Annotated in this window: 45 protein-coding genes and 1 tRNA gene (2 of these 46 cut by a window edge); 23 read left to right on the top strand and 23 right to left on the bottom strand. The window is 47.0% G+C overall.

Annotated features, from left to right (window positions below; genetic code table 11):
* The 3 genes from HRE53_RS05290 to HRE53_RS05280 form a co-directional block, all read left to right on the top strand.
* A protein-coding gene (locus HRE53_RS05290) for a tetratricopeptide repeat protein (RefSeq protein WP_235109346.1) crosses the window boundary here: on the top strand, positions 1-1,550 show its 3' portion. 844 nt of this gene lie to the left of the window's left edge; the window shows 1,550 of its 2,394 coding nt (coding positions 845-2,394); its start codon lies beyond the left edge, outside the window; its stop codon occupies positions 1,548-1,550.
* A 64-nt stretch (positions 1,551-1,614) separates the two neighbouring features.
* Positions 1,615-1,887, top strand: a complete 273-nt coding sequence (locus tag HRE53_RS05285; RefSeq protein WP_235109345.1) for a glutaredoxin family protein — start codon at positions 1,615-1,617, stop codon at positions 1,885-1,887.
* A 28-nt stretch (positions 1,888-1,915) separates the two neighbouring features.
* Positions 1,916-3,409: a UDP-N-acetylmuramoyl-L-alanyl-D-glutamate--2,6-diaminopimelate ligase gene (locus HRE53_RS05280; RefSeq protein ID WP_235109344.1), complete on the top strand. Its 1,494-nt coding sequence runs from the start codon at positions 1,916-1,918 to the stop codon at positions 3,407-3,409.
* Positions 3,410-3,452: 43 nt separating this feature from the next.
* Here HRE53_RS05280 and HRE53_RS05275 read toward each other — a convergent pair whose 3' ends face one another.
* Positions 3,453-5,165 carry an AarF/ABC1/UbiB kinase family protein gene (locus HRE53_RS05275; RefSeq protein ID WP_235109343.1) on the bottom strand — a complete coding sequence of 571 codons (1,713 nt, stop codon included), beginning with the start codon at positions 5,163-5,165 and terminating at the stop codon, positions 3,453-3,455.
* A gap of 485 nt (positions 5,166-5,650) precedes the next feature.
* Here HRE53_RS05275 and HRE53_RS05270 point away from each other — a divergent pair, with 485 nt between their 5' ends.
* The 3 genes from HRE53_RS05270 to rpe all read left to right on the top strand — a co-directional run bounded on the left by HRE53_RS05270 (position 5,651) and on the right by rpe (position 10,119).
* On the top strand, positions 5,651-7,780 hold the full coding sequence (locus HRE53_RS05270) for an adenylate/guanylate cyclase domain-containing protein (protein WP_235109342.1): 2,130 nt from the start codon (positions 5,651-5,653) through the stop codon (positions 7,778-7,780).
* Between the two features lie 47 nt (positions 7,781-7,827).
* Positions 7,828-9,279 (top strand): mechanosensitive ion channel family protein, encoded by a 1,452-nt coding sequence (locus HRE53_RS05265; RefSeq protein ID WP_212662523.1) that lies wholly within the window; start codon positions 7,828-7,830, stop codon positions 9,277-9,279.
* Between the two features lie 132 nt (positions 9,280-9,411).
* The gene (gene rpe, locus HRE53_RS05260) at positions 9,412-10,119 is read left to right on the top strand and encodes a ribulose-phosphate 3-epimerase (RefSeq protein ID WP_212662522.1); all 708 of its coding nucleotides are present in this window, start codon (positions 9,412-9,414) and stop codon (positions 10,117-10,119) included.
* A gap of 164 nt (positions 10,120-10,283) precedes the next feature.
* Here rpe and HRE53_RS05255 read toward each other — a convergent pair whose 3' ends face one another.
* The 4 genes from HRE53_RS05255 to pilM all read right to left on the bottom strand — a co-directional run bounded on the left by HRE53_RS05255 (position 10,284) and on the right by pilM (position 14,901).
* On the bottom strand, positions 10,284-12,335 hold the full coding sequence (locus tag HRE53_RS05255) for an AMIN domain-containing protein (protein WP_235109340.1): 2,052 nt from the start codon (positions 12,333-12,335) through the stop codon (positions 10,284-10,286).
* A gap of 85 nt (positions 12,336-12,420) precedes the next feature.
* Positions 12,421-13,137, bottom strand: coding sequence for a type 4a pilus biogenesis protein PilO (locus tag HRE53_RS05250; protein ID WP_212662520.1), 717 nt, complete (start codon positions 13,135-13,137; stop codon positions 12,421-12,423).
* Entirely contained in the window at positions 13,134-13,880 is a 747-nt protein-coding gene (locus HRE53_RS05245; RefSeq protein WP_212662519.1) for a PilN domain-containing protein, read from the bottom strand. Before HRE53_RS05245 ends, HRE53_RS05250 begins: the two co-directional genes overlap by 4 nt.
* Before the next feature lie 4 nt (positions 13,881-13,884).
* Positions 13,885-14,901: a type IV pilus assembly protein PilM gene (gene pilM, locus HRE53_RS05240; RefSeq protein WP_235109338.1), complete on the bottom strand. Its 1,017-nt coding sequence runs from the start codon at positions 14,899-14,901 to the stop codon at positions 13,885-13,887.
* A gap of 387 nt (positions 14,902-15,288) precedes the next feature.
* Between pilM and fumC the strand changes: the two genes are divergently transcribed.
* On the top strand, positions 15,289-16,668 hold the full coding sequence (gene fumC / locus HRE53_RS05235) for a class II fumarate hydratase (RefSeq protein WP_315876559.1): 1,380 nt from the start codon (positions 15,289-15,291) through the stop codon (positions 16,666-16,668).
* A gap of 69 nt (positions 16,669-16,737) precedes the next feature.
* Positions 16,738-17,349 (top strand): hypothetical protein, encoded by a 612-nt coding sequence (locus tag HRE53_RS05230; protein WP_235109335.1) that lies wholly within the window; start codon positions 16,738-16,740, stop codon positions 17,347-17,349.
* A 64-nt stretch (positions 17,350-17,413) separates the two neighbouring features.
* Here HRE53_RS05230 and HRE53_RS05225 read toward each other — a convergent pair whose 3' ends face one another.
* Entirely contained in the window at positions 17,414-17,800 is a 387-nt protein-coding gene (locus HRE53_RS05225; protein ID WP_235109334.1) for a nuclear transport factor 2 family protein, read from the bottom strand.
* Between the two features lie 155 nt (positions 17,801-17,955).
* On the opposite strand from HRE53_RS05225, the gene HRE53_RS05220 reads away from it, so the two are divergent.
* Positions 17,956-18,774, top strand: a complete 819-nt coding sequence (locus HRE53_RS05220) for a hypothetical protein (protein ID WP_235109333.1) — start codon at positions 17,956-17,958, stop codon at positions 18,772-18,774.
* A gap of 14 nt (positions 18,775-18,788) precedes the next feature.
* Here the strand turns inward: HRE53_RS05220 and HRE53_RS05215 are convergent, their stop codons facing one another.
* On the bottom strand, positions 18,789-19,856 hold the full coding sequence (locus HRE53_RS05215; RefSeq protein WP_212662514.1) for a 3-deoxy-7-phosphoheptulonate synthase: 1,068 nt from the start codon (positions 19,854-19,856) through the stop codon (positions 18,789-18,791).
* A 73-nt stretch (positions 19,857-19,929) separates the two neighbouring features.
* Positions 19,930-20,793, bottom strand: coding sequence for a uroporphyrinogen-III synthase (locus HRE53_RS05210; RefSeq protein WP_235111055.1), 864 nt, complete (start codon positions 20,791-20,793; stop codon positions 19,930-19,932).
* Between the two features lie 160 nt (positions 20,794-20,953).
* Here HRE53_RS05210 and HRE53_RS05205 point away from each other — a divergent pair, with 160 nt between their 5' ends.
* The 4 genes from HRE53_RS05205 (at position 20,954) to HRE53_RS05190 (ending at position 26,178) form a co-directional block, all read left to right on the top strand.
* Complete coding sequence (locus HRE53_RS05205) at positions 20,954-21,871, top strand: alpha/beta fold hydrolase (protein WP_235109332.1); 918 nt, start codon at positions 20,954-20,956, stop codon at positions 21,869-21,871.
* A 110-nt stretch (positions 21,872-21,981) separates the two neighbouring features.
* Positions 21,982-23,718: a diflavin flavoprotein gene (locus tag HRE53_RS05200; RefSeq protein ID WP_212662512.1), complete on the top strand. Its 1,737-nt coding sequence runs from the start codon at positions 21,982-21,984 to the stop codon at positions 23,716-23,718.
* 47 nt (positions 23,719-23,765) lie between these two features.
* On the top strand, positions 23,766-24,299 hold the full coding sequence (locus HRE53_RS05195) for a DNA topology modulation protein (protein ID WP_235109331.1): 534 nt from the start codon (positions 23,766-23,768) through the stop codon (positions 24,297-24,299).
* 4 nt (positions 24,300-24,303) lie between these two features.
* The gene (locus HRE53_RS05190; protein WP_235109330.1) at positions 24,304-26,178 is read left to right on the top strand and encodes a diflavin flavoprotein; all 1,875 of its coding nucleotides are present in this window, start codon (positions 24,304-24,306) and stop codon (positions 26,176-26,178) included.
* Between the two features lie 38 nt (positions 26,179-26,216).
* Here HRE53_RS05190 and HRE53_RS05185 read toward each other — a convergent pair whose 3' ends face one another.
* Positions 26,217-27,545 carry an ATP-binding protein gene (locus HRE53_RS05185; RefSeq protein ID WP_235109328.1) on the bottom strand — a complete coding sequence of 443 codons (1,329 nt, stop codon included), beginning with the start codon at positions 27,543-27,545 and terminating at the stop codon, positions 26,217-26,219.
* Positions 27,546-27,721: 176 nt separating this feature from the next.
* Positions 27,722-28,969 carry a gephyrin-like molybdotransferase Glp gene (gene glp / locus HRE53_RS05180; RefSeq protein ID WP_235109326.1) on the bottom strand — a complete coding sequence of 416 codons (1,248 nt, stop codon included), beginning with the start codon at positions 28,967-28,969 and terminating at the stop codon, positions 27,722-27,724.
* Between the two features lie 300 nt (positions 28,970-29,269).
* On the opposite strand from glp, the gene HRE53_RS05175 reads away from it, so the two are divergent.
* Positions 29,270-29,491, top strand: a complete 222-nt coding sequence (locus tag HRE53_RS05175; RefSeq protein WP_212662507.1) for a ferredoxin-thioredoxin reductase variable chain — start codon at positions 29,270-29,272, stop codon at positions 29,489-29,491.
* A 55-nt stretch (positions 29,492-29,546) separates the two neighbouring features.
* On the opposite strand, the gene HRE53_RS05170 is transcribed toward HRE53_RS05175, so the two are convergent.
* From HRE53_RS05170 to HRE53_RS05135, 8 genes are all read right to left on the bottom strand, one after another.
* Positions 29,547-31,367 (bottom strand): response regulator, encoded by a 1,821-nt coding sequence (locus HRE53_RS05170; protein WP_235109325.1) that lies wholly within the window; start codon positions 31,365-31,367, stop codon positions 29,547-29,549.
* A 118-nt stretch (positions 31,368-31,485) separates the two neighbouring features.
* Complete coding sequence (locus HRE53_RS05165; protein WP_235109324.1) at positions 31,486-33,591, bottom strand: GAF domain-containing protein; 2,106 nt, start codon at positions 33,589-33,591, stop codon at positions 31,486-31,488.
* A gap of 350 nt (positions 33,592-33,941) precedes the next feature.
* Complete coding sequence (locus HRE53_RS05160; RefSeq protein WP_235109323.1) at positions 33,942-35,393, bottom strand: serine/threonine-protein kinase; 1,452 nt, start codon at positions 35,391-35,393, stop codon at positions 33,942-33,944.
* 450 nt (positions 35,394-35,843) lie between these two features.
* The gene (locus HRE53_RS05155) at positions 35,844-37,955 is read right to left on the bottom strand and encodes a M3 family metallopeptidase (protein WP_235109322.1); all 2,112 of its coding nucleotides are present in this window, start codon (positions 37,953-37,955) and stop codon (positions 35,844-35,846) included.
* Positions 37,956-38,067: 112 nt separating this feature from the next.
* Complete coding sequence (gene dusB / locus HRE53_RS05150) at positions 38,068-39,096, bottom strand: tRNA dihydrouridine synthase DusB (RefSeq protein ID WP_235109321.1); 1,029 nt, start codon at positions 39,094-39,096, stop codon at positions 38,068-38,070.
* 200 nt (positions 39,097-39,296) lie between these two features.
* Positions 39,297-40,289, bottom strand: a complete 993-nt coding sequence (gene pheS, locus HRE53_RS05145) for a phenylalanine--tRNA ligase subunit alpha (RefSeq protein WP_235109320.1) — start codon at positions 40,287-40,289, stop codon at positions 39,297-39,299.
* Between the two features lie 224 nt (positions 40,290-40,513).
* Complete coding sequence (locus HRE53_RS05140) at positions 40,514-41,212, bottom strand: NADH dehydrogenase subunit K (RefSeq protein WP_212662499.1); 699 nt, start codon at positions 41,210-41,212, stop codon at positions 40,514-40,516.
* 317 nt (positions 41,213-41,529) lie between these two features.
* Positions 41,530-41,602 (bottom strand) — tRNA-Glu (locus HRE53_RS05135).
* 462 nt (positions 41,603-42,064) lie between these two features.
* On the opposite strand from HRE53_RS05135, the gene HRE53_RS05130 reads away from it, so the two are divergent.
* From HRE53_RS05130 to HRE53_RS05110, 4 genes are all read left to right on the top strand, one after another.
* Complete coding sequence (locus tag HRE53_RS05130; RefSeq protein WP_212662498.1) at positions 42,065-43,114, top strand: chlorophyll a/b binding light-harvesting protein; 1,050 nt, start codon at positions 42,065-42,067, stop codon at positions 43,112-43,114.
* 280 nt (positions 43,115-43,394) lie between these two features.
* Positions 43,395-44,462, top strand: a complete 1,068-nt coding sequence (locus HRE53_RS05125; protein ID WP_212662497.1) for a high light inducible protein — start codon at positions 43,395-43,397, stop codon at positions 44,460-44,462.
* A 269-nt stretch (positions 44,463-44,731) separates the two neighbouring features.
* On the top strand, positions 44,732-46,141 hold the full coding sequence (locus HRE53_RS34865; protein ID WP_315876305.1) for a 2-phosphosulfolactate phosphatase: 1,410 nt from the start codon (positions 44,732-44,734) through the stop codon (positions 46,139-46,141).
* 203 nt (positions 46,142-46,344) lie between these two features.
* Positions 46,345-46,986, top strand: coding sequence for a thylakoid membrane photosystem I accumulation factor (locus HRE53_RS05110; RefSeq protein WP_212662495.1), 642 nt, complete (start codon positions 46,345-46,347; stop codon positions 46,984-46,986).
* A gap of 22 nt (positions 46,987-47,008) precedes the next feature.
* Here HRE53_RS05110 and HRE53_RS05105 read toward each other — a convergent pair whose 3' ends face one another.
* Together HRE53_RS05105 and HRE53_RS05100 are read right to left on the bottom strand one after the other, a co-directional pair.
* Complete coding sequence (locus tag HRE53_RS05105; RefSeq protein ID WP_315876304.1) at positions 47,009-47,767, bottom strand: ABC transporter ATP-binding protein; 759 nt, start codon at positions 47,765-47,767, stop codon at positions 47,009-47,011.
* Between the two features lie 12 nt (positions 47,768-47,779).
* A complete protein-coding gene (locus HRE53_RS05100) occupies positions 47,780-48,007 on the bottom strand; it encodes a ferredoxin family protein (RefSeq protein ID WP_010481866.1) in 228 nt (75 codons plus the stop codon).
* A 198-nt stretch (positions 48,008-48,205) separates the two neighbouring features.
* On the opposite strand from HRE53_RS05100, the gene HRE53_RS05095 reads away from it, so the two are divergent.
* Entirely contained in the window at positions 48,206-50,128 is a 1,923-nt protein-coding gene (locus HRE53_RS05095) for an ABC transporter ATP-binding protein (protein WP_235109318.1), read from the top strand.
* Between the two features lie 92 nt (positions 50,129-50,220).
* Positions 50,221-51,414 carry a hypothetical protein gene (locus tag HRE53_RS05090; RefSeq protein WP_396133416.1) on the top strand — a complete coding sequence of 398 codons (1,194 nt, stop codon included), beginning with the start codon at positions 50,221-50,223 and terminating at the stop codon, positions 51,412-51,414.
* A gap of 100 nt (positions 51,415-51,514) precedes the next feature.
* On the opposite strand, the gene HRE53_RS05085 is transcribed toward HRE53_RS05090, so the two are convergent.
* Positions 51,515-53,041: a YifB family Mg chelatase-like AAA ATPase gene (locus HRE53_RS05085; RefSeq protein ID WP_235109316.1), complete on the bottom strand. Its 1,527-nt coding sequence runs from the start codon at positions 53,039-53,041 to the stop codon at positions 51,515-51,517.
* A 415-nt stretch (positions 53,042-53,456) separates the two neighbouring features.
* Here HRE53_RS05085 and HRE53_RS05080 point away from each other — a divergent pair, with 415 nt between their 5' ends.
* From HRE53_RS05080 to HRE53_RS05070, 3 genes are all read left to right on the top strand, one after another.
* Positions 53,457-53,915, top strand: coding sequence for a type IV pilin protein (locus HRE53_RS05080; RefSeq protein ID WP_235109315.1), 459 nt, complete (start codon positions 53,457-53,459; stop codon positions 53,913-53,915).
* A 925-nt stretch (positions 53,916-54,840) separates the two neighbouring features.
* Positions 54,841-55,317, top strand: a complete 477-nt coding sequence (locus HRE53_RS05075) for a type IV pilin protein (RefSeq protein WP_235109314.1) — start codon at positions 54,841-54,843, stop codon at positions 55,315-55,317.
* 156 nt (positions 55,318-55,473) lie between these two features.
* Positions 55,474-55,854 (top strand): hypothetical protein, encoded by a 381-nt coding sequence (locus tag HRE53_RS05070; RefSeq protein ID WP_235109313.1) that lies wholly within the window; start codon positions 55,474-55,476, stop codon positions 55,852-55,854.
* A 168-nt stretch (positions 55,855-56,022) separates the two neighbouring features.
* On the opposite strand, the gene istB is transcribed toward HRE53_RS05070, so the two are convergent.
* Positions 56,023-56,874, bottom strand: a complete 852-nt coding sequence (gene istB / locus HRE53_RS05065; protein ID WP_235109312.1) for an IS21-like element helper ATPase IstB — start codon at positions 56,872-56,874, stop codon at positions 56,023-56,025.
* Positions 56,875-56,886: 12 nt separating this feature from the next.
* Positions 56,887-57,671: the 3' portion of an IS21 family transposase gene (istA, locus tag HRE53_RS05060; protein ID WP_235109311.1), read on the bottom strand. The gene runs 769 nt beyond the window's last position; 785 of the gene's 1,554 nt are visible here — the last part of the coding sequence; its start codon lies off the right edge, out of view; it ends in the stop codon at positions 56,887-56,889.

Here is a 57,671-nt window from a genome sequence, read left to right as displayed (position 1 = left end):
GTGTTCCTGTTTCAGTGGAGTCAGTTGAAGACTCTGACGTTGAGCTAGAGCCCCATCCAGCAACGGTGCCCTTAGAACCCACGTCGATGGAAGGGTTCTTTGATCGAGCGAATAATCGCATCCAACGAGGCGATTTGGACGGTGCGATCGCAGATTACTCCAAGATCATTGACGATGACCCAGAGAATAGCCAGGCCTACTATCAGCGGGGACAGAGCCTAGGGGCCATGGGCGAATCCCAAGCAGCTATGGAAGACCTGAATCAGGCGATTCATTGGGCACGGGTGCATTCTTTGGGGCTGATGCGTGATTTCAGTGGCGAATTGTCTACGACCCTAGAGACGTTGAAGCAGGATCTGAAGGAGCTGTCTTATCAGAGTCCTTTTGCCAAAACTCAACCCTTACCGGGGGCTGCTCCTGACCAGCCGGAACAAGAGCAGCCTTCTGTTGACGATTTGATCGATGTTTCTACCGATCAAATAGACACAAGCGAGGAATTAGAGGCAGTTGAAGTTTCTAATCCATCTTCTACACCACAGGTTCAACCCTTGGCAGATGAGTCTTCTGCTACTGATATTGCCAGAGATACCAAGCCTCCTGAACCAGAGCAATCATCGACCCTTACGAAGGAAGAGCCGTCTGTTCCGGCGAACCTGCAACGCTCCTCTGCTCAACATCAGTCATCTCCCCCCCCAACTGAGACAACGACCCCAACCTTGGAACGGGCGATTGCCCAACATACCCGTGCGATAGAACAGAACCCTTTAGATGCAGATGCGTTCTTTAATCGGGGCCAGAGTCGAGCGTTAGCTGGAGATTTACAAGGTGCAATCGAAGATTATTCTCGTACGATTCGCCTCGATCCGAATAACCGAGAATCTTATGTTAAACGAGCCCGCTGTCTGTCTGCTCTTGGGGATGAGGCTGCGGCCCAGGCAGACTTAAACCATGTTATTCGCCAAACCCCCAAGCGTTCCGCTCGGCCTCCCCAGCAACCATTAAAAACTTCACCAGCCTCCCCAACAGAGTTTTCTCAACCCCTAGCGCCATCGTCTCCTGCAGCCTCAACATCGCCCTCGCCGTCTAGGGTGGATGACGCTACCGATTCGATGGCGTCACTGTTTCAACAGGAAAATGAAATTCTTCAGGCTACGCAAACTTCACAGAAGTCCTGCACCCATGAAGGGAATAGTCCAGGTAATCAATTCTGTATCCATTGTGGTGCATCCCTGAGTCCCCTGTCTCGTTATAGCAGCGACTTCTCAGCACCGATAGATTCCCCTCCAGGGGATAAGGTGAAGCCAGTCGCTAGTAATCGCAAACAACGATTGCAAGAAGCCGAACAATATTATGACCAAGGCGTTGTTTTGTTTAGAGATGGCGATCGTCAGGGTAGCTTACAGGCTTTATCTACGGGGTTGAAAATCTTTCTTGAACAGCGTGAAATGCAGCGTTATCAACAAACCCTTAACTTTATGCAAGATGTGGCCCATGCCCTCAGCGATACGGGGGAAGATGAGACCGAATCAGATGATAGCCTCCTCCTGTAGACCATCTAAGCTAAAATCCAGAGGCTGATCTTGTTTTCGGCGTTGTGTCATCTGTGCTGCAACCATGGTTACCTTGATTTTGTACAGTAAACCAGGATGCCACCTGTGCGAAGGTTTACAAGAAAAACTAGAGCAAATCCAAGATCCCTCCATGGAACTCGAAATTCGCGATATTACGAGTCGTGAGGATTGGTTTCAAGCCTATCAATATGAAATCCCCGTATTGATTAAGCGAGAAAACCTGGCTGCGGATCGAGCGATGGAAACCCCCCTTCCACGTCCGGCTCCTCGCTTATCAGTTGAGCAATTGCAGCGATTTCTGCAAAAGTATCTTTAGTGTTTTTATCAACATCAACGGATTGGGCATGGTCAAACTACGTACGTTACTCGCTGAACTCTCTACAAATCAGTGGGAGACACCTCCCCCTGACCATCCAGCCCTAGAGACAGAGATTACAGGGTTAACCACTAATTCCTGGGCGGTGCAGCCAGGGTACTTATTTATCGGTATGCCTGGCACTCGCGTGGATGGGGGCAGTTTTTGGAAAAGTGCGATTGAGGCGGGTGCGGCGGCTGCGTTGGTTTCTGATCAAGTGGACCTGTCTGACGTGGGCACCCACTGCGTGATTGCCCTTAAGGATATGCCTCGCGCTTGTGCTGAGGTGGCAGCCACATTTTATGACCAACCCAGCCATAAATTAAAGCTTGTGGGTATGACGGGTACGAATGGGAAAACCACCACTACCCATCTGATTGAGTATTTATTGACAACGGCCCAATCCCCCACGGCCTTATTTGGCACTCTGTATGCCCGTTGGCCTGGGCACCAAGTGACGTCTACCCACACGACCCCTTTTGCCGTGGATCTACAGCAGCAGTTGTCTGATGCCGTGGCTGCTCAGTGCCAGTTTGGAATTATGGAAGTTAGCTCCCATGCCCTGGCCCAACAACGGGTGCTGGGCTGTCAGTTTGCCGTGGCTGTGTTTTCGAATTTGACCCAAGATCACCTGGATTACCACCAGGGTATGGAAGATTATTTTGCTGCCAAGGCGTTACTGTTTTCCCCTGACTATTTGCAAGGGCGAGCCGTCATTAATATTGATGATGCCTATGGTCAACGATTGGTAGAGCAGATAGGTACGAATCAATGCTGGACCTACAGTATTGAAGGACCTGCTGATTTGTACACTAGCGGTCTGTGCTATGAAACTACTGGTGTTAAAGGCCAACTCCATACTCCGAAAGGCACGGTTGAGTTCTTCTCTCCTTTGGTGGGGCAGTTTAATGTTTCTAACCTATTGGCTGCTGTGGGTGCTGCTCTGGAATTGGACCTTACCTTAGAGCAGATCACCCCTGCTTTAGCTCAATTTCCTGGGGTTCCCGGTCGAATGCAGCAAATTATCTGTTCTCCTAAACAGGATATTAGCGTCATTGTTGATTATGCCCATACCCCCGATAGCCTAGAGAATTTGCTGAAGGCAGCCCGACCGTTTGTTAAAGGCCAGATGGCCTGTGTGTTCGGCTGTGGGGGTGATCGCGATCGGACTAAGCGACCATTGATGGGAGAGATTGCTGCTCGTCTCTCGGATCAAGCCATTGTCACTTCCGATAATCCCCGCACTGAAGATCCTCAGCAGATTCTACAAGACGTATTAGGGGGTATCCCGACTGAGGTGAAGCCGATTGTAGAGGTGGATCGACGGGTGGCGATTCAGGCTGCGATCGCACAAGCGAAACCCGGCGATACTATCCTGATTGCAGGTAAGGGCCACGAAGACTACCAAATCTTAGGCACCGAAAAGATCCACTTTGACGATCGAGAAGAAGCGCAAGCCGCCTTGTCTGAGCGTTATGGTTAGGGCAATTTCTACTCTCTATTAGGATGTTCTTCTTAGAAGAGGTTTAGGAAATCGGTAGGGGCGGACGAGGTAGCCATTCGGGAAGGTTGGAGTCGGAGAATTCAGCCAATGCACCTAGGGCAACATTAAACAACTTCTCTGGCTTCAAATCGTCCTTAATTAAGTTCCACAGCCGTTCGACTTCTTCTGTATGCAGTCTGTCATCTTCGATCAAGGCCAAGACCACCTGACGACGTAAATAATCTCCCTCATCAGACATTAAAAACTGCATGCCTAAGCGGGCGGTGGGGATGAGATCGAAACTCTGATCCGTTTGTGCGATCGCAATCAGGTTCTCCAAGCGCTGCCATTGGAACTTCCCGTCCTTAAACAGCACTTCTAGTAAGCGACGCTGAAAGTCAGGCGTTTCTCCAGCGAGTAAGCGTTGAGCTACATAGGGATAGCTGACTTCCAGAATTTTGAAGTCGGGATTAAGGCACAGGGCGACCCCTTCTTGGGTAACCAAAGATCGGATGATCAGAGCAAACTTAGCTGGAACTCGGAAAGGATAGTCATACATCAACTCCGAGAACCGATCCGTAATGGTTTTGAAATTGAAATCGCCGACCTTTGCCCCAATGATGTCATCAAAGACATCTTCCAATGCTGGGATAATGGGCTGGATATCGGTCTCAGGGGTAAGAAAGCCTAGCTTTACAAAGTCAGAGGCCAGCAACTCATAGTCTTTGTTGACCAAATGAACGACCGCATCTACCAACGTATTTTTGGTAGGTTGATCGAGCTGATCCATCATGCCAAAATCTACATAGGCCATACTGCCTTGAGACGTGGCAAAGAGATTGCCAGGATGTGGATCGGCATGGAAAAATCCAAACTCCAGCAGTTGACGCAAACTAGAAATCACACCAATCTGCACCAGGCGATCCGGGTCCATATTGGCATCCACTGCGCATTGACTATCGGTCAGCTTAAAACCATTAATCCACTGCAGGGTCAGGACTTTCTTGCTACTGTAAGCCCAGTGAATTCCAGGCACTTCAACCGCAGGATACTCTTTGAAGTTTTCCGCAAACCGCTCGGCATTTTGCCCTTCATTGATATAGTCAATCTCTTCAAACAGTTTGGTGCCGAACTCGTCCACAATTAGCGTTAAGTCATGGCCCAAATTGAGGGGTAGAAATCGCCCAAACGAAGCTGCCATCTGCCGCATCAGGTAGAGATCCAATGTCAGCTTTGGTCTCAAATTAGGACGTTGGACCTTGATTGCCACCTCTTCGCCCGTAAACAATCGGCCTCGATAAACCTGTCCTAAACTGGCGGCCGCGACGGGCTTTGCCGAAATTTCTTGATAAATCTCACGGATGGGCTGACGCAGTTCAGATTCAATTAAGGCAAAGGCTTTGTCATTCGGGAAAGGAGGCAACTGGTCTTGGAGCAACATCAGCTCCGTCAGGAATTCTTTGGGGATGAGATCAGGGCGTGTGGATAGAGCCTGCCCCACTTTAATGAAGGTGGGTCCCAACCGTGTCAGGATTTTGCGAATTTGAATGGCCCGTTGAAGAGAATGGGCCGCACTATTGTTCGTCCATCGGTCCCATAGCAGACCCCAAACAAACCCACCAAATAACCAAATAATGTTGAATAAACGCCAGAGAGCTTGCCAAGGACGCCAGCGGTAGTAAGATGCGATCTTACGGGCGTCATATCGCTGCAGTGCGCCATTAGCAGGCGGGGATGACATGAGTTGTTGCTGCATCACGTCGCGTTATCCTCACAACTCCAAAACTGCGTTCTAAATACCCTTGAGCCATTGCAAACCTAGTTGCTTTTGAAGTTGTTAGCACTTCCCAAATCACAAGTTTGCGGACCAAATCAGACTGTCTGGCAACAGTGCTTAAGGTTATCTTTTCTTAACTTAAATATAGTATAAGAAAGTACAAATTAAGTCCTTGTTAAGTAAAGATACATAAAGTCTAAAGACTTGAATCTGGCTAAATATATGGATAACATTTGGCTGAAATGCCTTGTTGGATAAGGATCAGGCGAGATGAAGCTTTTTGAGGATAGGCACATAATGTTGAAAAACGGATGTTATCAGCCTGACGATAAAGTCGATTTCGATAACTCTAAGATTCCCTTCTTTCAGAATTTAACTCCAATATCTCTACAGTCGTAGCAAAAACAAGATTTTTCAGCCATAAACGGTACGAAGCATGGTAAAAACAAGCCAAGTGCAAGACCTTGACCGATTGTCTGAGGAAGACTCCACGAGTGCTGAAGAAGTTAAGTATTCAATCTAAATTGACCCTGATGTTCTTAGGGGTCAGCGTAAGCTCAATCCTAGTAATTGCTTTTATTGGTTACAACAGCGGTAAAGCTGCGTTAACCCGCCGCATTTTTAACCAGCTCACCAGCTTACGCACTACTAAAAGCTATGAGGTGCGATCATTCTTTGATCAACTGAACCGCCAAATGCGCTTTCTCAGTGGTAATCCCACCACCAAAGAGGCCATGAAAGCGTTTAAGCAAGCCCACCAGGAACTTAATTCCAAAAAAATTCCAAGCCAGTGGCAGCCAGCGATTCAAGCCTATTACCAAAAAGAATTTATCCAGCCCTTAGACGCCAATATAGATGGGGAACCCCAGGTCCAAACCTATTTGCCTTTGGGCAATAGTGATGTCTATTTGCAGTATCACTACACCATTAAAACGCCGAATTTTGACGAAAAAGTCCAAATTGATGATCCAGGCGATGGTAGCAAATATACCCAAGTGCATCGACGATATCATCCAGCATTCCGCTCTTTAGTCTCAGAATTCACCTATGAAGATCTGTTTTTGATCGATCCTAAATCTGGCAAAGTCGTCTACAGCACCTATAAAGGGGTTGATTTTAGTACTGATTTAGAGTCAGGTCCCTATTCTCAAAGTGTCTTAGCCCAAGCATTCCGGGAGGTCGTTCGTAAAGGAGAGCCTAAGTTCGTAACCTTCACAGATTTTGAACCCTATCGCCCCTCTCTTAATAGTCCCGCTGCCATTATTGCCAGCCCTTTATTCGAGGGAGGAGAACTGATTGGCGTGATGGCTCTTCAGGTCAATATCAAGAAGATTGACGAAGTCATGACCAACGGTCAACGGTGGCAAGAAATGGGTCTAGGGACGAGTGGGGAAACTTATTTAGTTGGCTCAGATTTTCTGTTGCGCTCTAATTCTCGTTTCTTATTAGAAAACTCTTCCAACTATTTTCAATCCTTGGCCAAAAGTGGTCTCGAACCTCAACAAATTGAGCGAATGCGGCGGCAGAAGAACTCAATTTTGGAGCAAGAAGTCAAAACAATTGCAGCTCAGCGAGCCCTGCTAGGTAATTCGGGTATCGATATTATTGATGATTATCGGGGAATTCCTGTTCTCAGCTCCTATAGTACCCTCCAAGTCAAAGGTCTGGACTGGGCCATCTTGGCTGAAATGGATGCAGACGAAGCTTTTGCTCCCATTACCGAATTTCAGAAGCAAGTCCTGATTTCAACCGCAATTTTGATCTTGGTGATCACTGTTCTGGCGCTTTTTCTATCCCGTTTGTTTGTAAAGCCTATCCAAACCTTGATTACGGGTTTTCGGCACCTCAGTGAAGGCAATACCGACGTCACTGTCTCTGTAAGTTCTCAAGATGAGTTCCATGATTTGGCGGTTTCTTTCAACCAAATGGTGGAAAGTTTATCTAATAAAACCCAAGCGTTAGAACTACAAAGCCAGGAAAATGAGCAATTGCTCTCTTGTATTTTGCCTGAACCGGTTGCCCAACGCTTAAAAAGTGGTGAGGAGCAAATTGCCGATAGCTATGCCAATGTCACGGTGTTATTTGCAGACTTAATTGGATTCACTGATTTAGCAGAAATACTGCCTGCCAGTGAAATTGTAGCTTTACTCAATGAGCTAGTCCGCGCCTTTGACGAAGCTGCTGAACGCTTCGGTGTAGAAAAGATTAAAACGATTGGTAGCGGCTATATGGCCGTTTGTGGTCTGTCTGTTCCCCGACTGGACCATACCAAACGGATTATGGACTTTGGTATTGAGATTACCCGTATTGTCCAGCGGTTCAATCAAACCCATCAAACTGCATTGCGAGCCCGAGTCGGCATCAATTCTGGAGCTGTGGTGGCGGGTATTGTCGGTCGCAGCAAGTTTATTTATGACTTGTGGGGAGATACGGTCAATATTGCCCATCGTATGCAAACAGCCGGCGAAGGCGATACGGTTCAGGTCAGCCAATCGGTTCATGACCAGCTGGGCGATATCTATGAGTTTGATAATAGTCGTGAAGTCATCATTAGTGGTAATAATAAGCTCCCGGCTTGGTTGCTCAAGATTTAGCTGCGCTCATTTTCCCCATTTCTTCTGACGTCTTCTCAGTGCAAGTAATGACTTCCTCTCTTCTTCAGCAATCCTGGTTTCTCTGGAGCTGCGGCTTGATGGTAGGGTTTCCCTGCCTGATGTTGGTCTTAAATGAATCCATTGTCTATTCCCAGAAACATGGGAAGCCTTTGGTCCATACCCTGAGAATCTTGCGAAATCTGGTCTTGCCGATTTTCGTTGGGTTTATTGTCCTCACCAAAATTATCGGTTTAGATACTGAACAAACGGCCATTCGCTTGCTGCAGACATCCCTCTGGGTGTCTTTGATTCATGCGGCGTTGTCCTATGTAAATGTGCTGCTGTTTGTGGAAGCAGGGGGACATACTTGGCAGGCCCAAGTGCCTAAGCTCCTTAGAGATTTAACCCGGTTTTTCCTCATCTTAATTGGGACGGCATTTGTGCTCTCATTGGTCTGGAAAACCGATTTAGGTGGGTTGCTGACCGCCTTAGGGGTTAGTTCAATTGTGATTGGTCTTGCCCTCCAAGATACTCTGGGTAACTTATTTTCAGGGATTGCACTGCTGTTTGGTCGCCCCTTTGTGATTGGAGATTGGCTCAAATTTGGGGACGTGGTTGGTAAAGTAATTGAAATTAACTGGCGTGCCGTCCACCTCATCACTCGCAACAAAGAAATGCTGATTGTGCCCAACTCTGTGTTGGCCAAGGAAGTGTTTTACAACTATCGCCGCCCCCAACCCTTGCATGGTGAACCGATTGAATTAGGGTTTTCCTACGATGATCCACCCAATAAGGTTAAGCAGGTGATTCGCCAAGCAGCGTTGGAAACACCAGGAGTTTTATCGGACCCAGAACCCATCATCCAAACGAGTGCCTATGGGGATTCATCCATCAATTACTATGTCCGTTTGTATTTGCGGGATTATGATCGGGTTCCCGATATTCGTGATGCATTTATGACTCGGGTTTGGTATGCCGCCCAGCGTCATGGGCTAACGATTCCATTTCCCATTCGCACCTTGATTCATGAACGCCCTCACAAGGATGAGTTAAACGGCAGTACGAATCGGATCATTACGGAGTTGCGATCGCTTCCCTGTTTCATCACGACCCATTCAGATGTCTTAGAGCAACTGGTTGCCAATGCAGACTTTAAATCCTTTGGTAAAGGGGAACGCATTATCTATCAAGGACAAGAAGAGGTAAAGCTGAACTTTCTGTTGGCGGGTCAGGTTCAGATGAATGTCCTGAGTCACACAAATCATGATCAAGAAGTCTTGAGGTTATCCAAAGGAGATTTTTTTGGGGCCACAGCTTTGCTCTCAAGGGAACCTAGTTCTAACTCCGTTGTTGCCCTGAGCGATGTGGATGTCATGATTTTAGAAATCGAAGCTATGCAAGTGCTGATCGAACGCACCCCTCAACTAGCCCGGGAGATGGATGAAATTATCGAGGCCCGCCGCAAAGCGATTCAACTGGCCCAACAAACCTACGCTTAACCGATTTATCAGGGGTTGATTAAGAATCAGGGTTAGGTCAAAGTTGAAGATTTTGTTAAACTGGTTACTGCGAAAGTGCTCAAGTTTTCAACTTTGCCTCTCTAAGCAGTCGTCATAACCGGATCTTTTACCATGACTCTATCTTCTTCACCCAAATCGACCGTCATCTCTCCATCTATTCTGTCTGCGGATTTTAGCCGTTTAGGTGAGGAAGTTCGAGCCGTCGATAAAGCTGGGGCGGACTGGATTCATGTAGATGTTATGGATGGTCGTTTTGTCCCAAATATCACCATTGGCCCTTTAATTGTGGATGCTCTTCGCCCAGTGACAGAGAAGCCTTTAGATGTTCACTTGATGATTGTGGAACCTGAGCGATATGTTGCCGACTTTGCTAAAGCAGGGGCAGACATCATTTCCGTTCACGCCGAAGCTAGCTCTACAACCCATCTCCATCGAGCTTTAGGTCAAATTAAAGAGTTAGGCAAAATGGCGGGAGTCGTTTTGAATCCTGGCACTTCTTTAGATCAAATTGATTATGTTTTAGAACTTTGCGATTTGGTTTTGATCATGAGTGTTAACCCTGGATTTGGCGGGCAAAGCTTTATTCCTGGAGTCCTACCCAAAATCCGCAAGCTTCGCCAAATGTGTGATGAGCGTGGACTAGATCCTTGGATTGAAGTCGATGGTGGCTTAAAAGCCAACAATTCTTGGCAAGTTTTGGAAGCTGGGGCTAATGCCATTGTGGCTGGATCAGCTGTGTTCAAGGCTGATGACTATGCCACAACTATCGAAGCTATCCGTAACAGCAAGCGGTCTGAACCAGAATTAGTGACAGTATAAATCTCTTTACCCCCAAACCAGCTACGGGGCCGCATCTCTGGTTGAGCAACAGTGTACAACCCTCTGTTTAGCTAAGCACACAAACCTAATCTAACAGCGAAGCCCATCATACAAACATGATGGGCTTCGCTGTTAGATTAGGTTTGTGTAGATAGAGTATGAATCTAGGGCTTCAATAACTTTCGCGATTCTTCACCCGGCTTATAATCGTAACCAAAAGTAGATTGATCCGAGTCGTCTACAATTTCAGGTCTTACCAAGACTACTAATTCAGTCCTCTCTCGAGAGTTAGTTTCTCGACGGAATAGGCGGCCCAAAAGAGGGATATCACCCAGAATCGGAACTTTGCTAACTCCTACACGATCTTGGTCTTGTATAATACCTGTTAGCACTAGAGTCTGACCATCTCGTAGGCGTAACTTGCCTGTTTCGATTCGACGTTGTGCCAGCAGATTAGCTTGTCCACCAGATAAAGCATCTGTGAACGTTCCTGAAATTGAACTGACTTCTGGCGACATACTCATGGTCACAAATCCATTGTCATCAATATGGTCTACTGCGACATTGAGGATGACTCCAGCATTCTGAATGTTTGGTTCTAGAGATTGTGTAGAAGAGACGCCTCCAGCATCAGTAGCATCAGTATTTGTTCTCTGTACAAAGCCTGTAAACACTTGTTGAGTCAGGTTGACCTGCGCTGAACTCCCTTCCTGCACTAGCAATGTAGGATTCGTCAGAATTTTGGCATTATTATTTTGTATAGATACAAACAAATTAGCCAAAAATGTTTCAGTTAATGTAAACAGACCACTGCCAACAATATCAACCGCACCTGATCCAAAAATTGTCGACAGACCACTGTTGCCACTACCATTTGGGTCTTGTCTAAAGCCGATTCCTAAAGAATCATTGGCACGAAATTGTAAGTCAGCATTTGAGGTTTTACCCTTCAGCAAATTGACATCTATAAATTTGACGTTAATTGCTACTTGACGTTGTCGAACATCCAATCTCGTCAAGATCGATGTTGCTGTCTCTACTTTGCGAGGTGTGCCGATGAGGGTGATCGTGTTTGTCCGACCATCAGCGACAACTTCTAGTCCTTCTAAAAGAGCAGAACTTCCTTCTTCACTACCGCCATTCGCCCCATAATTCTCTAAAGTTTCTTTAGCGCCTTGCGATTCTATCTCTTGTGTAAGAGAAGTTTCACGAGTGATTCCAGTTTCAGTGGTACTAGAACTACCGCCACTATCCGATTGAGGAGTAATATTCCCTCCCGTATCAGCCTTACTTGAAAGTGTATTTGATCTCTTACTCGTTGATGTTGCTTTGATTTGATTCAGACGAATTGTTCTCACAACCCGGTTTTGGGCATCGCCTGGTAGAGTTTTACCTACAAAGACGGTTTGACCGACTCGATTGGCCTGCATTCCAGACAAGCGTAAGACGTAGTTAAAGACATCATCAACAGACTCATTCTCGATGTCTAGGGTGATGGTAGACGAGGCGGAAGATCCTTCTTCACCTTCACCACCTTGCTCTGCAAATGCAACGTTGACATTAGCAGCACGGCCTAAGAGTGTCAAAACTTCTCGTACAGGAGCTTCACGCAGTAGCAACTTAGGGATAATTTGGTCACTTCCCAGATCAATACGGTCAGGCTCAACATTCAAGGGAGCGATGGCCATATCTCCAACAGGGGGAGCTTTAGCCCGACTTCTAAAGGAGGGCACAGCGCTAGCCCGAGAGCGAAGATTGGAGGGTTGAGAAGATGTGGCTACCGGATCACTACTACCGGGCGCACCATCAAATTTGATGGCCAATACACCATCACGATTGTCGTTGCGAATCGTTTCGGCAATGGGGGCAGAATGAACTCCTTCAACTGTAATTCGAACTGTATCAGGATCTAATTGTCGAACTTCTACAAATTTAATGCCAGGAGCTGGATCTTTCTGTTGAAATGAGCCTGCTTCCGGCAGTCGTAAGAGAGAATTACTGACATCGGAAACGGAAGTATTACCTCGATTGACTGTAAAAATGGGGGGGCGGTTATCACCTTGAGTTCCAAGTACGAGTTCAAATCCCTTTGCAGTGGGATTGAGTTGAACATTGGTCACTTCAGTTTCAGCAGCCCATACTGGCTGAATCATTGCGCCTAATGCGGCCGCAGCGCAGCCAATAATAATTCCGGGTTTTCCTTGATACGAGTTCACCCTACACTCCTCTATTTAATAATTAATGATGATTGTTCGTTGAAGATTGAGCTGCATGTTGCAGCATAGGCAATAGCGATTGAATTTAATTCGTCGTAGCCTCTGGTTTAGCTTTTGCGGCAGCAGCCTGAGCAGCAGCAGCTTCTTCTGCACTCAAGGGCACATAAGCATGCAAATTAAAAGTAGACTTCACCAGATTTCGGGGGCCAAAGTCGGTTGGTTTTTGTAGCTCCATCGATAAGTCACGGACTACCAAAACAGTTTGCAGACGATCAATGGCTTGCATAATTTGCAAAGTCTGGTTGAACGTTCCTTGAAAAGACACAGCGGTTACTTGCCGTTTGATCTTGCTATTTAAGGATGCCCCTAAGGAGCTATCGGTCACAGTGCCAGACGAACTGTAATCAGGCTTAAATGTCTGTAGTTCAGCATTACTAGAAACAATGACGCGATTTAAATCTAAGAGCAATGTATCCAATGCTTGCTGATCTGAGAAAAGAGTGCGAACCTCGCTATTTTCTCGCTTTGCGCGATTAAGCCGCGCAACAATCTCATCTACTCGTTGAGTCGTTGCTTCTTTTTGTTCTAAATCTGTTTTTTTCTGCTCAACAGATTCTTGGAGCCCTTGGTATTCAGTAATCTTTGGTGAGACAAGCTGAGTTCCGACATATGCCGCTAGGCCTACACCGACAACAGCTGCCAAGATTCCTGATACCGTGGGGGTGAAAGTGATCCCAAATAAAGTGGGATAAGAAGGTCCCAAGAGTTCATCTTCTCTTGCAAATCCGCCAGTGGCCGTCATGGATTCATTACTCCTTTTTGCTTCAGTGCCCCAATCCGGGCAGCTAATCCAGATGCACCTTTTGCGTTCAGAATTTGTAGTAATTCGGACGCTGGAACATCATTGATCGTGGTTTTTAATTGATGTTGAACTAAAGAGACCTTAGTCTTATCATTTGTTTTGCGCTCGGATGACTCTAGCTGTGTCTGTGCAACGGTGAGGAAGGGTGACTTTCTCAAAGTCAATACAAAGTCATTGACATCGTTGAAGGAAATGGCGTTGCCGGTAATCGTCAACTGTGTCGGTGCCGATAAAGCGGCAACGGGGGTTGTATTAGGTTGTCCCGTCTGTGCAGGGGGCGTTACAGCCTTTTGCTGAATTTTTATCACCTGCAAGGTGGGTGGAACACGATCGCGGATGTCTTGCAAGGTTGCTGACCAAGGCTTGATTTGGTTAAAGATCGTTGCTAAAGCTTTTGTTTCAGCTTTAACTTGCTGCTCTTGAGCTTTTAGATCATCAACTTCCGCCAACTTTGGCGCTAGCTGAGCGAGTTCACTATCTAAATTCTCTTCTTCAGCTACTAATTGCTGATTCAAGAATGACGTGACGCCAAAGCCAACTAAGACTAAGCCTAATGCTGCTGCACCCACACCTAAACCAATAAAGAGTGGTGTTTTATCATCACTGTCATAGTTGGCAGAAGAGACAACTTGTTGACCATATTCTGGACGGTCATTTAATAGGTTGATATCAATTGAATACATGCACTTATACCTCCCGCATCCCAAGACCCATAACAACACTTAACGCAGGACGTTGAGCCATCGGAATACTATCTGAATTTTGAATGCCGAGCGTACTGATTGGATCGACTAATGTCGTAGTCAGTCCTAAACGCTGGGTTAAAAATTCATCAATTTGTCCTAAACTGGCCCCTGGCCCTGATACAAAGACTTGCGTAATATCTAAATTTTCACCCTGGTTTAAGTAGAAGTCGATGGAACGGCGAAGTTCGTCTGATAAATCGCTTAACATTCTCAGGATGGCAGCAGAGCTGGGGTTATTGGCAGTGTTGTCTGTGACGTCCAAAGGAACGGTCATCCCTTGCAATAAATCTGCCCCCATTGCTCCAGGCAAATTCATCGCCCGACTCAAAGCATTTTGAAGATGATGAGTGCCAATCGGTACCTTCCGATTAAATTGAGGAATACCATCCATGACGATACTAATTTCAGTACCATCAAAATCAATATTCACCAGTGCCACTGCTTCCCCTTCCATAAATTGGAGGAGTTGATTTCGCAGGGTTCTGATTAAGGAAAAGCTACTGACTTCTAGAACCTTCAGATCTAGACCTGCCTGTTGGAAAACATTGAGGTAGTTTTCAGTAATGTCCTTTGGCGTAGCAACGAGGAGAACTTCTACTCGCTCAATACCATCCTCATCGATGTCTGTTCCTAATCGTTGAAAGTCTACATCTGCTTCTTCTCTAGGGAAGGGCAGATATATAGCTGCTTCTTGATTAAGAACCATATCCCGCAGTTCCATTTCGTCCAGTTCGGCAGGTAAACGAATTAACCGAATGACAGCTTCACCAATAGGAACGGCACATATAGCAGTTTTGGCTTTGATTTTATGTTCTGTAATTCCTTGACGAAGGGCATCGGCAATGGCGTCTGGATCAGTAATCCGGCCATCTTGAAAAGCGCCTTCTGGAATAGGAATTGCCGCAAAAGTATTGAGGTTTGTCCCCTGCTTTTGTTGCTTAAGTTGAACGATATTCACGCTGTCCGGGGTTAACTCTACGCCTACCCCCCTGATTCGAATTCGAAAACAGACTTTTTAATGAAGTCACCACAGGTATGTCCGCTACAGGCTGAATAACAATATGGAAATAATTAAACCTAATGTTTAAGGCTTGGTTCTGTTGGGAGGATACCCACTTTTTTTGGGCACAATCAACATCTTTCGGCCCGAACCATTACGGTTCTAATAACACCATTAGATTATGAAGGATGATGCAAAAAACGGAACGCTTAAGTTGCCTGAACTCACCCTCTCAGTCAGGATACCCACGTTAACGTATGGTTGTACCATACTCTAGAATTTGCTGACATTTCTCGAAAAAAGGCCGAACTGCGCATGTCTCAACCTTCTCAGCGTAACGATGACGTGCGGATCGAAACCGATAGTATGGGCACAGTGGAAGTGTCTAGTCATCACTATTGGGGAGCACAAACTCAGCGGTCTCTGAAGTATTTTGCGATCGGTGATGACAAGATGCCACGGTCAATGATTCGTGCTTTAGGCCTTGTTAAAAAAGCGGCAGCAATGGTGAATTTAACGTTGGATCGGTTGTCGCCAGATGTTGCAGACTGGATTGTTTTGGCGGCAACGGAAGTGGTCAATGGTCGGTGGGACGATCAATTTCCTTTACGGGTGTGGCAGACAGGTAGTGGCACTCAATCCAATATGAATGCGAATGAGGTGATTGCCAATCGTGCAATTGAATTGGCGGGTGGCCAGTTGGGCAGTAAAGACCCTTGCCATCCCAATGATCATGTCAACCTATCTCAGTCATCGAATGACGTGTTTCCTACAGCGATGCACATTGCAGCTATGGAACAACTGGTCCATCAATTGATTCCCCAAGTGACTGCCCTTCGTGATGCTCTCGCGACCAAGGCTGAGGAATTTGATGGAATTGTCAAAATTGGCCGCACCCATTTGATGGATGCAGTGCCGTTAACGTTAGGACAAGAGTTCTCGGGATATGTTGCCCAACTGGATCAAAACCTAGAGAGACTCCAGAATACATTGCCCCACCTATATGAATTGGTTTTGGGGGGAACGGCTGTGGGGACTGGGCTGAATACTCACCCTGAGTTTGCAGAGCGAGTGGCCCACCAAATTGCAGCATTAACGGGCTTGCCCTTTGTCACTGCCCCCAATAAATTTGCAGGATTGGCTGCCCATGATGCCTTTGTGATGGCTAGTGGTGTGTTGAAAACCTTGGCGTGTAGCTTAGTCAAGATTGCCAACGACCTGCGCTGGATGGCGTCTGGACCTCGCTGTGGATTAGGGGAATTAAGCTTGCCGGCTAATGAACCCGGGTCATCCATTATGCCTGGAAAGGTCAACCCGACTCAGTGCGAAGCGTTAACGATGGTCTGTGCTCAAGTGATTGGTAATGACACGGCGATTAGTTTTGCGGGGAGTCAGGGTAACCTAGAGCTGAATGTCTTCAAGCCAGTGATTATTCACAATCTTTTGCACTCTATTCGCATTCTTTCGGATGCTTGTGGTGCGTTCAAAACCTATCTGGTCGTTGGTATTCAACCCAACTTGTCGCAAATAGAAACCTATCTGAATCAGTCACTGATGTTAGTGACTGCGCTAACGCCTCAAATTGGTTATGACCGGGCCGCACAAGTTGCGAAACAAGCGTATCAAACGGGCCAAACCTTACGAGAAACTTGCGTCGCCCTTGGTTTTATGACTGCCGAAGAGTTCGACCAATCTGTGCAACCTGTGCAAATGACCCACCCCTAGGACAACATTATTTACTTTTTCTGCTAGACATTCAGAACTGTCCTGATTCCTTAGTTTTTGGTTGATACTATGACTCAATTTCGGATGTTACCGACTGCGATCGCAGGTCTGATCGCCCTAACCCCAACCCTTCTTCCTCTCGCCAGTCTAGCTGAGGAAGCTCCCACAGCAGATACCCAGGTTAAATCGCAACCCAACCGTCTCACCCACTTTGCCAATGGCCTGATCTTTGAAACCCCAAAAGGCTTTTCCGAGGTCAAATCCTTAGGCAACGATACCGTCGGTGTAGTGGCGCAAAAAGGAAACCGCAAACTCAAAATCCGCATGGCCTCCTTAGCTGCCGACTGGCTAGAACTGCTGAATATGGAAGATGAAGAGTTACTGGGGTATCTCAAAACAACCTATTTAGGGATTAATGCTCCGGCACGAGAATATCATCAGCGTCGCTTTCTGGGACAAATGTTGGCAGGAGAGCTGCAGTATAAACGCACCAATCGGGGCTACAACATCGTAGAAATTTATTTGGTGCCTTTAAGTGATGGCAGTAAGGTGATGTTGGCCTTAGAAGCCGATACGTATTTGCCAATACCCCAAGTCGAAAATGCCTTTCGTACGGTCTCTCGGACGATGCGAGAAGATCCTGAATTCCTCAAAAAGCTGAAGAAGAAAAAGAAACGTTAATTCTCAACTCGAGGTGAGGACTTGAGACGCTGTAGTGGTTTGAGTCACTGCATTGCTCCAGGGCCTAACTGACAATGGGGCTGCCATGATGATGAACTAAATACCAGTCCTGGCCCATGCGCTCAAAAATATTGGTGGCCATGGATTCAGCTTTTTGTTGGCGACGTTGGGCGACCTGCAACACTTTTTCAATGAGCACAACATAGGCTAACTCCCCGCTGCGGTTGACCGTAATGATTTTGGTGTCAATTTCAAGATAGACGGTATTCTGGAAGATCTTTTCCCAGGACGACTCAATGGCGTCCCAGCCCTTCAATTCCCCTCGGCCGGGATGAACACAGATACTAGCAATGCCGTGGGACCATACCTTTTGCATGGCTGCTAGATCTTTTTTCTCAAAAGCTCGATAAAAAGCGGCGTTGGTGTCAAGAATAACCTGCTCATCCTGCATGGGGAAAGATGTCCTATGCTGTGAAACAAAATGGGCTTACTTTTCTTCTTTCTTTGTAGACCCTCCTTCTCTGATTCACCGCCCAGGTTAACAACTTGTTATCTGTGAAGCCCCCAGAGAGTAGACTGATTGCTGAATTCTTGATGCTTTTAAACATGATCAAACCCAAACTAATTTCTGTTGTTGTGGGTGCGATCGCATTCACCCTCACTCAGCCTGCAGCTCAAGCCCAAAAGCCCTTGGAGTTTCCAGCACAACTGAATTTCACTCCGAAACAACTTGCCAGTACTGCACCGATAGCGCCTGTTGCGCAACCCTCATTCATTGCCCAAGCACCCCTAGCCAATCCTCTATCTTCGTTGAATCTGAGTGCTGCTCAAGAGACCCAGATCAAAAGAATTGATGCTTTGATCCAAGCCCAGGTCAAAAGTGTCTTGACTCCAGCCCAATGGTCAGAACTGCAATCGCTACAAGCTTCAGGGGCATCCAAAGGGGCCGCCTTGTCTAAGCTCAACCTGTCACCGGACCAAATTAACCAGCTGAAAGAAATTGAATCCATTGCTCAGCAGCGACTGCTCTCTATTCTGAATGCAGACCAGAAACAACAGCTTCAAAAGGGACCATCGACTGCGCCCGCTCCCACGCCTGCTGCTCCTGTCCCCTCTACACCGCCTGCTCCATCCTCGTCACCCCCTTCAGCCCTAGCGGCCTTGAATCTGACGACTGAGCAACAGGCGCAAGTGCAGCAAGTTCAGGCGTTAGCCCAGGCCCAAATCCAAAATATTCTGAGCCCAGATCAACAAAAGCAATTACAAACCCTGCAATCGGCAAAGCTCTCCCAAGCAGCTGCGCTGCAACAGCTTAATCTCACAGGCAATCAAAAATCCCAGTTGCAAGAAGTTGAATCCTTGGCTCAACAACGTATCCTGTCAATTTTGACTGATGAGCAAAAGAAGAAACTGCTCACACCTTAAAAAAATGTGGGAAGTTAGCTCACGGAGACCTTGTCAGCACCGCGAACTGATTTTGCCAAGGTGGTCAACATTTCGGTTGTTGTTTCGAAATTGACACAGGCATCCGTGATGCTTTGTCCATAGGTTAGCTGGCTCAAATCTTCTGAAATGGATTGGTTCCCAGCCACTAAATGGCTTTCGATCATCACCCCTAACAACCGCTGTGAGCCATGATCGAGTTGCCGTGCTACTTCTTTTAATACCTCGACTTGCCGATTGTGGTCTTTATTGGCATTGGCATGGCTACAGTCCACCATGACTCTGGGGTTTAGATTGTGCTTGGAAAGTTCTTTCGTGGCCTGTTCTACATTCTCTTCGGCATAGTTGGGGCCTTGCTTTCCACCTCGGAGGACCAAATGAGTATCAGGATTGCCCGTGGTTTTGACGATACTGGCGAGGCCGTGGTGGTTGATGCCTAAAAAACGATGGGGTTGGTTGGCGGCTAGCATCGCGTTAGTCGCCGCTTGCAAACTACCATCGGTGTTGTTTTTGAAACCAATCGGCATGGATAAACCCGAGGCCATCTCCCGATGGGTTTGGCTTTCCGTGGTCCGAGCGCCAATGGCAGTCCAGGTAATCACATCAGCAATATATTGAGGGGTAATGGGATCGAGCAATTCTGTCGCAGCGGGCAAGCCTAAATTGGCTAAATCCAACAGCAGCTGACGAGCCAAGCGCAAGCCTGTATTAATTTCATAGCTACCATCTAGATGAGGGTCGTTGATCAGCCCTTTCCAACCGATGGTAGTCCGAGGTTTTTCAAAATACACCCGCATGACAATTTCTAGCTGATCGGAAAGCTGTTCCCGTAACACGGCGAGCTTTTTGCCATATTCCAATGCTGCATCGACGTCATGAACCGAACAAGGACCGACAATGACTAAGAGGCGCTGATCCTCGTTGCGCAGAATATTGCGGATGCGATCGCGCGTTTCTGCGACGAGGGCAGCCGCTGTATCCGTCAAAGGAACTTCATGATGGAGCAAAGCAGGACTAATCAAGGGACGGGTTTCAACGACATGAAGGTCGGCGGTCTGATACATGGTGTCTCAAAAACTCCAGGTACTGGCCTTGCTCACAGAAGGTTGGCCAGGGGCGAATTTACGTATTTACAGTTTACGGCAAAATTACGGGGTCCTGCCTAGGGATATCTGCGGAAGCTGGGTGGAAAAATTGAGCGATGGCTTCGACAAAGCCTGTAAATGAACTAAAGTCCTTGGACACGATATCAACGGATAGCCCTAAGTCTTTTGCATTCCCTGCGGTATAGGGACCAAAACAGGCGATCAGGCAATTTTTTGCAATCGTGTCGGCATCAACCATCTGTAATAGTGCAGAGATTTCAGCGGTACTGCTGAATGCGATCGCATCTACCCTACCCTGGTAAATCTGCTCCAGCTCGACAGCATAGTCTGTGGCATCGAGCCGACGCGTTACATAGGCAGGGGCTGATATCACGGTCAATCCCAATTGTTGGAGATCGATAATAAACTTGGGCACAATATCCGGCTCTGGCATCCTCTCCACCTGGGGAATAGGAACAAGAATGCGTTGAGTTTCTATCCCAGGAATTTGAGCCAGCTCTTTCACAATGCCCGACGGACTCGATTCATCGGGAACTAGGTCAACACGAACGCCTAGCTCTTGCAGTCTTTCTGCATCTTGGCCGATGGCACAAATATGGCATTGATTGAGCAGGAATAAGGGGATGTCTAGCTGCTGCAACCGCAGAATGACGGCTTGAATACCTGTTCGACTGGTAAAGGCAATCCAAGAAAAATCCTTGAGATGTTGCAACGCCTGATCCAAGCTGGGTGAAGGGTCTAAGGCACAGGTCTCTATCGTGGGCATAACGATAGGCAACCCCCCTTGCAGAATTATTGCGGTTGCCAGACGTGCTGCATAGGGCCGAGGAGCCGTCATGACGATCCGCTTATTGCCCAGGGGAAGTTGTGCTGTTGATAGCAGTAGATCCGTCATTCTATCCACCGTCAAAGGTTATGCCTTATTTTGCCAGGCGTTAAGGGCCAGCCAGTCCCAAAAGTGGATATTAGCCCAGGTGAAGATGGGATAAATCGGATTAAGGTGAGGTTGGAACAGGTCTAGATCCACCATAGTTTGTCATTCCTAAGAGGAGTCTATGACGTCTTCGATTCCAGAACGCTTGCTATTTGTCCAGCATGGTTGGGCTGATACGAATGGGGCCATGGCTCGTTTGGCGAGAAGAGTTGCCCCCGCTAATACCAAGATCATTTCTCCTAATTTAGGGTGGTGGCGGACCTGGCTGCGGATTGAACCCTTGGTTCAACATGTGGAAGCCATTGCCACTCAGATGATATCGGACCATCCTCAACTCCCGGTTCGCGTTGTGGGACATTCCATGGGTGGGTTGATTTGGTTAGAGGTGTTGCATCGTCATCCAGAATGGTGGCCCCAGGTAGAGTCTCTTGTTTTAGTCGGGTCCCCCGTGGGCGGATCGGATGTCTGTCGGATCATGGATCCCTTGGAAGTGGGGCTAGGGATTGCCCGGGATTTGGGTAAGAATCGGCGAAGTATGGCGAGTGCGATCGCAGCTACAATACCAACCCTCTCCATTGCCAGCAATACCGATGGCGGCAGTGATGGCTTAATCATGCTGGGAGCTACCCAATTTGATCATGCTCACCATGTCGTATTGCCCGATATTGTCCATAGTGCTCAACGTAATGATGCAGCGATTGATAGCGCCATCCGGGAGTTTTGGCAAATTCCTCGTCAACCCCTCCCTGTCAAGCCATCCCCTGAGCTAGAGATTATTCAACGGCTGCAGGCCGTCCCCGGAATGACGGATGCCCACCAGCGAGATTTTGATAAAGCGAAAGTATCCCTGATCTTTGACTCCGGCTTAACCCTGCGGTTATGGAAGAATCCTGCTCGGGTGGATCATGTGTTTCTGGCCTCCCCCCAGGACCAATGCCTATTCAGTGGATTTGTGGGCTGGATTCATGGCGGGGCATTGCGTCGCACCCTCCAGGAAATCCAATTCGAGTTCGCAGGCAAAGCGACAGGCATGGCCTGAAACAGGAAAACTCTATGCCATTCATCACAACTTCTAATCAAAACCAAGGGAGATATTAAGCTAGAATTGCAATATATCTTAACAATTTGCAATAGCATTGGAGGTGGCTGATGGTAGCACTAGGCGATCGCAACGTACAATCCGACAACCGATTAACCACACAAACCCTTGAGATTGGGGAAGAGACCACCGTGATGCGCTCCTTGGATTGGGATCGTGATCGCTTTGACATCGAGTTCGGGTTACAGAACGGTACCACCTACAACTCCTATCTAGTCCGGGGTGACAAAGTCGCCCTGATTGACACGTCCCATGAGAAGTTCCGAGAGCTATACCTCAGCCTCCTCAAAGGTGAAATTGACCCAGCTGAGATTGATTATCTGGTTATTAGCCACACCGAGCCTGACCATAGTGGCCTGGTTAAAGATGTCTTAGCCCTCGCCCCTAATATCACCGTTGTCGGCGCCAAAATTGCCCTCAGCTTTTTAGAAAACCTCGTTCACCAGTCCTTCAACAGCCAGATTGCCAAAAATGGCGATCAAATTGACCTCGGCCAAGGTCATGTTTTGGAATTCCTCAATGCCCCCAATTTGCACTGGCCCGATACCATCTTCACCTACGATCACAAGACTCAAATCCTCTACACCTGTGATGCCTTTGGCTCTCACTTTTGCACCGACGATACCTTTGATGCCAATCTAGAAGCCCTCTCACCAGACTATCGGTTTTACTACGAATGTCTGATGGGACCCAACGCTCGCTCTGTCCTTGGAGCCATGAAGCGGATGGACAAGCTAGAAGGCATTAACACTATTGCGACTGGCCATGGCCCTCTTCTCCGTCACAATGTTCAAGAGCTAACAGAACGGTATCGCAAGTGGAGTAAGGAGAAATCCAAAGCAGAGAAAACAGCAGCAGTCTTTTATATCTCCGATTACGGCTATAGCGATCGCCTCTCCCAAGCGATTGCCCGCGGCATTTCTAAGACCGGGGTCGCCGTCGAGATGATGGATTTGAAAGTCGCTGATGTGCAAGAAGTACAGGAACTAATCAACTATGTTTCTGCGTTTGTCGTCACGACTCCACCTGCGTCAGGCCGTTACGCTACGGTTGCCCAAACTGCAATTAGCCAGATTTTAGCGGCTGCCAAGAGTAAGCAGATTTTTGGTGTTTTTGAATCCTATGGGGGTGACGATCAGCCCATTGATCCCCTATTGACTCGGTTTAAAGACACGGGTTCAAAGGAAGCCTTTAGCGCGATTCGGGTCAAGGACACCCCCACTGAAGCGATTTACCAAGCCTGTGAAGAATCTGGAACTGACCTGGGCCAAAAATTGACTCTGAAAGAAAACATCAAGAAGATCAAAGAGATTGATGGTGATTTGGAGAAAGCCCTAGGCCGTCTTAGCAGTGGCCTTTATATTCTTACGGCCCATAAAGGTGATCTGAACGGGGCCATGCTGGCCTCCTGGGTTGCCCAAGCTAGCTTTGAACCCCTCGGGTTTACAGTGGCCGTGGCGAAAGATCGGGCGATCGAATCCCTGATGCAGGTCGGTGATACCTTTGTTATCAATGTCTTGGAAGCCGATAATTATGCCAGCTTGATGAGTCATTTCCTCAAGCGATTTCCACCTGGGGCCGATCGATTTGCAGGGGTCAAAACGCGCACGGCTGAAAATGGGTCTCCTATTTTGGCAGACGCTCTCTCCTATATGGAATGTAAAGTCATCAGCCGGATGGAATGTAGCGACCATTGGTTGGTCTATAGCGAGGTTACGGTGGGTAAGGTGTCTAAGCCTGATAGCCTCACAGCAGTCCATCATCGACAGGTGGGTACTTACTATTAGGGATTTGGCCTTTATCGATCGTTGCGAGTATTTTCGAGGCTAAATGAGTGCAAAAGGTTGCCATTATTGGAAATTGCGGGGCGGGTAAGTCTACCTTAGCTCGGCAGTTGGGGTCTCTTCTCAACCTGAAAGTGATCCATTTAGACCAAGCATATTGGCAGCCGGGTTGGATGGAAACCGAACCACAGGCTTGGCGGCGACGAGTGGAAGCCCTAGTCCAATCAGAAGCCTGGATTATAGACGGCAATTACAGTGGCACTTTTGATCTGCGTCTTCCGGTTGCCGATAGGGTTATCTTCCTAGATTTTTCTCGCTGGCAATGCCTGGTACATGTCCTCAAGCGCATCTGGCAGTATCGTGGTCAAACTCGACCTGACATGGCCCCTCATTGTCCCGAGCGACTCAACTGGCAGTTCCTATGGTACGTATGGTGTTTTCCCAGTCACAATCGCCCCAAAATTGTCCAAGCGCTGGCTACGCTGCCTTCCCCACAGACCGTGATGACGCTTCGCGATCCTAAAGCCGTTCAGCAGTTTTTATCACAATTTCAACCTTGTTCTTCCTTGCAGTTAGACGGATAGATTCATGACCCCATCCACCCTTACTCCCACTTCCCAGTCTGCAACCGATAAAGCTAGAGATGTACAGGTGGTTCCTGTCGCACCGGGGACATTGGCGTTGCGATCGCGCAGTTGGAATCGCCTCCGATTTGAAATTGAATATGCTCTTGAACGAGGTACAACCGCCAATACCTACATCGTTAAAGGGGATAAAACTGCCCTGATCGATCCGCCAGGAGGCTCTTTCACAGAAATCTTTTTTCAACAGCTTCAGGCCATATCGGCTCAGTCGAGTGCTGCCTTTAAACCACTATTCGGTCGGCTTTGGGATCAACTCCGGTGGGTGACTCAGCAGTCTGTTGATTTAGACGATTTTGACTTTGATTTACAGACGCTGGATTATTTGGTGCTGGGTCATGTCAATGCCAACCGCGCAGAAACCTTAAAGGGACTTCTCGATCAGGTTCCCAGCGTCACTATCGTTTGTTCCAACCCTGGTGCAGCGGCCCTCAAATCTGCTCTCCCAGACTATGAACTGAATCTTAAGATTGTCAGAAGTAGTGCCAGCGACAAAACTCTGGACCTGGGACAAGGGCACCGACTGCAGTTTATTCGGGCCTCTACGCCTCGCTATCCCGATAGCTTGTTAACTTACGATGCTGCCACTCGAACGCTCTTTTCCGATAAATTCTTCGGCATTCATCTCTGTAGCGAGGATGCCTTTGACCACAACACTACTCAACTGAGGGAAGATCGGCGCTATTACTTTGACTGTTTGAAAGCCCCCTATGCCCGCCAGGTCGAAGTCGTGCTCGAAAAGTTAGCGCCTTTGGCGATCAGCACCTATGCTCCTAACCATGGTCCTATTGTTCGGTATGGTGTTCAGGAGCTTACTCGTACTTATCAGCAATGGAGTGAGGTCCAGAAAAAGAAAACCAGTTCGGTGGCGATTCTTTATGCTTCGGCCTACGGCAATACTGCCACTATTGGCCAAGCGATCGCTCGAGGGATTACCAAGGCAGGGGTAGCGGTGCAGGTGATCAATTGTGAAACGGCCAGCCCCAAGGATATTCAAGCCGTTGCCGACAATTGTGAGGGCTTTATTATTGGTTCGCCAACCCTTGGGGGACATGCCCCGACTCAAATTCAAACGGCCCTAGGAATTCTGCTGTCGACTGTTCCCAAAACGAAGCCCACGGGGGTTTTTGGTTCCTTTGGCTGGAGTGGTGAAGCGATTGATTTATTAGAAGGAAAGTTGCGGGATGCCGGTTACAGCTTTGGGTTTGACTCCATTAAGGTGAAATTCAAGCCGACTGATGTCACCCTCAAAACCTGTGAAGAATCGGGCACTGACTTTGCTCAAAAGATTAAGAAAGCCAAGAAAGCCAAATCCCGTCCCCAAAGTTCTACCCAATTGGGAGCCCAAACCACATCAACGGAACAGGCTGTAGGTCGGATTGTCGGTTCTCTCTGTATTCTGACTGCAAAGCAAGGCGATGTTGCGAGTGGGATGCTGGCCTCATGGGTCTCACAGGCCACCTTCAATCCACCGGGATTTACGGTTGCGGTTGCCAAGGAGCGAGCCGTTGAGTCCTTGCTCCATAACGAGAGTACGTTTGTGCTCAATATTTTGGGTGAAGATAACTATCAGCGAATGATGAAGCACTTCCTAAAGTCTTTTGGTCCAGGTGAAGACCGATTTCAGGGGCTTGAAACGGATACTGCTAGTAATGGCAGTCCTATTCTGAAAGAATCAATCTCTTATTTGGAGTGCGAAGTGGCTAATCGGATGGAATGTGGGGACCACTGGGTCATCTATGCCACGGTCAAGAACGGTGAAGTGTTGAAATCTAACGTCAAAACTGCAGTTCATCATCGCAAAGCTGGAACCCGCTACTAAAAATCAGGGCTGTTACTCAAGCGATACAGCCCTGATTTTTACAACTTGAAAGAAGCTAGATCATCATTGCTTTGGCTTTTCTTTCCGTTTTTGGAGGCTGCTTTGGGGCTGGCTCCTCCATTGACGTCTGTACCAATGCTGACTTTAGTGACCAGATCTTTCCAGGATACTTGGGTGTTTTGCTCAAGAACTGCTAATAAATCGACAAAGGCCTTAATGGTATTCCGAGGGGTACGGAAGTACGCTTCGCCAATATAGTCTGAGCAATGGGCCATAAATGCCTGGATGCCTTGATCTGGAAGGCGAGATTTCTTCGTATTGCCTTCGGCAAACACTAGGCGAATTTTGCCCAGCAGCACGTACAGGTCTTCGGGACTTAGGTTCGCTAAGCGTAAAACAGGTCCACTGTAATCTACTAGACCGTCACCTGCAAAACTATTCTCTGCCAAGCGCGTTTGCAGCGCAGGATAGCTGTAGAGTCCTCGGCGTGTATCCATTAGCAAATCAGGAGTGCCACCAAACATAAACCCTAAATGCCCAGCATTCCCCTGCAAACAATCATTGAGGATGCGCAGAATTTGTTCGTAATTGCTTTTGCGGGCCTGGGTGTTGGAGAGTTTATATAGATTCACCATTTCATCCAAGCAAATCATAAAGCCGTCGTATCCCGCTAGTTTCACCAGCTGGGCAAAAAGCTTGAGTTGATCGTAGACGTTGGTATCATCGACGATGGTTCTGACTCCTAAGGCCGTTCGGGCTTCGGTTTTGGTCGAAAATTCTCCCCGGAGCCAGCGGACTGCATTGGCTTTCAAGGCATCATCTCCGCTATCATGACCGCGCCAGTAGGCGGCAATTACTTCGGCAAAGTCATAGCCACCGACGAATTCCGAGAGATGAGCTAATCGCTCGCGGATAATGTCCTCGGGATTGACCTTGCGATCGCGTCCCTCTGTCATCGCTGACGTCACAAATCGTTCGACGACACTGGGCAAAGCTCCACCATCTGGTTTGGTGCGAGTCGATAGGTTGGCCATGAGTTCGGTATACAGGGACCGGGCTTGACCACTAGACGCATGTAAGCGCCGATCGGGCGTTAGGTCAGCATGGGCTGTCACCAGCTTTTTCTCTAAAGCAATGGTGCGGGTCAAATTGATGAAAAAGGTTTTACCCGAGCCGTACTCACCAATAATGAAGCGGATGGCGGCGCCGCCTTCGGCGATGCGTTCGACATCTCGCAGAATGGCTTTAATTTCTTCAGCCCGTCCCACTTGAATCAAATGTTGTCCTTTGCGTGGAACCACGCCCGCTTGCAGGGCCTGAATCACTGCATCCCGATCTTTGGGTTTAATTTTGATGGCAGTGGCCATGCCCATCACTCCTGCAAACAATTTGTACTAAAGTCGCTGGCTGCTTCTCCCATTGCCTAATGCATTGCACCAGCTAGGCAACAGTTTAGACTGAGGATCCAAGAATGCCAATGGTTGTCATGGATTTGGCATTAATAAAGGTCTACTTTATGGTTGATCGAGCCTGCTTGAATGGTTTAGGTGTTGGCTGCCTCCACTTGCATCACAGACACTACCCCCCCAGCTTCTGTTGCCGGATGATCGATAGGAATAACAACTAAACCGTTGGTTTGAGACAAATTCATCAGATTACCAGAGCTATGACTCCCGCCAGCTAATGCAAATTCATATTGGCCGGAATCCAGGCTCAATTTCCCCCAGAGATAAATTTCTCGCTGGCCGCCTGCTGGTAAAGGGTGTAAGGTTCTAGCTTCTACAAACTGAGGCCTCCAATTGGCAGCCTGACCGGATACTTTGCGGAGGGCGGGCTGCACAAATCGCCAAAAACTGACCAAAGCCGAAACAGGATTTCCTGGTAGACCAAAATACAGGACAGGTTGCTTTCTGTCTGCAGCAGGAAATGTGGCAAAGGTTAAAGGTTTACCTGGCTTAACGGCCACAGACCGAATATGAATATCAGCATTTAACTCAGCCAGTACTTGATCCACATAATCGTAATCCCCAACCGAGACTCCCCCGGAGGAAATCACTACATCGGCCTGGGGAATTGTAGTTGCGATCGCAGTTCTCAAATCCTCAACTTGGTCACCCACCGGATCTACCAGTCGCACTTCCGCTCCCATTGCCTGCACCAACGCTGCTAAAGCATACCGATTGGAATCGACAATTTGTCCGGGCTGTAACGGCTGATCGGGGGCAATGAGCTCATTGCCTGTCGATAAAATCGCGACCACGGGCCGACGATAAACAGGAATCTCTGTGCACTGCACCGTTGCCAAAATGGCAATATCTGGAGGCGTTAGAGTAATGCCTTGCTTTAAAATCGGTGTTCCCCCTTGATAGTAAGCGCCTCGCTTTCTGACAAAGGCTTGGGGTTGAGGGCATTGCAGGATATGAACTTGCTCACCTTGTCGGAGCGTATTCTCTTGCATCACCACTGTATCTGCCCCCTGGGGCAGCATGGCCCCAGTAAAAATGCGGGCAGCTTGCCCAGGAGCTAACGAGATATTAGGGCAAGTCCCGGCTGGTATTTCCGTCACTACATCAAGGATGGCTGGGGTGTCAGGTCCACAAGTTTTGAGATCTTCGTAGCGAACCGCATACCCATCCATCGCTGAATTATCCCAATAGGGAAAATCCAGTTTACTGGAAATATCTGTGGCCAGAATCCGCTGCTGAGCGTTGAGAAGAGAGGTGACTTCTTGATCGGTGAGCGGTAGAGCAATCTTAAGAATGAGAGACTCTGCTTGGGCAACTGAAAGCATGAGATACCTTTGGGTGCAAGGACGATAGGGGAGCGGTGTCGGGGGTTGCTCCTACAAGTTAGGCTGACCAACCTTCATTTTGCAAAAAATAATAGTATCTTCTGTTACATCCCTCTAAGCTTCCATCAGTCGATTGGGGCTTGCTTTGGCTGACTTCAAAGTTTTGCTTTTACAGCAAGGTCCTGCAACTGCTTCATCAGCAACGGTCCATCTTGTGCAAAGATTAAAAGAGATTGTTCTGCATTCTCGCTAGAGAGGTGCAAGCAGTTGATGCCCCTGTTTAGAGTAATCGGCTAAGTTATGCAAGTAGGCGATCAAGTCCGCGTCAAAGAATCAGTTGTTATCTACCATCATCCTGAACATCGAAATAACCCCTTCGATATTAAAGGCACGGAAGGTGAGCTAATTCAAGTCATCAAGGACTGGCAAGGGCGAGAAGTGAGCGCCAATTACCCTTATCTCGTTAAGTTCAGTAAAAAACTCCGCATTCATTTGGGCGAGCACGAAATAGAGTCTGTGTAGCGTCTAGCTAGATCTATCCCTAAACGCCATTCCCCTCAAACAATGGCGGATGATTTTAGCCCACCAGCGATTGTAGGGTGGCTAAGAGATTGGATTCATCATAAGGTTTCGCCAGGTAGGCACTAGCGCCCAAGGTTGTCGCTAACTGTCGATGCTGGTTGCTATTACAGGTACTGAGCATCACCACTGGCAGATTCATAATGGCTGGCTGACGGCAGCGATATTCTAGAAACTCAAACCCATTCATATTGGGCATTTCCACGTCACAGATAATCAGCTGAATATCCGCTCGTTCTACCTGTTCGATGGCTAATTGACCATCAGCAGCCTCTAGGACTTCGTATCCGGCTGATTGTAGCGCCGTGGTTACCATCATGCGGACCATTTTGGAATCATCAACCACGAGTATTGTGGTTTGCGATCGCGTTTTTTTACGGAGCTTTTGAGGGCGTTTAGGCTTGGGACTGGCAGATACTGCTGGGCTGGACAGCCGCACTGCCTTTGGCATTGGCAGCGGACTTAAATCCAACATTTCATTGAGCAGGGCGGCAATATCTACTACCCCATACTCCTCTGACTCCAAAGCCGTCTCGCCAGAAAAATAAGGACAATGGATTTGTTCTTCTGGGATTTGTAGAACCAGCTCTGACTCTGTCACCAATCGGGTGATTTCAACTTCTAACGCCAGGGTCTGCCCCCCCTGATGAATAATAACGAAGGGAGAACTGCCAAACACTGTTGTACTGCCCTTCCCCGACAGGACTGCAGCCGTCAGTCGGGGCCAATGAGTCTCCCCTTGATTGAGTAAATGCCCTAATGGATGAATCGGAATAAACTGTTGCTGCCAACTTAAACAACGCTGATGTTCATTACCCATCAACTGTTCAGCCCTAGGGATGAGGATTTCTGCCACAGCCTCTGATGGAATTGTAAATAGCAGCCTTTCCTGCTGCCAGACAAACAATTGGGTAGCGTTTAAGATCACCTCATCTGAAGCTGATAATGACTCAGCAGTGGGAATTTCTGCAGCCATGGGGGACAACATGGCAGTGGGTATCGATTGAGTATCCAGCATCTCCGAGCTCTGCTGCTGATTCCCTGGACTCTGCTGTGAAACAGAGTCAGTCTGCAATGCCTGTAAGGCTGTTTTATGGGCTGCTCGAAAGCCAGCCAAAGATAATTGACCAATTGAAATCGCAGATTGGGGATTGCTGTCCAACATTTCCAAGGTGGATTGAGCAATCGTGGTCAGCTCATTCAGCTCCAGGACTTCTCCCCAACCCAATAATGCTTCTGTTAATGCTTTTAACTCAGCCGCAAGGTCGTAGACCTGGGGCTCGATCAATACCTGATTGAGCTGCTCTAAAATTTCCGCAACGTCAGAGATCAAGATTAAAGAGGTAACATCGCTTCCCCCTGCGGGCAGCATTAAATTTCCATTGGCAGCTAACTCATCTTCGGCGATGTCTAAAGAAACGGGCACATAGGCAGAAAAATCTAGTTCTGAAGAAGTGTCTAGGTCTGAAGAAGTGTCTAAGTCTGGTGGGCCAGAAATATAAGCTTCTAAAGCTGTTTGTATCCCTTTATAGGCTTGCCTCAGCAGGTCTGCATCCCCCGGGGTCGTCCCTAAGGGATCTTGCTGTAAGTTGAGCATGAAACCCGAAAAGGTTTGGACCTGATTGGCTAACTGAGTTAGATCCAGGGATTGGGCTCCCTCATCCAAGATCTGCGCCATCTCCAGTAAAAAATCAATGGATGTTTTACTGGGAATTTGCAAAACCTCTTGTAAGGTTGTGTCAATCTGCAGTAAAAGTTCTAATGCTTCTTGAAAAAACAGTTGATAGGCAGGATCGCGCAGCGGCGTCTCATTAGCCATGTCTGGCTTCCTTGAATAGGTCATGAACTGATCGGCAGACTAGATGAAATAGCCCCAGAGAAAATGATACTGGGCTAAAGGCAGAACAAAGCAAAGGATGGATTATCAGAGTCATGAACTAGGCTGATAAGGAATCTTCCGAGTTGAGATCGTTATTGACCGCAGCCATCAGCTGATGAACGGCTTCTGCAATTTGGGAGGATTGTGTTGTGGCACTGAGCGTAGTGTTTGCGAGATGATCCAAGGTTTTGTGACCTAAAACCGATAATTCCACCTGATTCGTGGTGACTTCAGCAATTTGCTGCACGAGATCTAAGACCCGTTGGTTCAGGCTATTTAATTCATGCAACTTCGCTTGGGTATTGCCTAAGGTTTGGGTATCCACCGCAATTGTGTTTTTTCCCGTAGACATCTCCTGACCCACAGATTGAGTCGTTGTTTGAATATGGCTGACTAAGGGCTTGACGTCCGTCAGGGTCGCGTCCAGCTGCCGAGATAAGCCATGTACCTTTTCGGCAATTTCAGCAAAGGATTGACCCGCAGCACCAGATCGAGCCGCTTCAAGGGCTGCATTCATAGCCTGTAGCTGAACTTGGGACACCACATGTCCCATTAAATCAATCAGCTCACCGAGTTGTTGGGTCGGTTGCTGTAAGGGATGAACTGATTGGTCAACGGTTTCCACCAACTTGGATAGAGACTGTAAATGGTCCACGGTATTTGTCATCCCAGTTTGACTTTCTTGCGTGGCAATCTGCACCTGTTCCTGGGTTTGGGTAATCTCATTGAGGATGACATGAATTTGATCCGCAGCTTCAGCAATTTCATGCATCTGGTCTTGCGTATGGGTGATCGCCATATTGGCATCTGTGCCAAATAGTTCGACCACGCCATTACTTTCTAGGGAAAGCTGTGAAATTCTCTGCTGTAGCATTTCGTAGTCTTGAGCCGTCTGCTGGGTGTTAGCCATTGCATTATTATTGGCTTGATCGACTTGAACCAGGAGCCGGGAATGTTCAAGGGCAAATCCAACTTGGGAGGCCACTTGGGCAAAGAAGTTGATTTCTGACTCTTGCCATACTCGGGGTTGGGTACATTGATGGGCAATCAATAAACCAAATAGCTTGTCCTCCCGCAGAATCGGCACCACTAAGTTGGCTTTCACTTGAAAGGGCTCTAGTTGGGCCAGATGGCATTGGGTCAAGCCTGCTTCGTGGACGTTATTAATGGCTTGAATTCGTCCTGCACGATACTTCTCGACGTAGTTCTCGGCAAAACAAGGGTCTCTAATTTCGGCCCATAAGGCCTTGGCAATGCCTGGGATAGCGGATTCAGCTATCACCGTGCCATACCAGTCTGCATCAAACCCATAGACAATGACCCGATCGGCCTTGATGATTTTGCGAGCTTCTTCAACGGTGGTGTTGAGGACATCATCTTCATTGAGTGAGGCGCGAATCTTATTGGTGACGTACTTGAGCATCTGTAATTGCTCAATTTCGGCATCTTGCTGGGCCAATAGCGCAGGGATATAGCCTTCGATGCTGCGAATATTATGTTCTAGCTGGCTTAAGATATCTGCTTCAGCTTCCCCGGACTTAACCATACCCGGCCGAATTTGCTGGAGCATCTCATCAGAGACCTGAACTGCTTTAAGTACAGGAGTTGTTGCTCGATGGGCTAACCAAGCTGCGATCGCACCGGCCAGAAGGGCTGTGATTCCTGTTCCAATCAATAGGGAAGGGAGTTGTTGCTGAATAGAGCGTTCGGTTACTTGAAGATCTGGTTTACCAGCTTGCCGTTCCTGAGTAATTTGTTGCTGAACGAGTTGCCCACTAAAGTAAGTGACGGTTCCGATTGCGAGCACTGGCAACATACTGACCGCCAAGGCCAGAGATATGGCTTTAGCTTTAAAGGGAGCGTCTTTAGCTTTAAAGGGAGCGTCTTTATTCTTCACAGGGCCTGCCAAGGGGGATGCAGCCCAGCTAGAAGTGGCGGTTGCTTGGGCTTCAGGATGTGAATTCTGACTTTCTAACGTTTCTCCTCGATTGGCTTCTGCTTCACTCACATCCATCTGCATATCCCAGGGGCCAGATGTAGGCTCATCGGCCTCTAAGTCCTGGATGTGAAAGGACGGATCGGCCGATCTTGATGAGTTTTGATGGGTAGGAAGATCCTCCTGGTCAGCCGTATCGATGTCCAAGGGAGTAGAAGAATGTGTCATCACAAAATAGCCTCATTCATATGTAAGCCAAGCATTAACCGTCAGAGGAAGCATCCCAAAATTCGGATTTTAAGGATGTATTAAATACACCAATGTAAAAACAGTTTATAAAATTAAGGGTAAGATTTGCAGTGAAATTTTACCTTGTAGTGATTTTCCAATGTTCAGAGAGAATATGCAACGAAGAGATACCCATTGTAAAAATGCCACCCTTGAATCAACCCCAAGTTGGGCTATCTTTCATGCATAAATAACAGTTCTAAGAAGCAGGTAATCGTTCATTGAATTAATTAATTTTTATGGCAGAGAGCAAATAGCTCAAGATATTTAGGGTTTAGATTCTGCGCGATTTATTCATTCACTGATGATGTCAGGCGGTGAATGAGGGTTACAAATCCTAAGCGCCACCACCCGCAAACACCTCGGTCAACCCCCTGACGATTAAGAGGATCTGCGAAACAAGCCGGTAAGTGACCGATCGGTGCGCTGAGGGTGAATTTTAAGTTGGTATAGTCTTGCCATCGTTCCTTGCTAAACCAACCGATTTGCTTTCCAAATGTTTGCCAAACGGCGTAATCTAACGTTTGAGAACCGCCGAGCCGCTGGTAGATTTGTCTTTGAGCTGAAAATCCAAAGTGTCCACCACTATACTCTGTCCACAAAGAATCTAAAGTTTTTAGATCTTGGAGAGGAAAATTCTGAACTACCTGAATATTGAGCGCTTCTTGTGTGGTCATACCCGCAATTTTTAGCATCAGATTCCAAGTTTCTTGGTCAGCAGCAGCGAAATTTTGTTGGGTTAATAAGTCTTTTAAATAGGTGTAATTTGCCCCTACATCGCTTTTTAGGACAGGGGTTGATGCAGAGGTCGTCATTTTGGGTTGTAGGGGGGACGACAGGGTCTGAAGACTGGGTGAAGGGCTAGACGATAGGTTCGCATTGGGACTTAGGGCTTGCCACACTTCGATGGCTGATTGATACCGCTGTTGAATGTCTGGGTGGAGAAGGTTATCAAAAATTTGCGTTAGTTCAGGGCTGACATTGACCTTGAGGCGATGCCAGACTTGATGCCGTTGTTGCGGATTGGCAAAGGGATCTGAGTCTTCTTGGGCAAGATATCCTGTCAAGAGGCGCATCGCTGTTATTGCCAAGCTATGTAAATCGCTAGCTGCTTCTACTTGGCCCTTGAGCTGTTCTGGGGAGGCATAGCCAGGTGTTCCGGTGACGGGTCGAAACTGGCCTTCCAATTGTAAGGACCCCCCAAAATCAATCAGTACCAGGGAGCCATTTTCTTGACGAAGAATATTGCCGGGTTTGATGTCTCGGTGGACCACCTGTCGCTCATGAATAAACTGCAAGATCGGCAACAGCTCTGTAAACAGTTGTTGAATCTGCTGTTCACTGAAGGGGCCATTTTCGATGGCTTCTTGAAATAGATCTTGCCCTTCGATAAATTCCTGGATCAGATAAAGCTGTCCGTCCTGTTCTAAGAAAGCCAATAGCGAAGGGATTTGGGGGTGATTGCCCAGTTCCTTTAATATCGATGCTTCTTGATGAAAAAGGGCGATTGATTTCTCTACCCGGCTTGGATCTAATTGAGGTGGAATAAACTGCTTGATCACGCATGGAGACTGCAAACAGTGCTCATCTACTGCCGAAAAGGTATTTGAGAACCCCCCTGTTCCCAGGGATCGAATGGCACGATAGTGCCCGCCTAGGAGTAGAGACCAACCACATTGTTGACATGTTGAACTATCACTGGCATTGGAGTGCAAGCACTCAGGATTAAGACACTGAGACATTTCCCAAGGAATAACAGTATTTTTTCAAAAGGCCCATCATAGGAGCTTTGGAGAAGACAACAGTGATGGTACTAGGTCAAAGGACAGGGAAACTGGCCTCAAGTCAAAGGATGGGGACAAGATAACATTCGTATCTCGTGTGGTTTCGATATCAATGGGTATCAAAAAAATATTTTTGTGATACCGTTCAGTCCCGATTTAGGTAGTCCCATGGGGCTGAGGTTGGCAGCTTAAATGAATTTTAATGCCTCTTGGTCATTTACTTTTGTTTATTCTGGTAGCCGTAGCATTTTATCCCTGATCGAGAAAAAATAGGGACGGAATAGGGCCTGATGTTTACTTGGCTCTATCCCATCCCTGATGTCGAAAATTTGGATGATACTGGCTTGTGTGGCAAAAATCAGGACCAGTTGTGTTTAGCAATCGGTTCTAAATGTTGGCCAAATACATTTAGGCTTCGGCTTTTAGACCACTATGGCGAAGCAGCGCTTCAGTGCTTGGTTCTCGCCCTCTGAAAGATTTGAAGACTTCCATGGGATGCTGACTTCCTCCTAACGCTAGAACCGTATCGCGAAATCGGCGGCCCGTCTCTCGAATGGCAGCATCGTTCTCTAATCCTGCTTCTTCAAAGGCAGAAAAAGCGTCGGCACTCAGCACTTCAGCCCATTTGTAGCTGTAGTATCCGGCGGAATACCCCCCGGCAAAAATGTGCCCAAAGGAGCAGAGAAAAGAATCTTCTGGCAAGGGAGGCAAGATGGTGGTGGTTTTGGCAATGCGATCGCGGACCTGTTTCACTTTCTCAGAACCACCGGGCTCGTAGTTATGGTGCAGTTCCATATCCACCATGCCAAAGTGGAGCTGCCGCAGCATGGTGCTGCCACTCATATAGGTCCGAGCCGCCAGCAGCTTCTGGTAATACTCTTCAGGTAATGATTCACCTGTCTCATAGTGTTTGGCCATGCCCATCAGGGTTTGGCGGTCATAGCACCAGTTTTCCATAAACTGACTGGGCAGTTCGACCGCATCCCATTCCACATTACTGATGCCTGCAGCCCCCGCATAATCCACCTGAGTGAGCATATGCTGCAAGCCATGGCCGAACTCATGAAAGAGGGTTTCCACCTCTCTGAAGGTCATTAAACTGGGTTTACCATCTACTGGAGGGGTTTGATTACAAATCAAATAGGCAACGGGTAAGCGAGTCTGGACCGTATCACCCCGATGGAACTTGGCGCGACCCAAGCATTCATCCATCCAGGCACCGCCCCGCTTCTCCGCTGGGCGAGAGTAAGGATCCAGGTAGAAGTGAGCGATAGGTTCTCCCTGTTCATTGGCGACTTGAAAATAGCGAACATCTTCCTGCCAAACCGGAGCTTGACCATCGGCAGCGGTCACCGTCACCCCAAACAGGCGGTTGACCAGATTAAACAAGCCGTCTAAGACCTGGGGTAAGGGGAAATAGGGGCGCAATTGCTCATCAGTAATATCAAACTTGGCTTCTCGCTGGCGCTCGGCCCAGAAACTGACATCCCAATGCTTGAGATCGCTATCTTCCTCAGATCCTTGCTCCTTGGCAAAGGTTTTGAGGGTTTCGAGTTCTGCAGTAGCTTGATCGAAACTAGCCTGCCGGAGTTGCTCCTGTAAGGTTTCAACAGCAGAAACTGTGGGGGCCATCTTGCTCGCTAAACTGGCTTCCGCATAGGTTGTAAAGCCAAGAAGTTTTGCTTCTTCTTTTCGCAGCTTGAGAATTCGATCGATAATCTCAGTGTTATCAAATTCCCCTTCAGAAGCCCGGCTAATATAGGCTCGATACAGCTTTTCCCGTAAGTCGCGGCGCTGGCTATGCTGCATAAATGGGCCAAAACAGGGAATATCAAGGGTCATTAACCAAGGACCATGCTCTGGCGTGGAGTCTTTCTCTCCCACTGCCCGAGCTGCCTGGGCCGCTAGGCTTAGTAAGCTTGGCGGTAAGCCTGCCACTTCCTTGGGATTGGTTAATAGAATATTGAATGCTTTGGTTGCATCCAAAACATGGTTCGAGAATTGAGTCGATAGAGTCGCTAATTCCAGCTGAATTTGATTGAATCGCTCTTTGGCCTCTCCAATCAGACCCACACCCGATAGCTCTGCCTCCCGAATCGCACTCTCAACGATGCGTTGTTGAGCCGGATCTAATTGAGACCAGTCTGGACTCTGTTGCAGTTTTTTATAGGTTTCGTAAATAGGGCGACTCTGGCTCAAGCGAGTGATAAATTCCACGATCTTGGGTTGGCCAGCTTCATAGGCTTTCCGTAATTCTGGAGAGTTTTTGACCCCCATTAAATGTCCGACAATACCCCAGCTCCAGCTCAATCGGTCGCCGAGCTGCTCTAAGGGTTCCACCAATCCAGCCCAAGTCGGCTGAACGTCTGCTTCCAGAGTTTGTAATTCTTGCTCTAGCTCCGTTAATAACTGTGTGATGGCGGGCAGCACCTGCCCTGCCTCAATTTTGTCAAAAGGGGGCAAGCCTTCACAAATGAGGAGAGGATTATCCTGGGCGGCGATGGGGGTGTCGTTAGTCATAGTGTTCTATCGCTGTGTTTGATCAAAAATTCTACGTCAATCCCATGCATTGCAATTGAGGGATGGATCTGTATCGATAGGGCAGTCCATGTCTACATTGTAGGAAACCTTGTTAAGTCTGCGGGGTGGGATTACCGTCTATGGCTTGGTCAAGTAACTCTAGCCCTTCTTCGACGCTATTGATCCGACAGAGTCGATCTCGCAATTCGGCAGCACCAACAAACCCCTTTACGTACCAAGTCATATGTTTTCGAGCTTGGTGAATGCCTTTGATGCCTTTATATTCCCACAGCCCTTGCAAATGCTCCTGGGCACAGTGCAATCGCTCAATAATGGTGGGTGGAGCTTTGCGCTGTCCGGTTTTCAGGAAATAATCAATTTCTCCCACCAAATAGGGATATCCCAACGTTCCGCGCGAACACATGACCCCATCTGCCCCTGTCAATTCGAGACAGGCCATCGCCGACTCAACGGATACAATATCGCCATTGGCAATCACTGGAATGAAGAGCTGTTCTTTAACCTGTTTGATCCACTGCCACTGGGCGGGGCCATTATAACCCTGGGCTCGGGTGCGTCCATGCACCGTAATCATTTGTGCCCCAGCATCCTGCATCTGTTGAGCGAACTCCAGGATATTGATTTCGTCATCTTTCCAGCCAATACGGGTCTTGACCGTCACGGGCACCTCAACTGCCGCCACAACGGCTCGAACGATGGCTTCTGCGGTTTCTGGATCTCGCAATAGCGACGATCCGCCCCCTTTCTTGGTGATCTTATTGACGGGACAGCCCATATTCAAATCAATGGTATCTGCCCCTTCCTGGACTGCCATTTGGGCGGCTTCCGCTAGAAAATGGGGACGGCAATCAAACAGCTGTACACTAATCGGCTGCTCATCCAAATCCACATCCATGACTTTGGAGAGGTCACGAGCATGGCAGACCTGGCTGGCATGAACCATTTCTGTGTAGAGCATCGATTCGGGGGCGTATCGTCGCACCAAGCGACGAAAGACCAAATCCGTGACGCCAGATAAGGGCGACTGCAATACCCGACTGTTAACCGCAAAAGGACCGATCTTCAAAGGGGTGGATAAATCAGTCCTGAGTTGTGTTGGGTCAATGGAGGGCGCAGGCATTATAAAGGCTGGGAAGAGGAATTAGAGTTGAGCGGCTGGCCACGATGCTGCGTTGTTGGGGGCATGTTTGTTATGAGCCAAAGGTTCAGGTGAGATCGGATGGGCGGGGTTAGAGATGCGATCGCACCCCAGTATCCTGATAAAAAAATGCATCTTCTACCCAAATGCTAATGACTAGTTTGCCTACAAATGGGAAGCGTCTAGAATTGGCGTAAAAAACGCAAATCGCTGGTATATAACCGTCGAATATCATCAATCTGGTGAAGGACCATCGCAAATCGCTCCACCCCGAAACCTGCAGCAAACCCAGTATAGATCTCAGGATCGTAGCCCACGTTTTTGAGCACATTGGGATCAACCATGCCGCAACCTAAGACTTCTAGCCATCGGCCTTTCCACTGCACGTCGACCTCAGCAGAGGGTTCCGTAAAGGGGAAATAGCTAGCTCGAAACCGAATAGGTACATCTCCAAACATCTGTTCAATAAAGACTTTGATGGTGCCTTTGAGGTCCGTAAAGGTAAGCCCCTTATCAACCGCTAAAATCTCAATTTGATGAAACACTGCAGCATGGGTAGCATCTTCCGTATCCCGACGATAACAGCGCCCAGGAGCCGCGATTCGAATGGGCGGTTCATGGTCTTCCATATGGTGAATTTGAACCGCAGAAGTATGGGTGCGCAGCAGATTGCCATCTGGCAGATAAAACGTATCCTGCATATCCCGTGCCGGGTGATCGGGCGGCGTATTCAGGGCTTCGAAATTGTAATAGTCTGTTTCCATCTCTGGACCTTGGGCAATGGTATACCCCAAGCCCACAAAGATATCCAATGCTTTATCAATAGTGCTATTTAGAGGATGAACATGCCCTTGAGGAACGTAGGCTCCCGGCATGGTCACATCTAAGGTTTCTGCTGCAAGTTGAACCGCAATGGCTGCTTGATTTAGATCAGATTTTTTCTTTTCTAATCCCTGTTGTAATGCTTCCTTGACCTGGTTAGCTAGTCCCCCAATCCTGGGCCGTTCCGATGCATCTAGTTTGCCCATCCCCTTAAGGATTTGAGAAAGCTGACCTTTCTTGCCAAGGTAGCTAACCCGAAGCGTTTCTAAAGCATCGAGGGTGTCAGAAGAAATAATTGCAGCTTCTGCCTCTTTCCGAAGCTGCTGCAACTGAGTTTCCAGGTCACTGGTCATGATGTTTCATCGAAATAGTAGTGCTGACTTAAGTTGCGATCAGCATGGATAGAGGATTTAGGAGCTTAATACTTATAGAAGTGGGTTCTAAGTACAGGACAAAAACTATGAAAGCCATGTATATTGGTACTTCTAATAACTCAGGCTATAAGCTATGCCCTGCAGGGGTTTCGAGCGCTTTTAGTGCCAGACATTAAAAGTTCTGTCCTGTACAGAGAAGTGGGTTACGCTTCTTCTTTTTCAGCTTCAGCCACTAAGGTTGGCGTCATATCTTCGCCTACACCTGCACTCAAAGCTGCAGCAGGAGACTTACGAGCAACAGCTTCCAGATAAACACCTGTATGGATGGGGGGAACCACCTTCATCTGGTGGGTTGTGCTGTAGTAGCGGTGGGTCTGCATCAGATTGCCTCGCTCACGCACATCCTCATTGGCGATTTTCTTACGCAGCTTAACAATGGCATCCATTACGGCTTCCGGGCGAGGTGGGCAGCCAGGTAAGTAGACGTCCACAGGAATAAGCTTGTCGACCCCTCGTACAGCAGTTGTAGAATCACTGCTGAACATGCCGCCTGTAATGGTGCATGCACCCATAGCAATCACATATTTTGGATCAGGCATTTGTTCATAAAGCCGAACTAGTGCAGGTGCCATTTTCATGGTTACGGTTCCTGCCGTAATGATTAGGTCAGCCTGCCGAGGACTAGACCGGGGTACCAGACCAAATCGATCAAAATCGAATCGAGAGCCAATCATGGCTGCAATTTCAATAAAGCAGCAAGCAGTTCCATACATCAAGGGCCAAAGGCTAGAGAGTCTTGCCCAATCGTAGAGATCACTCATGGAAGACAAAATCACATTCTCAGACAGCTCTTGAGGGATCTGAGATTGAGAAATTGGATTGATTATCTGTTGGTCCTGCATTGCAGAAAGCGCCCTCAATGTTTGCTAGTTAAGTGAACTGAAATGCTTGCAGCGAAATACTGAACAGCATCTGGGAGAATATCAGATAGCGAAGAGAATAACTCTTCTGCAGACTTCCCCGTTTATTAATGTAACAACAGTTTTGCGTTAGTTTCTACAAATTTCATAGAGAACCTGACATCTCCCGTGGTCATCAAACATGAATGATAGGGGAATGTCCTGAACCTAATGGGAACTCAGAGATTACTGAGATAGACAGAATAAAAAATGTTTTACGGCTCTTCACTAGCGAAGAGCCGTAAAACATTTTTTTGAAATACCCCCAAGGGAATTCGAATCCCTGTCGCCTCCGTGAAAGGGAGGTGTCCTAGGCCTCTAGACGATGGGGGCCTGTACGTTTTTTTGACGATTTCTAACCTAGCGAAACTCTGAACTTCTGTCAATGTTTAATCTGACTATTGTGTTTTTAAAAGTCGAGTTGAGACAGAGATCCACCTTAGAGAACAATAGTACAAGCACTGCTTATCAAGCACTGCCCGTCGTGTTAGCTAGAAAGTCACTACTTAAACTATTCGTCAACAAAGTAACGAAACGCCTCTAACTTAACATTACTTTACGAATTGGCTTCACCTCTTCGGATCAATCTCTTCCAAAAGTGTGGAACCTCTGGGAACAGGTAAAAATCGTCTATCCCTTGAGTGACAAATCTCCAAAGCTGAAATTGATCAGTCAGAAAACGGATGAAAAACTGGAAACCACAGACAGCAAGAGGCGAGGTCTGATAGTATTTTTGATATTAAGTTTGATAATAAAGTTACGGTGGCACCGATAACAGAGGAGGAAATTTTTTAAATGCAAACTTATGGACAACCTGACGTTGAGTACGGCTGGTGGGCGTCGAACTCCCGCTATACCGACTACAGCGGCCAATTTATAGCTGCTCATAATGGCCAAATCGGCTCCATGGCTTTTTGGGCTGGTTCATTCACCATTTACGAATTAAGTCGATTTAATCCAGACTTACCTGTTTATCAGCAAAATCTAGTTTGTCTTCCTCAGTTAGCCCGCGCTGGTTGGGGTGTTGCTGCTGGAGGCGCCATTGTAGATACCTATCCCTACTTTGCAATTGGCATGATTCACCTGATTGCAGCGGCAGTCTTTGGTGCTGGTGCTCTTTATGGGGTTACCAAAGGTCCCAAGATTTTATCCGAAAGCGAATTTGCTGGAGCTCGAAGATTCCATTTTGAGTGGGATGACTTTGAAACTCAGGGACGTATCCTGGGCCACCATCTCATCTTTTTAGGCGCAGCATGCCTATTGTTTGCGACTTGGGCATGTACCCATGGGATTTATGATCCTGTCGCCGGAGAGGTCCGTGCAATCACTCCGAACCTCAATTTAGTCAGATTCTTCAAGTATGGTTGGGCAACTCCTGGCTTTAACCCTTACTTCGTTAATAACCTTGAAGATGTGATTGGCGGTCATTTCTTTGTCGCGTCACTCTATGTCTTTGGTGGTATCTTCCACATTCTTGTTAAGCCTTGGCCATATACCGATCGCTTATACATCAAGAATGGCGAAGCATTGTTAGGGTATGCTTTAGCGGGTCTAGCTTTTGCTGGCTTTAATGCAGCGTATTTCTGCTCTGTAAATGACGTTGTATTTCCTGTAGAGCTGTTTGGCCCCGTTTTGGAAGCCAAATTGAATGTCACGCCTTACTTTGCAGAAACTTTAGATCCTTCTCAGGGCGGACATACAACTCGTTTCTGGATTTCTAATTTCCACTACTATTGGGCTTTTTATTGCCTCCAGGGCCACTTATTCCATGCTCTTCGCTCCTATGGATTCGACTTCCGTCGCATTCCTCAAGCATTAGCAAGCTTAACTCCCGAAACAAACTAAGTATTGTTGGAACTACCATCAGCTTTGTTTTGATTTCTTCTTGATATTGGGGTGGCAGTAGATTGAGCGATTGTTTCAGTCATTACTGTCACCCTAATTATTGAGTTAAAAGTGTTTAGGCTTAGGCTTGAGTTGAGTCTCTAGACATTTTAGTTAGACAGAACTTCAAGCTCTAAAAGCCATTACTTATACCTGTCGGAGCCATGCCATTGTTCTGGTATGGGGTACACATAAAAATATTTCTATTTCCGAATACAGAAGACAAAAGAGGAAAACAGTTGTGACAGCATTCGCAAGAGGAAGAAGAGGCGGTAAGGCAGCCGCCGTCCAGAACGAATTACCGACATCCGTATTAAGCAACTTTGAGAACCAATGGTGGGCCGGCAACGTCCGGATGACCGACCTGTCAGGGATGCTTTTGGGAGCCCATCAATGCCACGCAGCCTTGATGAGTGTTGTCCCAGGCGCCTTCATCGTTCAAGAAGTCGCCCGCTATCAGCCCGGCATTCCCCTATCAGAGCAGAGCATGGTATTCATGCCCCACCTCGCCGCCCTTGGGGTTGGCGTTGGTGCCGGTGGAGAGATCGTCGACACCTACCCCTTCTTCGTAATTGGGGTCCTGCACTTTTTCATCGCCGCTGTATGTTGTGCAGCCGGTTTATATCACACCTTCCGAGGAGAAGCTCGTCTGAGCGACTGTCCCGAAGGCAGCACCTCCGCTGGCTTCCACTACGAGTGGGAAGACTTTGAGAGCACCTCCTACATTCTGGGTTATCACCTACTCTTCATCGGAGTTGCGTGCTTAATCTTCGCCGGCAACGCCGCCTACGGCACCGGAATGTATGACATCAACACTGAAACCGTTCATCAAATTAGCCCTAACCTGAATCCTGCTCGCCTGATTGGCTATCTGTTCGGATTCACCCCCAACGGCTGGAGCGGAGCCGGCATGGCCGCAGTCGACAACATGGAAGACGTCATCGGTGGACACTTCCTCGTTGGCGCCCTAGACGTAGCCGGTGCAATTTTCCACATCGTCTATCGTCAAGCTACTCCCATCTTCAACAAGCGTCCCGTCTTCTCACCCGCAAATGGTGGTTGGACCACCTCCGAAGGAATCCTCAATGGCGAGGTCATTCTTTCCTGGAGCGTCGCTGCAGTTGGATTCATGGGCATTAGCTCCTCCATCTTCATCAAATATTGTGATGTAGCCTATCCCCCCATCTTTCATGGAGTAGACCGTGGAGGCGCAGCCGCCCTTCAACTCATTCTTGGACTTCTTTGGATGGTTGGCGGTGGCCTTTGGCATGGCCTGCGTGGAGAGAAACTACACGCCCTGACCAAATAAAGCCCCCTGACAGTTTCTGGCCAAACTACACCAGAGACCTTAAAGTCAGTCATTAAGGGCAAGCAGGACATCCTGCTTGCCCTTTTGCTTGATTAGTCTTCAGAGAAAGGTAAAAACCCTGCAGAAGTGGCAACAAAGCCCCATAAAATAGAACTCGATAGAAAATAACGATATAGGTCATCTTTATCCCGTGAAATTATTCGTTTACCATACCCCCCGAAGAGATTCCCAATAATCGTCTCCCTGGCTGTGCCGTCGTCATCGACGTATTGCGAGCCAGCAGCACCATTGCCGCCGCCATTAACGCAGGCGCAGAAGCGGTCAGAGTTTTTAGTGAAATTGAACCTTTACTAGAAGCCAGTGAAGCTGTAGAAGAAGACAAACGGATCCGGGCAGGTGAACGAGGCGGTCGGAAAGTAAAATCCTGTGAATTTGGCAACTCCCCCTTAGCATTTACCCCAGAGAACACCGCAGGCCGTCGGTTATTTTTGAGTACAACGAACGGGACCCGTTGTTCAGAGAGCGTCCGTAATGCCTCAAAAGTGATCATGGCCTCCTTGACCAACCGTCAGGCCGTCGTCAACTATCTAGCCACCAAGAACCCCGGGACCGTTTGGCTAGTAGCTTCCGGTTGGGAAGGGAGTTATTCCCTCGAAGATACCGTCTGTGCAGGCGCAATTATTGATGGCATCTTAGCCAGCGGCAAGACCCCGTTGAGCAAACTAGCGGGGAATGACGAAGCCATCGCCGCCGTCTCATTATTTCGGCAGTGGCAAGACCAGTTACCCGAATTGTTGGCCAGTGCCAGTCATGGTCAGCGGTTATTGAAGATGCGGGGCAAAGCAGACGTTAATTATTGCTCTCAGCTAGACGTATTGGACACCTTACCGATTCAAAAAGGCCTGGGAACATTTGTTCAGCGTAAGCCAGGTGTCATTGAGAAGACCTGTGAATTCTTAGGACGCTTAGTGGGTCGTAAGCCCGTCAACGTGCCAGCAGTAGCAAATCCAGAAGTGGAAGCTCTTGCTCCTGAGGCAAAAGAAGCAAAGACAGCAGAGAAGAAGAGCTCGAAGTCGAAGAAGGTAGCTCCTAAAGTAGGCGAGCAAGACGAAAAGCCAAAAGCAGACGTTAAAGCCAAGGGTAAGGATAAGCCAGCGCCGAAAGCAGAGGCCAAGCCCAAAGCCAAGGGACCTGCGGCAAAGTCTCTCACGGCTGGGACATCTAAGGCAAAACCTAAGACAGAAGCGAAGCCAAAAGCTAAAGCAGAGGTGAAGCCCACACCTAAGGCAGCAGCTTCTCAGGCAAAGCCAGAATCTAAAGCCCCAACGACTCCTGCTCCTAAAATCACGTCAGCACCAGCACCGAAGGTCGATATAAAGGAAGTGGGTGAGAAGTCTACACCTGTGGCTAAGGTAGAGTCGAAGGGCGGTGAGGATAAGCCGAAGGAACAAGTTAAAGAGCCAGATACATCTACAGCAACTTCTGAGCCTAAAGTAGAGAAGCCTGAAGATAAGGCATCTAAATCTGCAGACTCGACAACACCAAAGACACCCAAGGTTGACTCCAAGGAGATAGCAGAGAAGGGGGAAGCACTGCTCAATGATGTGAAGGGTCTATGGGGAAAAATGACGAAGACTAAGCCTGGGTATGAGCGCATCCCGACTAAAAAAGATCAGTAAGAAAAGATGGTTAGTCGTTTGATAATCTGACTTCAGTCAATTCTATTGCTATCTAAATGGCTAGTACTTCAACTAGCAGGTGTGTTTGGAAGATTATTATCCAGCACTGTCTTGTGCTGCAATGCTACAAGTACTGTAGAGTGCAGTTTTAAGCTATGGTGCTTGGGCGGGTTAGTACGTTTGCTGTTGGAGGAATTGTAATCATGATTTTTGGCGTAGGTATTCGTCCAAGCTGGCGTCGTATCGGTCAACGTTTTATGAGTGGGTTGGTCCTAGTTTTGTTCCTGTTTGGATTTGGGATGGGAATGTCTCAAGATGCGATCGCAGGTATTAACGACGATGAATTCGATGGCAATATCTTTATCCTGTATGCCAGTAATGCTGCATTGGTTCCACCAAAAGTAAACTTAGCAGCGGCAATGAAGAAGGAAATGCCCACCCTAATCATGTTTTATTCAGACGATAGTCAGGAATGCAAACAAAATGCCTTGGTGTTGACCCAGCTACAGGCCGAATATAGACGTCAACTCAACTTTATGCCCATGATGGTAGATGCCATTAATACTCGACGGGACTACGAGCCTACTGAGGCTCAGTATTATTACAACGGGCAATTTGTTCCTCAATTTGTGCTGGTCGATGCGACCGGCCAGACTATCTTGAACCAAAATGGCAAGATGAAATTTGAATCATTGGATGAGCCGATTAGAGATTTATTGGAATTAGAACCTAGAACAGAGCCTCTTGTTTTAGATCGTCCTTTATTTTCGCCATCCCCTTCAGCAGATCAAACCTTCTTTGGTGAAGCCTTAAGAGGAATGCAAGACACTGTGCCAGAAGAATGATGATGTTAGGTTGAGCCAAGACCTAACTTTCGGTAGATGAATGTCCGCCTAGATACAGTGCACTTACTTTTGGATCATCTAATAGTTGTGGACCTGGCCCTTCAAAGCGATCTCGGCCTGAATCAAGGACATAACCTCGATCAGCCATCGCTAGGGCCTTACGGGCATTCTGTTCAACTAAAATAACTGAAGTTCCTTCGGCATTAATCTCACGAATTTTGGCTAAGATGTCATCCACTAAAATGGGTGAAAGGGCAGCCGAAGGCTCATCTAGAATTAATAACCCTGGTTCCAGCATCATGGCTCTGCCCATGGCCAGCATTTGTCGTTCTCCTCCTGAAAGAGTCCCAGCTTGTTGACGACGACGGTCAGCTAATTTCGGGAAGGTGGTATAGATTTTGGACTTCAGTTCCCCTAAAGGAACATCTCGAATAAAAGCCCCCATCTCTAGGTTCTCTTCTACCGTAAGCGAGCGGAAAACATTGGCTAGCTGTGGAACATAGCAAACTCCTTGGGTAACAATTTCATTCGGTTTACGCCCACCAATATTTTCCCCACGCCATAGAATAGAGCCGGTATTCGGGGATAACAAACCACAGATTGCCTTGGCTAAGGTTGATTTTCCTGCACCATTTGGGCCAATAATCGCAATGATTTCTCCGGCAAACAGCTTGAGATTGATCCCCTGCAAAATATCTAAGCCAGGAACATACCCGGCAAAAACATTCTCAACTTGCAACAGCAACTCTCGATTTGAAGCTGGCGTCACAGAATCCATCATCGTGTTCAAGCCTTAAGAAGGGGTTTTTTGCAGATCAGACCGTTCTTCAGCCAGGATGGCACCATCTACAGGGCAAACTTGCTGACAAATTCCACAATCAATACAGGTTGAGAAATCAATCCAATACCAGTCTGTACCAATCACGTTTTTCCCTGGACCTTCGTGGATACATGCCACAGGACAGGCATCGACGCAATCCGCAATGCCTTCACAAACGTCAGTAACAATAGTATGAGCCACGATCGATGTTCTCCCTCGATATAAAATACTTGCCGAAGTAAATGTGTTATCAGGGTAACAGGAATTCAGAAGGAACACACCCTGCTTCTCTAGGCGCTAATAGCTTCTCTTTCCAGCCTGATTAATAGATTTCTGCTTTCCGAAACAGCTTGCTAAAATCACGGTTAATTCCTTCCCAATATTTAGAATGGCTTCTTTATGACTGACCCAATTCTTGAGATCCGGAATCTGCAGGTACAGTTCCAGACCGAAGGACAAACTGTCAATGCAGTGAATAACGTCTCCTTGACGGTGCATCGAGGCCAAACCCTAGGGATTGTTGGAGAATCGGGTTCAGGCAAGTCAGTCACTTCGTTGTCAGTGATGCGGTTAGTCCCCACTCCGCCAGGCAAGATAGTCCAAGGTGAAATTCGGTTCCATGACTCCTCATCTTCCGAGAATGACGTTAAATCAGTGGATTTGCTGCAACTCCCCATGAGTGCCATGCAGGCCTATCGGGGTAGTCAAATTTCTATGATTTTTCAAGAGCCCATGAGCTCCCTCAATCCGGTGTATACCTGCGGGTTTCAGATTGTAGAAGCCTTGCGCTTGCATGAAGATTTGTCCGTATCAGCGGCACGGCGACGAGCTATTTCTCTTCTTCAAGAGGTGAAGCTTATTCCGTCTGATCAAGAATTGCAGCACATCGTATTGGATTCAGCTAACCCAGAGAATGCTTCTCCCGACGATCCAGAGATACAGAAGCAGATCAACCGCCAAAAGCGCTCTTATTTGGATCGGTATCCTCATCAAATGTCAGGAGGACAAATTCAGCGAGTGATGATTGCCATGGCCATTGCGTCTAACCCAGCAATTCTGATTGCGGATGAACCCACAACGGCTTTGGATGTAACGGTACAGGCGACGATTTTGGATTTGCTGCGAGAACTTCGCGATCGCAGACAAATGTCGATTATTTTCGTCACCCATGACTTAGGCATTGTGGCTGAACTGGCTGATACGGTGGCTGTTATGTATCAAGGCAAGGTGGTGGAAACAGGGTCTGCTCAAGAGATCTTCAATAATCCCCAGCATCCTTATACTCGGGGACTTCTTGCTTGTCGCCCTCGCCCCGATCAGAGACTGAAACGTTTGCCAACCGTTGCTGATTTTATGGCAGCTGAAACTCCAGAGGCTGAAATTTCTCCATCAATAGATCAAACGATCGAAGATTCACCTGTTTCTCTGGCTGATGCTGCCCCAGAAATTTCTGCATTGGAGATGCAGGGACGACTAGAAACATTGACTCAACAAAAACCCTTACTGAGTGTCAAAAATCTTCAGGTGTTTTTCCCTGTGAAGGGGATGTTTGGTAAAACAGCTCGCTATGTCACAGCCGTTAATGATGTTTCTTTTGATGTCTATCCAGGGGAAACCTTGGGATTGGTTGGAGAGTCTGGATGTGGCAAGACTACGCTAGGTCGCACGCTAGTGCGGCTGATTAAGCCCACTAGCGGCAGTATCCAGTTTGCAGATCGAGATATTACCCACCTCAAGGGTCGCAACCTGCGAAAACTGCGACAAAATTTGCAAATTATTTTCCAAGATCCTTATAGCTCTTTGGATCCACGTATGAATGTAGGGGCGGCGATTATGGAGCCTATGCGAATTGCGGGGGGGCTCACGGAGCGGATTTCTGCTCAACAAGGGGGCAATACACCGTGCGATCGCACAGCGTATCTCTTAGAACGGGTCGGTCTTAAATCTAGTGACATGAACCGCTATCCCCATGAATTCTCTGGTGGGCAACGACAGCGTATCTGTATTGCTCGGGCATTGGCGTTGAACCCCAAATTTGTTATTTGTGATGAATCCGTTTCAGCATTGGATGTTTCAGTCCAGGCCCAGGTGCTTAACTTACTGAAAGAGCTCCAACGGGAATTTGATCTGACCTATATTTTCATTTCTCATGATTTGAGTGTGGTGAAATTTATGAGCGATCGCATTATGGTGATGAATCGTGGCAAACTCGAAGAAATTGGCCCAGCCGACCAGATCTACCATCATCCTGACGCTGAATATACTCGTAAGCTAATCGCTTCCATTCCAGTCGGACTTCCCACCCAACGAAAATCCGCCTAAATTTCTTGGCCTATGGCGAGGGGGGGGGGTGAACGAACGATTATGATGACAATAAGATCGCCATTCTATTCAAAGTTCAGCACCTCATTTTTATGGATGACCTCGAACTACTACAAGCGTTTGTATCCAGTTATTTATCAGGTCAGTCCACATTACTTTCGAACTCAGATCTCAGAGTTGAGCCGATTAGCGACACTCTGCAACTCCTAGCTAAAACGGAAGGCCTTGTCGCAACAGCCAAGCTAGATGGTGAAAAGCCTTTCACTTCGATTCGCTATAAATCAAGCTTCTGGCCTCAACTGCATGAAGCTATGATTGCGCAAAAATGCTTGCCAATTCGTCAGTCAAAAATCGCTGGTTTTTATGAGTATGAGCCGGTTGAAATTCCTGATCATTATCATGTCCGCTTCACTGATTCTTTAGACTTATTGCAAACATGGTGGAGCTACAAAAAGAGCGATAAGCAACTGGCATTAATGAGCTTGCTAATCCTCCACCGTGGTATTTGGTATCCTATCCGAGATGTTCATTGTGAGCATGGTACCTTAACCATTCAAACCTCTGGTTATCAAACAGAGATTTATCCCCTTGATATGTTAGTTTGGCTGCAGAAAGTAGAGCAACCTACTCCTGTCTCCTCTGTCTTGAAAAGGGATAAAAGCCAGGTGCTCAAATCTGGCCATAACCCTGAGAAATCAGAAAAATATCATGCGAATCACCGACGTGCTGTAGCATCTCACTCACCAGATATTAAACGGATTGGAGGGTACTTAATTGAAGCTGGATTATTGTCTCCAGCTCAAGTTGAAGTTGTTTTATCCGATCAAGAATTAACAGGAATGCGATTTGGAGAAATTCTAGTTTCTCGGGGCTGGTTGAAATCCAAAACGATTGAATTTTTATTCCAAAATGTCATCTTGCCCCATCGCACCTTAGCTAAGAAAGCTGTCGAGACAGCACGTAAAGATGCCGTGGATCATTTAAGACAAAACAATGCTAACCATCTATCTAAACCTGTAAAGTCAAAACACAAACTACCACAATCGACTCAACCGGTAATACCTCAAACCCCCAAGGTTGAATTACAGCAGTCCATTCTCAACGATCCTATCTCAGCTCAGGTTGTGCCTAAACCATCCCCCTCGCGTAAAAATCATCAAGCTGACGTCAATCACTCATCATCAAATCGTTTGCCATCGATACATGATCGCGAAACATTAGCAACTCACGACAAACTCAATCTAGACGATTTACCAGATTGGTTAGAGATGGATACCCCAGACTAGCTCTGGTGTTTATTACACAACAGCTAAGGTTGCTTGCTAGGTACTAAGCCCCTGGAACTCCTCCCTCTCGGCTGTAAGTAGACAATTTGGTACTTCTCCCCTATTGAAGTCGATCAATGGTCCGATATTGAATAGCCTCGGCAACATGAGTTGCTTCTAAATTAGGAGAATTTGCTAAATCGGCAATAGTTCGCCCCACCTTGAGGATCCGATCGGTTGCCCTTGCTGATAGTCCTAGTCGACTAATCGCAGTTTCTAGTAATTGCCGTGTTGCATCATTAAGCTGGCACCACTGGCGCAACTGTTGGCTATTCATCTGAGCATTACTGTGTAAATTTGATTCAGCTTCAAACCGATGAGTCGCCAAGTGACGAGCTGCTCTGACCCGCTCTCGAATGGGAGCCGATTCTTCTCCCTTACTTTGCCGGGTGATTTCTTCAGGTTTAAGACGATTGACAGCCACTTGTAAATCAATGCGATCCATTAAAGGACCTGATAATTTAGCCCAATAGGTTTCCCGTTGACGAGGTGAGCAGGTACAGGCCTGTATTGGATCTGCATAATACCCACAAGGACAAGGATTAGTACTGGCTACCAAGGTGAACTGAGCAGGGAAGGTAACCGACTGTCTCGCTCTGGAAATGCTGACAAAACCATCCTCCAAGGGCTGACGTAAAAATTCCAATACATCTCTTTTGAATTCCGTTAATTCATCTAAAAACAGCACTCCCCGATGGGCTAAAGAGATTTCCCCTGGTTTGGGAAAACTGCCTCCCCCCACGAGTGCTGGTCCAGATGCGGAATGATGGGGAGAGCGGAATGGCCGTTGGCGAAGTAACTGACCTTGATCTCTCAATAAACCTGCCACCGAATGAATTTTAGTAACCTCTAAAGCTTCGTTGAATTCTAGAGGAGGAAGAATACCTGGTAATCTCCGAGCCAGCATCGTTTTTCCACTTCCTGGCGGTCCAACGAAAATAACGTTATGCCCGCCTGCAGCTGCAATTTCCAAGGCTCGCCGGGCATGGGCCTGCCCTTTTACATCCTTCAAATCAAGATGATGCAGACGCTGCACATCATTCGCTGTGTCTTCCTCCTGAAAGGGCTGAACCGCATCAGGATCGTTCAAAAAATTACTCACCTCGGATAAAGACTCAAAGCCATAGACGGATAAGCCCTTAACAACAGCCGCTTCTTTTGCATTTTTGTAAGGTACAACTAAACCCACAAATCCCATTTGTTTGGCAGCAGCAGCTATGGGTAACACACCCGTAACCGGTCTGAGGGTACCGTCTAGTGAAACCTCTCCTAGAAACAAGAAATCCCCTAAGAGCTGGGGATTAACCTGATCAGAAGCCGCTAAGATACCGATACTAATCGGTAAATCGAAGCTTGGACCTTCTTTGCGTAAGTCGGCGGGGGTGAGGTTAATCACGATTCGGCGCATAGGGAACGCCAAACCAGAATTACGCAATGCCGCTTTTACCCTTTCCCTAGACTCTTGCACTGCAGTATCGGGTAGACCCACAATCACGATGCCGGGTAGCCCACCAGATACATCTACTTCTACCCCTACTTTGATCGCTTCAATCCCAATTAAGGATGCACTCCATACTCGAGCCAGCATACGTTGAGTTCCTATAATCCTGATATTCCGACGAATTTTAATGTTGTGTCTGAATTGGTCTTCAATATTTCGTATTTACATCACTCAAGCTTATACCTCAGCATTTATGGTGGTCACGATAATGAAAGAGGCTGATTTATAAGCTCTTAAGCGAGAGTCACGAATTTTCTGATAGCCACCTTTTTGGGGAGATTTTTGGCGTGAAATAGATATTGGAGATTAATCAGGCAGAAATTCCGTATTTTTTGGGAAGCACTTCATTCTCTTGGGAAATTGCATAGGAGATATCTCTGTATATACACTGAACTTTGTTAAAACGGTCTCCAACTTGATATGAAAAGTTTTAGGAATGGGTAATGTAAATTTGGGAGCGAAAAAGACTTGAATCCAATACCCAAAGAGAGACTTTACAACTATGAAGACTAATCTACAAGCCAAACTCATCCAGCACTTCCTAAACAAGAAAGGCAACAAAGGTTTCACTCTAATTGAACTTTTGGTTGTTGTGATTATCATCGGTATTTTGGCTGCTGTAGCTCTGCCTTCCATGCTCAACCAAGCAAACAGAGCCAGACAATCCGCTGCCCAAAGCCAAGTTGGTGCTGTTAACCGTGCCCAGCAAGCCTACCGCTTGGAGTCGCCTACATTTGCGACTACTTATGCACAATTGCAAATCAATGATGCCAGTACCGAAGATTACAATATTATCGTTGACACAAACAACGATTCTGCTGCTGGTGAAACCCAAGCAAATCCCATCGATACTGGTTCAGGCTTACAATTCTATCGTGGTTGTGTTTCTGTTGCTGCTGCAACTGGTACTACCGACTCCTCTATTGAAGAGGATACATCAATAATTAATGCCTGCCCATAATCTATATAGCCTAAGGGTGTTTATAGTCTATCTAATGAATCTCTCAACTGGTTCACTCGTAACTTTATAGACAGCCACGATAAATAATACTAAACAAGACTTCGGGTGGTAATTTCTACCAAACGAAGTCTTGTTTAGTATTTATAGATTAGACCTCTTGCAATATTCGTTTCATGATGTGCTACTAACTCGATTTATGCTGCGATCTGACTTGAAGTTTAATCCTCTACCATATCGTTAGCTGAATTATGCAAGAGGTCTATTTAAGGCTTTGTATTGATATCCATGGACTTTTCGGTTTGGTAAATTTTCTGCTCACTCTTCATGCTGTTTATTAAGCTTGATTGATCATCATATAGATCTGGGATAGATTATGAGAATTACGTTCCAGGTTAATCTTGATTTCAGCTCTGTCTAGTTTAATAATAAAAAACTAAACTCTTCTTAATCTAAGTCTTTTGAATAAAAAACTAATTAAAGTCAGTTTAAGTTAAGCCTATTTTGGAGGTCTTTTTTATGGAAGAAATCAGGCTTTAATTTGAGTGGTAATAAGAATTATAGTCTATCCTGAATTTACGTTAATTATCTATATTTCAAGATTTAACTTATTCAAAGCCGTATTTATGCTGAGGTGAATATAATAATAAAAAGATAGATTAATGATATAGAGATTTTTTTGATTTTGTTGATGGGTTAATGCTTATTGAAATGATTCTACTCAGGGCAGATCGACAAGTTGAAATGTAAGTTTATTTGCTGTAATTATCTTTTTTTGTGTCTTTTGATGTTTGGAGTTTACACGGAAAATCACTTGATGATTAAGCTAAGGATTAAACTTGCTTGAATTATAGAATTCTTAAAAAAACAAAAGATAATGATGTGATTTATGTCATTCACTAGCCAATATTTCAAAGCGTACTGACTAATGTTTTATTATTACTTGAAAATATTATCAACTATTCCTAGATCGAAGGCCCAAAGAGGATTTACACTGATAGAATTGTTGGTCACTATTGTGATTATTGCTATTCTCGCGGGCGTAGCATTACCATCCATGCTTAATCAGGCCAATAAAGCCCGACAATCTGCTGCTAAAAGCCACATTGGTGCCGTCAATCGTGCCCAGCAAGCTTATCGCTTAGAAGAACAAACCTTTGCTAACGATATGGGGTTGCTTGGTATTGGTATTTCTTTAACGACTGATAAATATACTTATTCATTTGGCACTGTAAATTCAACAGTAGCTGAGTTTAGAGCTACCCCAACAGATCCTTTACTGAGTGCCATCACGGGGTGTACTAATGCCAATATTGTTTCTGGGAGTTTAGCAACAACTAGCGTTACACTTGAGGAGCAATCTTTACCAGGTAGTGGGAATATAGCTATTCCTCCAAGTTGTTAAGTTGACAAAAGATAGAATAGACCTCTTGCAATATTCGTACTATTAACTCAAAAATGCCTCAATCTGACTTGATTTTTTAGTCTTCTACCATATCGTTAGCTGAATTATGCAAGAGGTCTAATGACGATAGTGCTTTTAAAATAAATAGTGTTTGATATGTCTTATAAACACTTTCTAGCCAAAATACTAGCTCCAGTACTTGCACTTTCTTGTTCTGGTGTCATCACCCTATTACAACTTTCTAAGGTTGCCTATATTCAAGCTGAAATTTCTCAGGCAAAGCCTAGAGCAGTATATTTGTTAGAAACAGAACAGGAAGAAGCAAATTTGGCTTTAATTAAGCATTTACCAAACTTCGGCTTCGATAATCTTATTGCCGATTGGTCATTTTTGCGATTTCTTCAATACTTTGGAGAAAGTGATGCTCGTCAACAAATAGGTTATGCCTTGACCCCCAAGTATTTTGAGGTTTTCGTAAGCCGTAACCCTCAATTTATACAGCCCTATAAATTCATGTCTCCTGCAACTGCTGCATAATCATGACTTCTCCGGTTGAGTGGCACTAACTTCTCCACCCCCAACCAAAAAAATATTGGCCAACCATTTTCGACAGGTAGATATGGAATTAAGGGTTGCAATTCATAGGCAAAAATTCAGATCTAAATCCATACATATCACGAATGGAAGATCGTGATCTCATCCGGTCTATTCCTCCATCTGTCCCTCCTTTTTTTCATTCCTCTTCTCCTTTTGTGTTTTAAGGGTTGTCTCTCTCGTTGTATTCTCCTCATCTGAACGGTTAATACTCATTTCTCCTTCTGGCTTCTGGGTCAGCTTGCTGGTCAATTTCCTCATGGATTCTCCTCGAAGCAAGACCTTCATCGCATCATGGATAATCCGGTCGAGGATGGCATCGGCCAGAGTGGGATCTTGAATTTGTGAGTGCCATTGCTCCAGGGGCATTTGCGTGGCAAATAAGCAGGAGGCTTTGCGAAACCGCTCGTCTAAGATATCGAGCACTTCTCTAGCCTCAAAGACAGATAGAGGATCTCTAAGCCATTCATCCAGCACCAGTAGATCGTAGGCCGCTAATTGTTTTCGGAGTTTTGGATAAGACCCATCTCCTTTGGCCAGCTTCAACTCCAGAACGAGATCAGCAGTTTTGATATAGCGGACGCTATGGCCTTGCTTACACAAATGATGGGACAATACGGCCGCCAAGAAAGACTTCCCAACGCCCGTCGGTCCCAGGATGATCAATGACAGATTTTCCTGGAGCCAATGACCTTGAGCAAATTCAAGGAACTGGATTTTACGAAGTCCTCTGGGCACATCGAAATCTACTGCATCTAAGGTGGCGTGCACCGGCAGTCGAGCTTGCCTCAGTCGGCGTTGCATCCGTTGATTCTGACGCCGGATGTATTCGCGCTCTACCATCAAGGCCAGTCGTTCATCGAAAGACAGATCATGATAGGTGGGCATCGCCTGCTGTTCTCGCCAAGCTTCGAGTATGCCGGTGAGTTTCATTTGTTGTAGCTGTTCAATCATTGCTTGCATCGCTGTCTTCCCCTACGTCGCTTGATAATATTCGGACCCTCGGACATTGGCATGGTGAATAGGAATCACCTTATGGGTTTCATCCGGTAAGGGGTCTGATTCAAGTTTGTTTTGGAGCATAGATTTGAGATAGCGTTGGCCCACCATCCCCATAGCATTAGCCCGATTACAGGCGGCTTCCAACCTTTCAGCACCATGGGTTGTTCTTAGATGTTGCACCCCTTTCAAAGCACGAAACGCCTGTTCATCATGGGCTTTCTTCTCAAAGATATCTATCACTTGCTGCTTCGTCGCTGGTCCAACATTCTGGGCCCAAGCCAGGAAGGTCTCTCTCGATTGGGTTTTGTAAGCCAAATGCGCTGGTGGCATATGCCCCTCTTCAGTGGAATGCTGAAACGGCAAGCTAGAACGTTCATGTATCGCAATGCGCTGATGGTCATGAAAAATCTGCACCAAAGATTCCGTAATCTTGACGGATACTGATTTCCCCACATATTCATAAGGGACACTGTAATAGTGGCGGTTCACCTCAATGTGGTAATCAAAACTCACTTTCGCGGTTTTAAATTCGCCAAACTCAAACGCATGGCTGGGCAAGGGTCTGAGTTCTGGTTGGTCCACTTGCTCAAATAATTCTCGACGGGATAGACCATAGGATTTCATGGTCCGATGGTTGAGTTTCTCCAACCCTGCTGCAATCGCTTCATTCAGTTGCTTGAAACTGGTAAAGGTCTGGTCTCTCAAGGGTGCGAGAATATGACGTTCCACTTGCTGCACCGCATTCTCCACTTTGGGTT

Source organism: Acaryochloris sp. 'Moss Beach', assembly GCF_021497025.1.
Taxonomy (GTDB): Bacteria; Cyanobacteriota; Cyanobacteriia; order Thermosynechococcales; family Thermosynechococcaceae; genus Acaryochloris; species Acaryochloris marina_A.
The sequence above is the reverse complement of the archived record's forward strand: the minus strand, read 5'-3'. Positions and strand labels throughout refer to the sequence as shown.

Excerpts from the sequence above, each read along its gene's own strand:
- HRE53_RS05285 (WP_235109345.1), top strand. The coding sequence starts at position 1,615 with ATGGTTACCTTGATTTTGTACAGTAAACCAGGATGCCACCTGTGCGAA.
- HRE53_RS05280 (WP_235109344.1), top strand. The coding sequence starts at position 1,916 with ATGGTCAAACTACGTACGTTACTCGCTGAACTCTCTACAAATCAGTGG.
- HRE53_RS05275 (WP_235109343.1), bottom strand. The coding sequence starts at position 5,165 with ATGCAGCAACAACTCATGTCATCCCCGCCTGCTAATGGCGCACTGCAG.
- HRE53_RS05265 (WP_212662523.1), top strand. The coding sequence starts at position 7,828 with ATGACTTCCTCTCTTCTTCAGCAATCCTGGTTTCTCTGGAGCTGCGGC.
- rpe (WP_212662522.1), top strand. The coding sequence starts at position 9,412 with ATGACTCTATCTTCTTCACCCAAATCGACCGTCATCTCTCCATCTATT.
- HRE53_RS05250 (WP_212662520.1), bottom strand. The coding sequence starts at position 13,137 with ATGACGGCCACTGGCGGATTTGCAAGAGAAGATGAACTCTTGGGACCT.
- HRE53_RS05245 (WP_212662519.1), bottom strand. The coding sequence starts at position 13,880 with ATGTATTCAATTGATATCAACCTATTAAATGACCGTCCAGAATATGGT.
- HRE53_RS05230 (WP_235109335.1), top strand. The coding sequence starts at position 16,738 with ATGACTCAATTTCGGATGTTACCGACTGCGATCGCAGGTCTGATCGCC.
- HRE53_RS05225 (WP_235109334.1), bottom strand. The coding sequence starts at position 17,800 with ATGCAGGATGAGCAGGTTATTCTTGACACCAACGCCGCTTTTTATCGA.
- HRE53_RS05220 (WP_235109333.1), top strand. The coding sequence starts at position 17,956 with ATGATCAAACCCAAACTAATTTCTGTTGTTGTGGGTGCGATCGCATTC.
- HRE53_RS05215 (WP_212662514.1), bottom strand. The coding sequence starts at position 19,856 with ATGTATCAGACCGCCGACCTTCATGTCGTTGAAACCCGTCCCTTGATT.
- HRE53_RS05210 (WP_235111055.1), bottom strand. The coding sequence starts at position 20,793 with ATGACGGATCTACTGCTATCAACAGCACAACTTCCCCTGGGCAATAAG.
- HRE53_RS05205 (WP_235109332.1), top strand. The coding sequence starts at position 20,954 with ATGACGTCTTCGATTCCAGAACGCTTGCTATTTGTCCAGCATGGTTGG.
- HRE53_RS05200 (WP_212662512.1), top strand. The coding sequence starts at position 21,982 with ATGGTAGCACTAGGCGATCGCAACGTACAATCCGACAACCGATTAACC.
- HRE53_RS05190 (WP_235109330.1), top strand. The coding sequence starts at position 24,304 with ATGACCCCATCCACCCTTACTCCCACTTCCCAGTCTGCAACCGATAAA.
- HRE53_RS05185 (WP_235109328.1), bottom strand. The coding sequence starts at position 27,545 with ATGGCCACTGCCATCAAAATTAAACCCAAAGATCGGGATGCAGTGATT.
- glp (WP_235109326.1), bottom strand. The coding sequence starts at position 28,969 with ATGCTTTCAGTTGCCCAAGCAGAGTCTCTCATTCTTAAGATTGCTCTA.
- HRE53_RS05175 (WP_212662507.1), top strand. The coding sequence starts at position 29,270 with ATGCAAGTAGGCGATCAAGTCCGCGTCAAAGAATCAGTTGTTATCTAC.
- HRE53_RS05170 (WP_235109325.1), bottom strand. The coding sequence starts at position 31,367 with ATGGCTAATGAGACGCCGCTGCGCGATCCTGCCTATCAACTGTTTTTT.
- HRE53_RS05165 (WP_235109324.1), bottom strand. The coding sequence starts at position 33,591 with ATGACACATTCTTCTACTCCCTTGGACATCGATACGGCTGACCAGGAG.
- HRE53_RS05160 (WP_235109323.1), bottom strand. The coding sequence starts at position 35,393 with ATGTCTCAGTGTCTTAATCCTGAGTGCTTGCACTCCAATGCCAGTGAT.
- HRE53_RS05155 (WP_235109322.1), bottom strand. The coding sequence starts at position 37,955 with ATGACTAACGACACCCCCATCGCCGCCCAGGATAATCCTCTCCTCATT.
- dusB (WP_235109321.1), bottom strand. The coding sequence starts at position 39,096 with ATGCCTGCGCCCTCCATTGACCCAACACAACTCAGGACTGATTTATCC.
- pheS (WP_235109320.1), bottom strand. The coding sequence starts at position 40,289 with ATGACCAGTGACCTGGAAACTCAGTTGCAGCAGCTTCGGAAAGAGGCA.
- HRE53_RS05140 (WP_212662499.1), bottom strand. The coding sequence starts at position 41,212 with ATGCAGGACCAACAGATAATCAATCCAATTTCTCAATCTCAGATCCCT.
- HRE53_RS05130 (WP_212662498.1), top strand. The coding sequence starts at position 42,065 with ATGCAAACTTATGGACAACCTGACGTTGAGTACGGCTGGTGGGCGTCG.
- HRE53_RS05110 (WP_212662495.1), top strand. The coding sequence starts at position 46,345 with ATGATTTTTGGCGTAGGTATTCGTCCAAGCTGGCGTCGTATCGGTCAA.
- HRE53_RS05105 (WP_315876304.1), bottom strand. The coding sequence starts at position 47,767 with ATGATGGATTCTGTGACGCCAGCTTCAAATCGAGAGTTGCTGTTGCAA.
- HRE53_RS05095 (WP_235109318.1), top strand. The coding sequence starts at position 48,206 with ATGACTGACCCAATTCTTGAGATCCGGAATCTGCAGGTACAGTTCCAG.
- HRE53_RS05090 (WP_396133416.1), top strand. The coding sequence starts at position 50,221 with ATGGATGACCTCGAACTACTACAAGCGTTTGTATCCAGTTATTTATCA.
- HRE53_RS05085 (WP_235109316.1), bottom strand. The coding sequence starts at position 53,041 with ATGCTGGCTCGAGTATGGAGTGCATCCTTAATTGGGATTGAAGCGATC.
- HRE53_RS05080 (WP_235109315.1), top strand. The coding sequence starts at position 53,457 with ATGAAGACTAATCTACAAGCCAAACTCATCCAGCACTTCCTAAACAAG.
- HRE53_RS05075 (WP_235109314.1), top strand. The coding sequence starts at position 54,841 with ATGTTTTATTATTACTTGAAAATATTATCAACTATTCCTAGATCGAAG.
- HRE53_RS05070 (WP_235109313.1), top strand. The coding sequence starts at position 55,474 with ATGTCTTATAAACACTTTCTAGCCAAAATACTAGCTCCAGTACTTGCA.
- istB (WP_235109312.1), bottom strand. The coding sequence starts at position 56,874 with ATGCAAGCAATGATTGAACAGCTACAACAAATGAAACTCACCGGCATA.